Consider the following 55,403-nt stretch of genomic DNA (forward strand, 5'->3'; position numbering starts at 1 on the left):
AAAGGCCACGGTGTAGGCACTGACCACCCACTGCAGCTGCTGCGCGTTGATCTGCAGCGCGCGGCCCATGTCATGCAGGGCGACGAAGATGATGGTGGCGTCGAGGGCGATGATCAGCTGCGCGGTGGCCAGCAGGGTCAGCGCCCAGCGTGGATAGTTGAGGGGAGGCATCGGCGGGTTGAAGCGGTGGGGGGAGCGCAGTCTCATTGATGCGCCCATATCAATAAACCCCTTGAAGCCCATATCTGTCATGATTTTTCGCATGAATGGAGCCTCGATGGACCTCAATGCGGTGCGCATGCTGGTGCAGGTGGCGGAAGCGCGCAGCTTCACGGTGGCCGCCGGCCAGCTCGGCCTGAGCCAGTCCGGCCTGTCGCGCGCGATCGGCCGACTGGAGGCCACGCTGGGGGTGAAGCTGCTGCAGCGGAATACCCGCAACGTGGCGCTGACCCCGGATGGCCGCCAGTTCGTCGAACAGGTGATGCCGCTGCTGGCTGGCCTCGACGATGCCGAGCGGCAGCTGGCCGACCGACCCTGCACGCCCTCGGGCACCTTGAAGATCAGCGCGCCGTCGATGTTCGGCCGCAAGGTGCTCGTGCCAATGCTGGCACCGCTGCTGCAACAGCATCCGCAGCTGCAGGTGGAAGCGGTGCTGAGCGACCGCCTGGTCGATCTGGTCGAGGAAGGGTTCGATGCCGCGCTGCGTACCGGCGTCATCGCCGACCAGCGCATTGTTGCGCGGCCCTTGCGGCCGCTGCGCTGGGTGACCGTGGCCAGCCCGGACTATCTGGCCCGCTGCGGCGCGCCGGTCGATGTGACCGCGCTGCAGGACCACGCCTGCCTGGCCGTGCGCAACCTGCGTAGTGGCCGCGTGGTCAACTGGCAGTTCCTGCACGACGGCCAGCTACGGGAAGTCACGCCGCCGACGCGGATGGTGTTCGACAGCGGCGATCCACTGGTGGAAGCGGCCATCGCCGGCATCGGCATCGTGCAGGTGATGGATTTCGCGGTGGCCGACGCGCTGGCCGATGGCCGGCTGCAGCGCGTGCTGCAGCCGTTCGAAGGCCGCAGCCGTGCGTTGTCGTTGATCTACCCGCCGTCGCGGCAGCACTCACCGAAACTGCAGGTGCTGGCTGACGCGTTGCTGGCCGGGAACTGGTAGATCCACGCCATGCGTGGAGGCTCCTGCGTTGCCCCCATCCACGCATGGCGTGGATCTACCGGCCGGTGCATCCGGGTCGGGGTCAGAGCCCTTTCCTTGGGAAAGGGATCTAACCCCTGGCGTTGCCGATCAGGCGAAGCTATCGGTGGCGCGCACCAGCGCGTCCACGTTCTCGGCCTCGAACGCCGAGTGGCCCGAGGCCGGGGTGATTTCCAGCTTCGCCTTCGGCCATACCTTGGTCAGGTCCCAGGCATTGGCCAGCGGGCAGACCACGTCGTAGCGGCCGTGCACGATCACGCCCGGGATGTCGGCGATGCGGTGCGCGTCGCGCAGCAGCTGGTCTTCCACCTCGAAGAAGCCACCGTTGACGAAGTAGTGGTTCTCGATGCGGGCGAAGGCCAGCGCGAAGTGCGGGTCTTCGTGGCTGTTGATGAAGTCGTCATCGACGTGCAGGAAGCTGGTCGCACCTTCCCACACCGCCCAGGCCTTGGCCGCTTCCAGGCGGGTGGTTTCGTCGTCGCTGGTCAGGCGGCGGTGGAAGGCCGAGATCAGGTCATGACGCTCCACCGACGGGATCGGCTTCAGATAATGCTCCCAGGCATCCGGGAACAGGCGGTTGGCACCTTCCTGGTAGAACCATTCCAGTTCCCAGCGGCGCAGCATGAAGATGCCGCGCAGCACCAGCTCGGTCACACGCTGCGGGTGGGTTTCTGCATAGGCCAGGGCCAGGGTCGAACCCCAGCTGCCGCCGAATACCTGCCAGCGATCCACCTTCAGGTGCTCGCGCAGCTTTTCGATATCGGCAACGAGGTCCCAGGTGGTGTTGTCCACCAGGTCGGCGTGCGGGGTGGAACGGCCGGCACCACGCTGGTCGAACAGGATGATGCGGTACTTCGACGGGTCGTGGAACTGGCGCATCTTGTCGCTGCAGCCGCCGCCCGGGCCACCGTGCAGCATCACCACCGGCTTGCCATCCGGGTTGCCGCACTGTTCGAAGTACAGCGTGTGGCGGTCATCGACCTTCAGGGTGCCGACGTCGTAGGGGGTGATGGCGGGGTACAGCGTACGCATGCTTGCAGCTCCAGGGTGATGCCCTGCCGGGGCAGGAGAACCTCCATTCTAGGCCGGTCGCCGGCCCAGGGTGATGCGGTCGCGCTGCTCCAGGTCCTGCACGGTCTGCACGTCGGCAAAACCCGCCGCGTCGAACAACGCGCGGATCGCCTGGCCCTGGTCCCAACCGTGCTCGATCAGCAGCCAACCATCAGGCAGCAGGTGGGCCAGGCCACCGTCGACGATGCGGCGGATGTCGTCCAGGCCGTCCACACCGGAGGCCAGCGCAGTGGCCGGTTCAAAACGCAGGTCGCCCTGTTCCAGATGCGGGTCGTCGCTGGCGATGTACGGCGGGTTGCTGGCAATCAGATCAAAGCGCGCGCCCTGCAGCGGCGCGTACCAGTCGTGGCCCCCCTGGGCGAAGCGCACGTTGCGCAGTTCATGGCGCGCGGCGTTGCGCGTGGCCACGGCCAGCGCGCCCGGGCTGGCATCGGTGGCCAGCACCTGCGCCTGCGGCCGCTCGCTGGCCAGCGCCAGCGCGATCGCACCGCTCCCGGTGCCGAGGTCGGCCACCTGCAGGTCGCGATTGGCCGGCAGGCGCTCCAGCGCCAGTTCCACCAGCAGTTCGGTTTCCGGGCGCGGAATCAGCGTGGCCGGGTCGACCTCCAGATCCAGCGTCCAGAAGCCGCGGCGGCCGGTCAGGTAGGCAACCGGCTCGCCGGCCACACGGCGGGCCAGCAACGCCTCGAAGACCGCCTGGTCGGCAGCGGCCAGCGGATCGGTGGCGTGCGCGAACAGCCAGCTGCGCGGGCGCTCCAGTACATGCAGCAGCAGCAGTTCGACCTCGTGGCGGGCTTCAACGCCGCCGAGGCGGGCGCTGGCATCGGCCACGATCTGGCGCAGGGAGGATTCGGTTTTGACAGACATGCCGCAATTGTAGAGCCGAGCCCATGCTCGGCTGCTTCTGGGACAGCCGAGCGTAGGCTCGGCTCTACAACAGCGGAATCCGTTCAGGTTCTGGCGAACGGGATAAGGACGGGCTATCGGCCGCATTCACCTGCCGGGAAAGATTTTCCTTGTAATACAGGCAGTTGCAGGATGGGAGCGGCAAGGTTCAGTGTCGGCTCATGGCCTTTTGATAGACTCCATCTATCAAATAGATGCAATCAATGGATTGTTCTTATCGCCAGCGAGTCGGTAACCTAGCTCCTGTCGATTCACCCACTCCCCTTCACCAGAGGAAAAACGATGTCCCTGATCAACACCCAGATCCAGCCGTTTGAAGCCAACGCTTACCACAATGGCGAGTTCATCAAGGTTTCCGATGCCAGCCTGAAGGGCCAGTGGTCCGTCCTGATCTTCATGCCGGCCGCCTTCACCTTCAACTGCCCGACCGAGATCGAAGACGCGGCTGACCATTACGCCGAGTTCAAGAAGGCTGGCGCCGAGGTCTACATCGTCACCACCGACACCCACTTCTCTCACAAGGTGTGGCACGAAACCTCGCCGGCCGTCGGCAAGGCCCAGTTCCCGCTGGTCGGCGACCCGACCCACCAGCTGACCCGCGCCTTCGGCGTGCACATTGAAGAAGAAGGCCTGGCCCTGCGCGGCACCTTCATCATCAACCCGGAAGGCGTGATCAAGACCCTGGAGATCCACTCCAACGAGATCGCCCGTGACGTGTCCGAGACCCTGCGCAAGCTGAAGGCTGCCCAATTCACCGCCGCCAACCCGAACCAGGTGTGCCCGGCCAAGTGGAAGGAAGGCGAGAAGACCCTGACCCCGTCGCTGGACCTGGTCGGCAAGATCTAACGCAGTACCGGCCTGCCGCGGCCCCACGCCACGGCGCGCCCTTCATCCCCGTGCCGGTCCCCCGCCGGCGTGGGGGTGAACCCAAGACAGCCAACGCGCGCCAGCCTTGGCCAGCCAGCCCCTTCCACGGTCGCTGTCTTGGGTTCACCCCTACCCCCTGCTGGTCCGCTACCTTCTACAGCGGTGCCACGACCCCTGTTTGCCTGAAGCCAGGAGATGACCCGATGTTGGACGCCAACCTGCAGTCGCAGCTGAAGACCTATCTGGAGCGCGTGACCCGCCCGATCCAGATCACCGCGCACGCCGACGACGGCGCCAAGTCGCAGGAAATGCTGGAACTGCTGCAGACCCTGGAAAGCCTGTCGGACAAGATCTCGCTGCAGGTGCTGCGCGACGGCCAGGGCCGCGTGCCCTCGTTCGACCTGGGCACGCCGGGCCAGGATATCCACCTGACCTTCGCCGGCCTGCCGATGGGCCACGAGTTCACCTCGCTGGTGCTGGCGCTGCTGCAGGTCGGCGGTCATCCGTCCAAGGCCACCGCCGAACTGATCGAGCAGGTGCAGAACCTGGAAGGCGATTACAAGTTCGAAACCTACTTCTCGCTGTCCTGCCAGAACTGCCCGGACGTGGTGCAGGCGCTGAACCTGGCCGCCGTGCTCAACCCGCGCATCCAGCACGTGGCCATCGACGGTGCGCTGTTCCAGGACGAAGTGGAGAAGCGCGAGATCATGTCCGTGCCCACCGTGTACCTCAACGGTGAAGTGTTCGACCAGGGCCGCATGACCCTGGAACAGATCGTGGCCAAGCTGGACACCAACGCCGGCAAGCGCGATGCCGAGAAGATCGCCGCCAAGGACGCCTTCGACGTGCTGGTGGTGGGCGGCGGCCCAGCCGGTGCCGCAGCGGCGATCTATGCCGCGCGCAAGGGCATCCGCACCGGCATCGCCGCCGAGCGTTTCGGTGGCCAGGTGCTTGACACCATGGCGATCGAGAACTTCATTTCGGTGAAGGAGACCGAGGGCCCGAAGCTGGCCACGGCGCTGGAACAGCACGTGCGCGAGTACGAGGTGGACATCATGAACCTGCAGCGCGCCAGTGCGCTGGTGCCGGCCGGCGAAGACGGCCTGGTGCAGGTGCAGCTGGAGAACGGCGCGGTGCTGAAGTCGCGCTCGGTGATCCTGTCCACCGGCGCGCGCTGGCGGCAGATGAACGTGCCGGGCGAAGACCAGTACCGCAACAAGGGCGTCGCCTACTGCCCGCACTGCGATGGCCCGCTGTTCAAGGGCAAGCGCGTGGCGGTGATCGGCGGCGGCAACTCCGGCGTGGAAGCGGCCATCGACCTGGCTGGCATCGTGTCGCATGTGACCCTGCTGGAGTTCGATTCCAGCCTGCGCGCCGATGAAGTGCTGCAGAAGAAGCTGCGCAGCCTGGGCAATGTCACCGTGCTGACCAGCGCGCAGACCACCGAGGTGCTGGGCGACGGCAGCCGCGTCACCGGCCTGGTCTACAAGGATCGCGTCGGCGGCGACGCCCACCGCGTCGAGCTGGAAGGCATCTTCGTGCAGATCGGCCTGCTGCCCAACACCGAATGGCTGAAGGACGTGGTGGCGCTGTCGCCGCGTGGCGAGATCGTCATCGACGACCGCGGCCAGACCAACCTGCCGGGTGTGTTCGCCGCTGGCGATTGCACGACGGTGCCCTACAAGCAGATCATCATCGCGATGGGCGCCGGTTCGACCGCCGCACTGAGCGCGTTCGACCACCTGATACGCTCGTCGGTGAGCAACAGCAGTGGTGCCGTTGCTGAAGCGGCCTGATCCACCGTTCCCAGATCACCGGGAACATTGTCTGCCTGTCGGGTAACCACGCCGTCAGCCGGTCCGTTATCCCTGGGGTGTAAGGATGAACCTACGTGATCTGAAGTACCTGGTAGCCCTGGCCGACCACAAGCATTTCGGCCGGGCTGCCGCCTCCTGCTTCGTCAGCCAGCCGACGCTGTCCACGCAGATCCGCAAGCTGGAAGAAGAACTGGGCCTGCCACTGGTGGAACGCGCACCGCGCAAGGTGATGCTGACCCCGGCCGGGCAGGAAGCGGCGGCACGGGCACGGGTGATCGTGTCCGAAGTGGAACAACTCAAGGAAGCGGCGCGACGCAGCCGCGATCCGGAAGCCGGTACGGTGCGCCTGGGGATCTTCCCGACCCTGGGCCCCTACCTGTTGCCGCATGTGATCCCGCGCATCCGCGATCGCTTCCCGGAGCTGGAACTGCTGCTGGTCGAGGAAAAGAGCGATGTGCTGCTCGACCGCCTGCGCGAAGGCAAACTCGATGCTGCGCTGCTGGCGCTGCCGGTGATCGACGACCAGCTGCACGCCGAGTTCCTGTTCGAGGAACCGTTCCTGCTGGCCGTGTCCGGGCGCCACCCGCTGGCCCGCCGCGAGCACCTGGACGTGCAGGAACTGGCCACACAGAAGCTGCTGCTGCTGGAGGACGGGCACTGCCTGCGCGACCAGGCGCTGGAAGTCTGCCGCCTGTTCGGCGCCAACGAGAAGTCCGAGTTCCGCGCCACCAGCCTGGAGACGCTGCGGCAGATGGTTGCCGCCGACGTCGGTATCACCCTGCTGCCCAGCCTGTCGGTGCAGCCGCCAGTGCCGCGCTCGAACAACATCCGCCTGCTCGACTTCACCGGCGAGGGCCGTCCCAGCCGCCGCATCGCCATGATCTGGCGCCGCAGCTCGGCCATGAACGACTTCCTGATGGAGCTGGCCGACCAGTTCAAGCGCCTGCCGCAGGCGCTGTTCACCCTGGAAGCGGTCAACGCCGCCGGCGACACTGCCGCCCTGCCCGGCCCCGCGCTGAACGGCTGAGCCCCGCAGTACCGGCCTGGAATCGGCAGGAGTCGATTCCGGCCGCATTTGTCCCCACAATACAGACAGGCGGCGCCAGCAGGTGCCGCCTTTTGCATGGCTTTCAACCAAGGAGCTTCACCATGAGTACCGCCAGCGGCCTGCCGCCGTCGATCACCGTTTCTACCTTCGACATGGACCGCCTGGACGCCATGCTCGAATCCCCTGCGCTGAGCCAGACGCCTGCCGCGCTCGCGCTTGCTGAAGAACTCAACCGGGCCACCGTGCTGGCACCGGACCAGATTCCCGAAGGCATCGTCATGATGCATTCGCGCGTGGAGTGCGAAGATGAAGTGTCGGGCGAGAAGCACGTCCTGACCCTGGTCTTCCCCCGCGAAGCCAACGTCGACGAAGGCAAGGTTTCCGTGCTGGCCCCGGTCGGCAGTGCCCTGCTCGGCCTGGCCATCGGCCAGAGCATCGACTGGAACGCGCCCGGTGGCCGCAAGCTGCGCCTGCGCGTGACCGCGGTCCACAACGACCGCCCCTGACACCCGCTGCGCACCGCGCGCGATTCGATCCCCCTGCACCAGGAGCCGTAATGATTACCCCGTCCAAACTGTCCCAGCTGCGCGAACTGTCCGTGGTCGTTGCCGATACCGGTGACTACGACGCCATCAAGCGCCTGCAGCCGGTGGACTGCACCACCAACCCGACCCTGGTGAAGAAGGCGCTGGACCTGCCGGTCTATGCCGAGCTGATCGAACGCGAACTGGCCTGGGGCCGGCAGCAGACGGGCGACCGCGAAGCCGTGGTGCACGCCGTGGCCGACCGTCTGACCATCGGCGTCGGCGCGTTGCTGAGCACCCTGGTGCCGGGCCGCGTGTCCACCGAAGTGGATGCCGACCAGGCCCACGACACCGCCGCCACCGTGGCCAAGGCCCGCCAGTTCATCCAGATGTACGCCGATGCCGGCGTGCCGCGCGAGAAGATCCTGATCAAGATCGCCGCGACCTGGGAAGGCGTGGAGGCGGCGCGCATCCTGCAGGCCGAGGGCATCGACTGCAACCTGACCCTGATCTTCAACCCGACCCAGGCACTGGCCTGCAGCGAGGCCGGCGCGTTCCTGATCTCGCCGTTCGTCGGCCGTATCCTTGATTGGTACGTGGCCAACGGCCAGACCCCGGCCACCATCGACGAAGACCCGGGCGTGAAGTTCGTACGCGGTGTGTATGCCGAGTTCAAGCGCCGCGGTTCGCCGACCGTGGTGATGGGCGCTTCGTTCCGTTCGACCGCGCAGATCGAAGCGCTGGCCGGTTGCGACCGCCTGACCATTTCGCCGGACCTGCTGGAGAAGCTGGACGCCGACCACGGCGAGCTGCCGCGCAAGCTGGTGGCTGGTGCGGCTGATGGCGCCTCGGTGACCCCGATCGACGCAGCGAAGTTCGCGGCGGACCTGGCGGCCGATCCGATGGCCACCGAGAAGCTGGCGACTGGCATCGAGGCGTTTGCCAAGGATCTGGAAGCACTGCGCGAGCGGATCCGCGCGGCACTGTGAGGATTCCGGCCAACGGCTGAGCCCCTCGTGGCGGGGGGCTCGGTTCGGTAGAGTCGACTGTTAGTCGACTTGTTCCGCGCTTGGCCGGGCGGGTTGGATTCGCGGGGGACGCCGTGAATCCGTCCCTGGAGGCTTGGCCGCGGCATCCATGCCGCGGACACCCCCGCGAACCCAACCCGCCCGCCCTCTGACAGTTTCCGGGGGCCGCCCGCCACGGAAGAAAGAAAGAAGAGCAACAGCGGGTCGCGCGCTTCGCTTGCTCGGAGCCGAGCATGGCTCGGCTCTACAAGGGCAATGCAGAACCAAACAAAACGGACGCGGCGAACGCCGCGTCCTTTTTGTTTTCCATCAGTTCGTCAGTAACCCAATGCTCTTGCCCACCGTCACCGGGAAACTGTCGAAGGTGGGACGGGGGCGGCTGGCAGGACCGTTGGCGCCATGGATGGCGCCATCGAGCCCCCATGGACGGGTTTACGGCGAGTCCTGCCAGCCGCCCCCGTCCCGCCAAGCCATCAGCAACCCAGAGCCGCTTTGGATGTTGATGTTGATGTTGACGTTGCCCGCCGCAGGCGGACCTCCGCGCGTCAGCGCGGCACCTCCACATCCAACCCGATCGGGCAGCTCACGCCGGTGCCGCCAATGCCGCAGTAACCGTTCGGGTTCTTCGCCAGATACTGCTGGTGGTAATCCTCGGCGTAGTAGTACGCCGGCGCCGGATACACGATCTCGGTGGTGATCGGGCCGTAACCGGCCGCATCCAGTTGGGCCTGGTAAGCCTCGCGGCTGGCCAGCGCGGCCTTGTACTGGGCCTCGTCGGTGGCGTGGATCGCCGAGCGGTACTGGGTGCCGGTGTCGTTGCCCTGGCGCATGCCCTGGGTCGGGTCGTGGCTCTCCCAGAACAGCTGAAGCAGCCGCTCCAGGCTCACCACCGCCGGGTCGAACACCACCTGCACCACTTCGGTGTGGCCGGTCAGGCCCGAGCAGACCTCTTCATAGGTCGGGTTCGGGGTGATGCCGCCGGCATAGCCGACCGAGGTGCTGTACACGCCCGGCTCGGTCCAGAACTTGCGCTCGGCGCCCCAGAAGCAGCCCAGCGCAAAACGGATCTGCTGCAGGCCGGCGAAGCGGTCCTTCAGCGGATGGCTGTTCACGAAGTGCTGGTTGCTGTGCAGCGGCAGCGGTTGGTCACGCCCCGGCAGTGCTTCTTCCGGGCGCGGCAGGCGCTGCTTGAAGGCGCCGATGCCGAGGATGCCCTGGCCAATTCCCAACATGATGCGCTCCTACGCCGGAAGGCCGGCTATGTCGTCTGCATCTGAAATGGGGGCGTCCGGCGCGTGGCCCAAGTCCAGCGCCGCCACGATGTCTTCGGCCTGCGGCCGCGCCGCGTCGGGGATACCTACCCGCAGCACGCCGAACAGCGGCAGCTCGCCCATGCCGCCCAGCAACGACTCGCCGAACACGAAGGCCGGGATGCCGGCATCTTCCAGCGCGTGCTTGACCAGGTGGGCGTCGAACAGGTTGTCGGCCTTGTACACGATGTGCATGTGGCGGCTCCTCGGGGCAAGGGTCCAGCATACGCCCGGGCGCTGAATGCCGCCGTTGACGGCGAATGACCGTTCTGCCGGCCAGCGGCCGACGCTACCGGAAGACGGGTTGGTAGTGCCGGCCGCTGGCCGCCAGCCCCATACGCCACCGGGCAGCCCTGGCCTGTACGCGCTAGACTGTTGGTCTTTCTGCCCTTTTTCGCCCCAGACTCATGTCCGAGCACACCCCCGCCAGCCCCGAGACCCCCGCCGACAGCCACGAAAAGCGCGATTTCATCCGCCAGATCGTGCGCGAGGACCTGGCCAGCGGAAAGCACCAGGCGATCAAGACCCGCTTCCCGCCCGAGCCGAACGGCTACCTGCACATCGGCCATGCCAAGTCGATCTGCCTGAACTTCGGCATCGCCGGTGAGTTCAGCGGCGTCTGCAACCTGCGTTTCGACGACACCAACCCGGCCAAGGAAGACCCGGAGTACGTGGCCGCGATCCAGGACGACGTGCGCTGGCTGGGCTTCAGCTGGAACGAGCTGCGCCACGCCTCGGACTACTTCCAGACCTATTACCTGGCCGCCGAGAAGCTGATCGAACAGGGCAAGGCCTACGTCTGCGACCTGTCGGCCGAGGAAGTGCGCGCCTACCGCGGCACCCTGACCGAGCCGGGTCGCCCGTCGCCGTGGCGCGACCGCAGCGTCGAGGAAAACCTCGACCTGTTCCGCCGCATGCGCGCCGGTGAATTCCCGGATGGCGCGCGCACCCTGCGCGCCAAGATCGACATGGCCAGCGGCAACATCAACCTGCGCGATCCGGCGCTGTACCGCATCAAGCACGTCGAGCACCAGAACACCGGCAACGCGTGGCCGATCTACCCGATGTACGACTTCGCCCATGCGCTGGGCGATTCCCTCGAGGGCATCACCCACTCGCTGTGCACGCTGGAATTCGAAGACCACCGCCCGCTGTACGACTGGTGCGTGGACAACGTCGATTTCGCCCATGACGACGCGCTGACCCAGCCGCTGGTCGACGCCGGCCTGCCGCGCGAAGCGGCCAAGCCGCGCCAGATCGAGTTCTCGCGCCTGAACATCAACTACACGGTGATGAGCAAGCGCAAGCTGATGGCGCTGGTCACCGAACAGCTGGTGGACGGCTGGGAAGACCCGCGCATGCCGACCCTGCAGGGCCTGCGTCGCCGTGGCTACACCCCGGCGGCGATGCGCCTGTTCGCCGAGCGCGTGGGCATCAGCAAGCAGAATTCGCTGATCGACTTCAGCGTGCTGGAAGGCGCGCTGCGCGAAGACCTGGACAGCGCCGCACCGCGCCGCATGGCAGTGGTCGATCCGGTCAAGCTGGTGCTGGGCAACCTGCCGGAAGGCCACGAAGAGCAGCTGACCTTCAGCAACCACCCGAAGGACGAGAGCTTCGGCAGCCGCCAGGTGCCGTTCGCGCGCGAGGTGTGGATCGACCGCGAGGACTTCGCCGAAGTGCCGCCGAAGGGCTGGAAGCGCCTGGTCCCGGGCGGCGAAGTGCGCCTGCGCGGTGCCGGCATCATCCGCTGCGATGAAGTGATCAAGGATGCCGACGGCACCATCACCGAGCTGCGCGGCTGGCTGGATCCGGAATCGCGTCCGGGCATGGAAGGTGCCAACCGCAAGGTCAAGGGCACCATCCACTGGGTCAGCGCCGTGCACGGCGTGCCGGCCGAGATCCGCCTGTACGACCGCCTGTTCTCGGTGCCCAACCCGGACGACGAATCGGAAGGCAAGACCTACCGCGACTACCTCAACCCGGAATCGCGCCGCACCGTCACCGGCTATGTCGAGCCGGCCGCGGCCAGTGCCGCGCCGGAGCAGTCGTTCCAGTTCGAGCGCACCGGCTACTTCGTTGCCGATCGCCGCGACCACACCGAGGCCAAGCCGGTGTTCAACCGCAGCGTGACCCTGCGCGACACCTGGTCGGCCTGAGGACCTGCGCGGGCGCCGGCACGGCGCCCGCACGACCGCGACGATGATCACCGCCCTGTCCGCCCTGCTCTGGTTCATCTCGCAGCATCCGCTGCTGACGTTCTTTGCAGCAATGGTGCTGGCCGGGCTGGTCTCGTGGTGGCGGCGTTCGCCGGTCTACGCCATCGTGGTGTTTCCGCTGGCGATGCTCAACATCTTCCTCGGCAGCTTCCTCAACGCCACCTTCCTCAATGCGGTGGGCGAGCGCGGTGAAGCGGTGATCGTGAAGGCCGAGGAAACCAATTCCACGCTCAACGAACAGTACATCTGGCGTTACGAAGCGGTGTTGCGCACCGCAGAGGGCCGCGACGTGGAGGTGGTGTTCCATACCAACACCGCCTCGCTGTGGCCGCTGGAGAACGCGATCCGCATCCCGGCGCAGGACCAGCCGTTCGTGGTGAAGTACACCCCGGGCTTTCCGCGCAACTTCGTCATCCTCACCAACGAATCACCGCACGGCATCGCCCAGGCCCGTGCCAGCGCGCGCGAGCGGGTGGAGGTCGCGGCACGCAAGCTGCACTTCAGCCCAGGCAATGCCGACTTCCGCGCGGACTATCGCCGCGAGCTGGATACCTGGCTGCGTGATCATGGCAACGATCCGCAGCAGCAGTCCGACGCACGGCGATATCGCGCAGAACGCGAAGCACTCGATCACTAGCACCAGGCCCGGCCTGGATGCTCCACCCGATCCATCCACAGGCCTGACATGACCACGACGTCCACCGCCCTCCTCCCGCTGCTGCAGCAGGTCCTGCAGGACGCCGGCATCGCCAGCCGCGTCGACGGCAACGCGCTGCTGCTGGACAGCGGCCTGCGCCTGACCCCGCATGCGATGGCGGCACACGCGCGCGACAACGGTGGCTGGCAGACCTCCACGGTCATCGAGGCGCAGCATCCCAGCCTGTTCGCCGATGGCCTGTTCGAGTACCAGCACGCCAACGGTGCCGATGAGCAGGCGTCGCTGCTGTCCGGCTTCCAGACCTGGGTGCGGGTGGACCTGGCTACCCTGCAGACCGCAGTGGGTGCCGACGACGCGCAGGGCCTGCCGATGATGGGCCTGACCTATCCGGCCGGTGACGATGGCGAGGAACACGAGCGTACCGTGGTGCTGGGGCCGTTGGCGCACTACCGTGCACAGGAAGTGGATGCCTCCACCTGCAGCGAGGACGATCATGGCTCCTGCCCCTGCTGCCTGTTCACCCGCAGCATGGAGGCCTTCGACGACCTGCTGAAGGCGCGCCAGTTCCTTGCCATCCGCCTGTTCGCCTCGCGCGATGCCGATGGCCTGTGCGAGGCCGATTGCCGGGTCAATGGCCACGACTTCGCTGCTGCCCTGCCATTGCTGCGCGCCTATGCCGCCAGTTGGCCGCAGGCCGGGCTGGAATTCCGCAAGCAGTACGTGGTGATCCGCACCGGCTCACCCGGCTGACCTGCCCACGCCCGGTACAGGCCGGTGCGGCTACACTGCGCGCCGGTTTCCCAAGCAACCGCACTTTCTTCCATCCCACACGAGGCACCCCCGCGATGCTGTACGCGCAAGTCCACCTGACCCTTCCCGCCTGGATCCACGACCAGATCGACCTGGATCGTCGATATCCGGGCGATGAGGCCAAGGTCGCGCTGGCGATCGAGCTGTCGCGGCTGAACGTCGAACACGCCAGTGGCGGCCCGTTCGGCGCCGTGGTGTTCGGCCCGGATGACAAGGTCATCGCCGCCGGCGTGAACCGGGTGATGCCGCACGCGACCTCACTGGCGCACGCCGAGAACATGGCCTATATGCTGGCCCAGCAGCGCCTGCAGACCCCGCGCCTGAACGCAGTGCTGTCGCCGGTCACCCTGGCCACCAGCTCGCAGCCGTGCTGCCAGTGCTACGGCGCCACCGTGTGGGCCGGCATCGACCGCCTGCTGATCGGCGCCAACTCGGCCGACGTCGAAGAACTGACCCCGTTCGATGAAGGCCCGCTGCCGGCGGACTGGGTCGGCGAGCTCAACAAGCGCGGCATCGAAGTGGTGCAGGGCCTGAACCGCGACGCCGCGCGCAGCGTGCTGCGCGCCTATGGGGAAAGCGATGGCGCCCGTTACTGAAACCGGCATCGGCCTGCTGTGCCTGTGCCGGCAGGGCTTCGAGCCCGAGCTGGCCGGCGAGCTGCAGTTCCGCGCCGGTGAAGCCGGTTTCGCCGGCTATGCACGCACCCAGCGCAATGATGGCTACGTGCTGTTCATGTGCGACGAAGCCGCCGCGCTGGCGCCCCGCCTGCGCTGGCGCGAGCTGATCTTCGCGCGGCAGAAGCTGGTGGTACTGGCAGAGCTGCCGCAGCTGGATCCGAGTGACCGCATCACGCCGATGCTGGAGGTGCTGGCCGATGCGCCGCGCTTCGGCGACCTGTGGGTGGAACATCCCGATTCTGACGCCGGCAAGCCGTTGTCGGGCCTGGCGCGTGCCTTCGGCAATGCGCTGCGCCCAGCGCTGCGCAAGGCTGGCAAACTCAGCGACAAGCCGAACAACCGCTTGCCGCGCCTGCATGTGGTGTTCGTCGACGGCACCCATGCCTTCGTCTGCGTGGCCGACCCGGCCGACAGCGCACCGTGGGCCTTGGGCATTCCGCGCCTGAAGCTGCTGCCCGAGGCCCCCTCGCGTTCGGCACTGAAGCTGGACGAAGCGCTGCTGACCCTGCTGACGCCGGAAGAACGCGAGGCATTGGCCAAGCCAGGGATGCGCGCGGCCGACCTCGGCGCCGCACCCGGCGGCTGGACCTGGGTGCTGACCCGCCAGCACATGCACGTACTGAGCATCGACAACGGCCCGCTGCGCCAGCACGTGCTGGACACCGGGCTGGTCGAGCACCTGCGCGCCGACGGTTTCCACTGGCACCCGGAACAGCCGCTGGACTGGATGGTCTGCGACATGGTCGAGCAGCCGCGCCGCGTGGCCGAGCGCATGGCCACCTGGTTCCGAGAAGGCTGGTGCCGGCACGCGATCTTCAACCTGAAGCTGCCGATGAAGAAGCGCTGGGACGAGACCCGGCTGTGCCTGGACCTGTTCCAGGACCAGGCCGGCAAGCCGCTGGTGGTGCGCGCCAAGCAGCTGTATCACGATCGGGAAGAAATCACGGTGCTGGCCTCGCCGCTGCGCTGAACCCATTGCATCCGCCGGGCATGGCCCGGCGCTACCGGGGAACGGAACCATGCGCTACCACTCGCTCACCCTGCTGATCACTTTGCTGGCAGCCGCACCGGCCATGGCCCAGCAGCTGCCGCACACCCCGGCGCAGAGCCAGCCGCTGGGCCCCACCGGCGGCGCGATCCGCCAGCAATCGCTTGATGCGGGCCGGATCAGCGGCAGCGTCGAGATTGCACAGCCGGCCGGCGAGGCGCAGGTGACGGTGCGTTCGCTGGAGCCCAGCAGCGTGGTTGGCCAGTACCGCATCCACTTCGCTGCGCTGGACGTGAACGGCGATGGTTTCATCAGCCGTGAGGAAGCGCAGGCGAATCCGGCGCTGGCCGATGAGTTCAATTCGCTGGACCGCAAGCACCGCGGCAAGCTGGACCGTGCCGACCTGGCCGGCTGGCTGGTCGACTGAAAAAGGGGACGGAGGGGATTAAGTCGTTTGTGCCACAAACGACTTAATCCCCTCCGTCCCCTTTTTTGTTCACCGATGCCGGAAGCGTGCCAACCAAGGTTGGCACCTACCAGAGCGGCGTCCCGTGGTTGGTAACGCGCCAGCGATGCCCGCAGCGTCGTGCGGCATGTATTCCGCTTACACCCCAGCGGCGCGCTTCCAGAACGCCTGCACCAGCGGCGGCCATTTGCCCACGCAACCCAGCGCGCGGCCACGGGCCAGGGTCAGGTGCATCTCATCGTTGGAGAACAGGCGATTGATCGCATCGAAGCTGTAGGCGGCGATGTGGCTGTCGCTGCGCCGTTCGCGGGCCCAGCGCTGCAGGCGCTGCGGCGACAGGCGCGGCTGGCCGCGGCGTTCTGCCGACGGCGCCAGCCACTGCTGCAGAGCGGCTACATCGCGCAGGCCCAGATTCACGCCCTGCCCGGCCAGCGGGTGCACCACATGCGCGGCGTCTCCCAATGCCAGCACACGGCCGGCCACGTAGTGGCGGGCCAGCTGGCGGCGCAACGGGAACGCCGCGCGCGGCGAGGCCAGGCGCAGTTCGCCCAGCCGCGCAGCGAAGGCGCGGGTCAATTCCCGGTTGAACGCCTCCTCGTCCAAGGCGAGCACGCGCGCAGCCTCGTCCTCCGGCAGGGTCCAGACGATCGAGCTGCGGCGTTCGGCCACCGGCAGCAACGCCAACGGCCCGGTCGGCAGGAAGCGCTGCCAGGCCGTGGCCTGGTTCGGCAGTTCACTGTCGACATAGGCCACCACGCCACGCTGGTGGTAGTCATGCTTTTCCACCTCGATCCCGGCCAGCTGGCGCAGGGTCGATTCGGCACCGTCGGCGGCCACCGCCAACGACGCTTCGAGGCGACGACCGTCGTCCAGGCGCAGGCGCACGCCGTCCTCGTCCTGCTCCAGCGCTTCCACCCGTGCCGGGCAATGCAGCTGCACGCCCGCGGCCGGCAGCGCCGCCCACAGGCGGTCCTGCAGCAGGCCGTTCTCGACGATGTAGCCCAGTTCGCGCCGACCGAAACGATCGGCGTCGAACAGCAGATCCTCGCCACCGGCCGCGTCCCACACCTGCATGCGCCGGTAGGGCCACGCGCGGGCCTGCGCGATCGCCGGCCACACGCCCAGGCGGTTCAACAGCTGCACGTTGTCGGCGGCAAAGGCGAACACCCGCAGGTCCGGCTGCGCAGCCTGCCACGGCGCCGGTTCGCGGCCTTCCACCAGCGCGACCGACAGCCCGGCGTCGGCCAGCGCCAGCGCGCACGCGGCACCGACCACGCCACCGCCGACGATGGCCACATCCAGGCGCGCGCGGCGGCTCATGCAGCTTCTCCGCGGCACAACCGCGGCACTTCGCCACGGAAGCCCATCGCGCCACCGACCAGCATCGACTGTACCGAAGCACGTTGTGCGGCCACCAGGCCGAGGCTACGCAGCGGCCGCATCAGCGGTGCCGGGTTGCTGGTCAGCCGCGCCAGGCCTCCGGAGAACGCCACGGTCTGCCGGCGGTCCTCCTCGCGGCGCGCGACATAGGCCTGCAGCAGCGCATCGCTGCCGGCATCATCGATGGAATCTTCCAGCAGCTCGGCCAGGGTCAGCGCATCGCGCAGGCCCAGGTTGAAGCCCTGTGCACCCAGCGGGTGAATGGTCTGCGCGGCATTGCCGAGCAGCACCGTGCGCTCACCGGCCAGCGCGCGCGACAGCACCTGGATGAGCGGATAAGCACTGCGTGGGCCGGATTCGAGCAGACGGCCGGCACGCCAGCCGATCGCATCCTGCAGGCGCTGCAGCCAGGCCGCATCGTCCAGCGCCATCACGGCATCGGCCTGGTCGCGTGCCACGCCATGCACGGTGCCGAAGTGGCGGTCACCCCGCGGCAGCAGCGCGGTCGGACCGGTATCGGTGAAGCGCTCCCAGGCCGTGCCGTCCGGCGCGCGCTGGCTGCGCACGCGGGCCACGAACAGGGTCTGCTGGAAATCATGGCGGTCGACCTCGATGCCCAGTGCACCACGCACGCCACTGGTCGTGCCATCGGCACCGACCACCAACCGTGCCAGCAGCACGCGCTCGCCGGCCGCGTCGGCCACCCGCACCTGGCGGTAGCCGTCAACCACCTCGCCCAGCCCCAGGAACCGCATCGGTCGGTAACGGTGCAGCCGAGGCAGCTCCTGCAGGCGCGCTTCCAGCGCCTGGCCGAAGTCGCGGGCGACCACCACCTGGCCGAACCACGGCCGGTCGTAATCGGCCGCTTCCAGCTGTACACGGCCGAAATCGCCGGCGCGGCTGACGTGGATGCGGCGAATAGGGCCGGGCGACATCGCCAGTTTCTGCATCACCCCCAGCGCGGTCAGTGCGTTGACGGTGGCTGCGGCGAAGCTGAGGTTGCGCTGGTCGAACACCGCCGGCAACTCGCCGGCCGGGCTTGCCTCGAGCAGGCCCACGTCGCGGCCGAGGCGGTCCAGGGCAATGGCCAGGCTGGCGCCGACCAGGCCACCACCGACAATCAGCACGTCATGTCGTTCACTCATGCGTTCATGATACGCGCTCGCCCCGTCTGTACGCCGAACGGCCGCTCCTGCGCCAACCCGCGCGGCGGGCTAGAATGAAACCTGAATCCGCTCCGGGCCCGCCACCATGTCCGACACTGCCAACCGCGCCTTCGTCCTGTCCGTGCTCGTTCTGGTGCTGGCAGCGACCCGGGTCAACCACTTCGCGGCCATCCCCGATGCCTCGTGGGCGGTGTTCTTCATCGGTGGCTTCTACCTGGCGCGCTGGACGCGCTGGGCGTTCCCGCTGCTGATGGTGTTCGCGGTGCTGGTGGACTGGATCGTGATCCGCAGCAGCGGCCTGGACTTCTGGCAGCACTACTGCGTGTCGCCGGGCTACTGGCTGCTGCTGCCGGCCTATTTCTCGCTGTGGGCCGGCGGCATGCTGCTGGGCCGCAACTACCAGACCGCACGCTGGCCGGTGCTGGCCAAGGGCGCACTGCTGCTGGTCGCTTCGGTGGCGGTCTGCCACCTGCTGGCGCAGGGCGGTTTCTACTGGAGCAGCCGCAACGTGGCCGAGCCGACCCTGGCCGGCTGGGCGCAGAACTACGCGCAGTGGTTCGGCCCCTACCTGCGCACCACCGCCATCTACGTGGCGCTGGCTGCCGCGCTGCAGCTGGCCGTGGAGCAGGTGCTGAAGCTCCAGCAGGCCCGCCGCGACATCCGGCACTGAGCCACGCCATGGGTCATCGCCTCTCGCGCATCTACACCCGCACCGGCGACGACGGCAGTACCGGCCTCGGTGACGGCCAGCGTGTCGCCAAGGATGACGCCCGGGTGGCGTCCTACGGAACCGTCGACGAGGCCAACGCCGCGCTCGGCCTGCTTCTGGCGGCTCCGTTGCCGGAAGACGTGCGCGCGCTGGTCGTGCACCTGCAGCACCAGCTCTTCGACCTGGGTGCCGAGCTGTGCATCCCCGGCCACGCCGCGATCCACGCCGCCGATGTGTCGGCATTGGAGCAGCAGTTGGACCATTACAACGCCGGCCTGCCGATGCTGAAGGAGTTCATCCTGCCGGCCGGGGGCGAGGCCGCTGCACGCTGCCACCTGGCACGCACCATTGTCCGCCGCGCCGAGCGCGAGACGGTCACCCTGGCCCGCCACGAAGCCGTGCGCAGCGAGGCGCTGCAGTACCTCAACCGGCTGTCGGACCTGCTGTTCGTGCTGGCCCGGGTGCTGGCCCGTGCCGACGGCCAGGGCGAGGCGCTGTGGCAACCGCAGCAGCGCCAGCGCTGAGTCGGCACGATGCTGGTCTACACCCATCCGTCCTGCCTGCTGCACGACCCCGGCCCCGGCCACCCGGAGTGCCCGCAACGCCTGCAGTACGTACTCGATGCGCTGCATGCGGCCTTCCCCGGCCAGCTGGACTGGCGCGAGGCGCCGCCGGCCAAGTTCGGTGAGCTGACCCGGGTCCACGACAGCGCCCTGCTGGACTTCGTGCTGCAGCCGCAGACCGCGCCGCTGCGCCAGCTGGACATGGACACCTGGACCTCGCCCGGCTCGGCCAGTGCCGCCGTGCACGCCGCGGGTGCCGGCGTGGCCGCGGTCGATGCGGTGATGCTGGGCGACGACCCTCTGGCCTTCTGCGCAGTGCGTCCGCCCGGCCACCATGCCACCAGCAGCACGGCGATGGGCTTCTGCCTGCTCAACAACATCGCCATCGCCGTCGCCTACGCCCGCGACCGTCATGGCCTGGAGCGGATCGCGGTGGTCGATTTCGACGTGCACCACGGCAATGGCACCCAGGACATCTTCCAGCACGATGCCCGGGTCTCGTACTACAGCACCCACCAGGCCGGCCTGTTCCCCAATTCCGGCCTGCGCCGCGACCGTGGCGCCGGCAACCTGATGAACATCCTGCTGCCCCCCGGCAGCGGGGGCTTCCGCTTCCGCAACGTCTGGGCCGACGAGATGCTGCCGGCCATCGACGACTTCCGCCCGCAGCTGCTGCTGATCTCGGCTGGCTTCGACGCCCACCTGCGCGATCCGCAGGCCGACCTGATGCTGGAAACCGACGATTTCGCCTGGATCACCGGTGAACTGCACGCGCTGGCACGGCGCCATGCGGCCGGCCGGGTGGTCTCGATGCTGGAGGGCGGCTATGACCTGCAGGCACTGGCCGAGTGCAGCGTGGCCCATGTCCAGGCCCTGATCTCGGCGGCCAGCGGTGGCACGTCCGGATGAACCCGAACCGGCGGCCACCGGCGCCCTTCATTGCCCCTATGCAAGGGATGGGGCAAGCTACCGTCCGTTTTCGCCCGAATCCGAACCGCGTGCGCCGAGCCCTCCGCCTGCTTCCCCTGCCTCTGAGCATCGCCATCAGCCTGCCGGTGATGGCCGATGAAAAGCCGCTCAACTGGGGCCTGTGCCCGGCCACCGACGTCATCCCCGCGTTCACCGACGCCCCGACCCCGGTCCCCGGCCAGGACAAGGCCAGCGCCGCCGCCGCGCGCGAGCAGCAGCCGACCGACATCGAGGGTGACCAGCTGCTGGGCACCACCACCGTGCCGCAGTACGAGGGCAACGTGGCGCTGCGCCGGGGTGACCAGTTCGTCGGTACCGACAAGCTCAGCTTCGACACCGAAACCGGCAATTACATCGCCGACGGCAATGTCCGCTACCAGGACGGGTCGATCCGGATGGTCGCCAAGCGTGCCGAAGGCAACCAGGAAAGCGACACCCACAAGATCACCGACATCCAGTACCAGCTGGTGTCGCGCCGGGGCAACGGCGATGCCGAGTCGGTCGACCTGCAGGGTGCGGTCGGCCAGATGCACCGCTCCACCTACACCACCTGCGACCCCTCGCAGCCGGTGTGGAAGCTGTCGGCGCCGCAGATCGAAGTGGACAACGACGAGGGCTTCGGCACCGCGCGCAACGCCGTGCTGCGCATCGGCAAGGTGCCGGTGCTGTGGGCGCCGTACTTCAAGTTCCCGATCGATGACCGCCGCAAGACCGGCCTGCTGTTCCCGCAGCTGGGCATGTCCGGGCGCAACGGCTTCGACTACGCCCAGCCGATCTACTTCAATCTGGCGCCGAACTACGACGACACGCTGACCCCGCGCTACATGAGCCGGCGCGGCCTGCTGCTCGACAACGAGTTCCGCTACCTCTACAACGGCGGCCGTGGCGAGGTGCTGACCTCGTTCATGCCCAACGACCGCCTGCGTGACCGTGACCGCGGCCGGGTGATGTTCACCGGCTACCACAACGTGGACAGCCACTGGCAGGCCCGCGCCAACCTGGCCTGGGTCAGCGACGAGCGCTATGTCGAGGATTTCGCCAACCGCCTGGTGGGGGTGACCGCCTCCAACCTGCAGAGCACGGTGGGCCTGTATGGCACCGGCACGAACTGGACGGCCGGCATCATGGCCGACCGCTGGCAGCTGACCGACTACACCCTCGACGAGCGCGCCCTGCCCTACAACCGCCAGCCGCGCCTGTACTTCAACTGGGACAAGCCGGTCCGTTCATGGCTGGAAACCGGCATCTACGCCGAAGCCGTGCGCTTCACCCACGACGACATCAACTTCAAGAACGCCGTCGGCACCGGCGAGGATCTGCAGTACACGCGGACGGGCCAACAGCTCACCTCCGGCGTGGGTGTCAGCGGTGGTTCGCGACTGGACGTGAAGCCGTATGTGTCGTTCCCGATCAGCGGCGCAGCCTGGTATGTGACCCCGACCCTGGCCTACCGCTACACCGCCTACCAGCTTGATCGCGGCCTGGTCGACGGCGTCAACGGCATCCAGGCCCAGATCCTGCGCTCGCAGGGCATCGATCCGGCCACGGCCACGCCCGAGCAGCTGCGCGGCAATACCTCGCCCAGCCGCAGCCTGCCGATCGGCAGCATCGACGCTGGCCTGTTCTTCGACCGCGAAACCAGCATCCGCGGCAAGTCCTTCCTGCAGACCCTGGAACCGCGCCTGTTCTACCTGCGCACGCCGTACCGCAACCAGGATGAGCTGCCGATCTTCGATACCCGTGACTTCACCTTCAGCTGGGGCCAGCTGTTCCGCGACTCGCGCTATACCGGCGCCGACCGCCAGAACGACGCCAACCAGCTGACCCTGGCGCTGAGTACCCGCTTCATCGACCAGACCACCGGCAAGGAACGTTTCTCGGCCTCGATCGGCCAGATCCAGTACTTCGATGAATCGCGGGTCAGCACCACCCCGGGAGGGGCGCCGGTGGAAAAGGGCAAGTCGGCCTGGATCGCCGACGGCAACTACATGATCAACGACCGCTGGACCCTGGGCGCCACCTACCAGTGGGACCCGAAGTACAAGCGCGAGGATCTGGCCAGCGTCCGTGCCCGCTACCTGATGCCCAACGACGGCGTGGTCAACCTGAGCTACCGCTACCGCATCAACGCCGGCGCGCTGCCCGGAGCCAACAAGCATGACCGCACCCTGCTGGAGCAGGCCGACCTGTCGTTCCTGTATCCGCTGAATGCGCGTTGGAGCCTGGTCGGCCGCTATTACTACTCGCTGCAGGACAAGGAGCCGCTGGAAATCATCGGCGGTGTCCAGTGGGACAGCTGCTGCCTGGCCGTGCGTGTGGTCGGCCGCCGCTATGTCCGCAATCGCGAAGGCGAGATGAACAACGCCATCCAGGTGGAGTTCGTACTGAAGGGCCTGAGCTCCATCGGCCAGGACACGGACCGCACGCTGCGCCGTGCTATCCTCGGCTACAACCGCGACGACCTCTATCTCGTGCCGCCCACCAACACCGGGGCGACCCGCGATGACTACGATCCGAATCTGATCCCATGACCAAGCGCTTCCCCGTTCTACTCGCCTCGCTGCTGGCGGTGTCCAGCGTGTCCGCCCCCCTGCAGGTGCTTGCCCAGGAGGCGCAGCCGCTCGACCGCATCGCCGCCGTCGTCGATGAGGACGTCATCCTGCAGAGTGAACTGCAGCGTGCGATCGCCAACATCAAGGCACAGTACGCCGGCCGGGAAAACCAGCTGCCGCCGGAAGACGTGCTCAGCCGCCAGGTGCTCGAGCGCCTGGTGCTGGTCAAGCTGCAGGTGGCCCGCGCCCAGGGCAGCGGCATCCGTGTCAGCGACCAGGAGCTGAACCAGGCGATGAATTCCATCGCCCAGCAGAATGGCTCGAACCTGGACGCCCTGCGCCAGCGCCTGGCCCATGACGGCATCGACTTCAACGATTTCCGCGCCTCGGTGCGTGACGAGATCACCGTGCAGCGCCTGCGCCAGAGCTTCGCGCAGAGCCGCATCAGCGTCAGCGAGGGTGAAGTCGACGCCGCGCTGAAGCAGCAGGCCACGGTGGGCAACCAGTACCACCTGGCGCACATCCTGATCGCCCTGCCGGACGGCGCCAACGCCGACCAGATCGCCACCGGCCAGAAGAAGGCCGATGGCGTGAAGGCCCTGCTGGACAAGGGCGAGCTGGACTTCAACGCAGCGGCCGTGCGCTATTCGGACAGCCCCAACGCGCTGGAAGGCGGCGACCTGGGCTGGCGCAGCCTGGATGAAATCCCGCAGGCGTTCGCGCAGATGATGGAAAAGATGAAGCCTGGCGAAGTGGTCGGCCCGATCCGCGGCCCCAGCGGCTTCCAGCTGCTGAAGCTGGTGGAAGTGCGTGATGCCAGTGCCACTGCCGGCGCCAGCACCGTCACCGAGTACCACGGCCGCCACATCCTGGTGCGCGTGGACGACCACCAGACCGACGCGGCCGCCAAAGCCAAGATCGATACCCTGCGTGCCCGCATCGCTGGCGGCGCGGACTTCGAGACCGTGGCCAAGGAGTCCTCCGAGGACAACAACAGCAAGGGCCAGGGCGGCGATCTGGGCTGGTTCCCGGCCGATGCGTTCGGTCCGGCCTTTGGCCAGCAGGTGGCCGCTATCCAGGACGGCGGCGTCAGCCAGCCGTTCCGCACCGATGCCGGTTGGCACATCCTGCAGCGCGTGGCCACTCGCCAGACCGACGTGACCAACGACAACCAGCGTGCCCAGGTCCGCGAGACCATTGGCCGCCGCAAGCTGGAAGACGAGTACAACCGCTTCCTGCAGGAACTGCGTGGCGAAGCCTACGTCAGCTTCCGCAGCGGCGACCGCGCGGAAAACACCGCCACGCCGCCGCAGTCCTGATCGATGCGCCCCGAGCTCGCTCTGGTACCGGGCGAGCCCGCCGGGATCGGCCCGGAGCTGTGCGTCCGCCTTGTCCAGCAGCCGCGTGAAGATTGCCGGCTGCTGGCCTTCGGCGACCCGGGTACCCTGCGCGCGGCTGCGGCCGCCATGAACCTGCCGCTGCAACTGCTGCCCGAGGATGCCGAAGCGCGCGTCCCCGGCGACCTGCGCCTGCGCGTGGTGGCCAATGCCGCCCCGAGCCACTTCGGCCAGGCCGATCCGGCCAATGCCGGCGCGGTCATCGGCGCCCTGCTTGGCGCTGGCCAGGCCTGCCTGTCCGGCGAACTGCACGGCGTGGTGACCGGCCCGGTGCACAAGGCGGTCATCAACGAGGGCGGCATCGCCTACAGCGGCACCACCGAACTGCTGGCCGACCAGGCCGGCGTGAAGGTGGTGATGATGCTGGCCAACCCCATCGTGCGCGTGGCCCTGGCCACCACCCATCTGCCGTTGCGCGAGGTGGCCGACGCGATCACCGCGCCCGGCCTGGAACACACCCTGCGCACCCTGCATGCCGCACTTCGGCGCGAATTCGGCCTGCCTGCACCCCGCATCGCCGTGCTCGGCCTGAACCCGCACGCCGGCGAAGACGGCCACCTGGGCCGCGAAGAGCTGGACCTGATCATTCCCCTGATGCAGCGCCTGCGCGCAGAGGGCATGGACCTGATCGGACCGCTGCCGGCCGATACCGCGTTCCTGCCGGCCAAGCTGGCCGGCTTCGACAGTGTGCTGGCGATGTACCACGACCAGGGCCTGCCGGTGCTGAAGTACTCGGGCTTCGAGCAGGCGGTGAACCTGACCCTGGGCCTGCCCTACCCACGCGTAGCGGTGGACCATGGCACCGCGCTGGATCTGGCCGGCCGCGGCATCGCCGATCCTTCCAGCCTGCAGGCGGCAACGACGTTGTGTGCGCAGCTTGCGCGGCAACGTACACTGAGCGTATGAATTCCCCGCATTCCCCCTCCGGCCCGGTGTTCACCGCCCCGGCCAAGAAGCAGCTTGGCCAGCATTTCCTGGCCGATCGCCACTACATCGACAAGATCGTGATGGCGGTCAACCCGAAAGACGGCGACCGCCTGGTCGAAATCGGTCCCGGCCAGGGCGCGATCACGCTGCCGCTGCTGCGCGTGCATCCGAAGCTGACGGTGATCGAGTTCGACCGCGACCTGATCGCGCCGCTGACCGCCGCCGCCGAGCCACTGGGCGAGCTGACCATCGTCCACCGCGACGTGCTGCGCGTGGATTTCACCGAGCTGGCTGCCGGCCAGCCGATCCGCCTGGTCGGCAACCTGCCCTACAACATCTCCTCGCCGATCCTGTTCCATGCACTGGAACATGCCGCGGTGATCCGCGACATGCATTTCATGCTGCAGAAGGAAGTGGTCGACCGCATGGCCGCCGGCCCGGGCAGCAAGGTGTACGGCCGGCTCAGCGTGATGCTGCAGGCGTACTGCCAGGTGACCTCGCTGTTCGTGGTGCCGCCGGGTGCGTTCCGGCCGCCGCCGAAGGTCGATTCGGCCGTGGTGCGGCTGGTACCGCGCGACCCGGCCTCGATCAACATCAACGACCACAAGCGTTTCGCCGAGGTGGTCAAGGCCGCCTTCGGGCAGCGCCGCAAGACCCTGCGCAATGCGCTCAACAACGTCGTGACGGCCGAGCAGTTCGTGGCCGCCGGCGTGCGCCCCGATGCCCGCGCCGAACAGCTGGATGTGGCTGAATTCATCGCTTTGGCCAATGCCTCCTGATTACACTGCCGGTATGGAAGACGCTGACGTTTATGCCATCTCCGTCGAAGTCGCACCGCGCTTCCTCGACGATCAATCCGCGCCGGAAGACGGGCGCTATGCGTTCGCCTACACGATCCGCATCCACAACCAGGGGCGCGTTGCCGCGCGCCTGGTTGCACGCCACTGGCGCATCACCGACGCCAACGGCCGCGTCGAGCATGTCGATGGCGACGGGGTGATCGGGGAGCAGCCGCGCCTGCGTCCCGGTGAAGACTTCCATTACACGTCCGGTGTCATGCTGGGGACCGATCACGGGACCATGCAGGGCCACTACGACATGGTCGCCGACGACGGCACCGAATTTGCCGCGCCGGTCGCACCTTTCGTGCTGGCCATCCCGCGTACCCTGCACTGACACGGAGGCCGAACGATGAGTGTGTGGGCGATCGGCGACCTGCAGGGCTGCTATGACGTCACCCAGCGGCTGCTGGAGAAGATCCGCTTCGATCCGGCGCAGGACACCCTGTGGTTCTGCGGCGACCTGGTCAACCGCGGTGGCCAGTCCCTGGAAACACTGCGGCTGGTTCATTCGCTGCGCGAGCACAGCGTGGTGGTGCTGGGCAACCATGACCTTTCGCTGCTGGCCGTCGGTGCCCGCACCGAAGAGGAACAGCGCAAGGTCAACCCGGACCTGCTGCGCATCGTGCAGGCCGAGGACCGCGACGAACTGCTGGACTGGCTGCGCCTGCAGAAGCTGGTGCACGTGGACCGCGAGCTGGGCTGGATGATGGTGCACGCCGGCCTGGCGCCGAAGTGGACCACGCAGATGGCCGAGAAGCATGCCGCCGAAGTCGAGGCACAGCTGCACGGCGCCGGCTACCGCAAGTTGTTCCGCAACATGTACGGCGACAAGCCGAGCTGGGCACCGAACCTGTCCGGCTACGACCGTTCACGCGCGATCATCAACGTGCTCACCCGCATGCGCTACTGCACCCCGCGTGGGCGCATCGGCATCGAGGACAAGGGCACGCCGGGCACGCAGGAACAGGGGCTGTATCCCTGGTTCGAAGTGCCGGGTCGCGTCGAGCGTGACCTCAAGGTCGTCTGCGGCCACTGGTCGGCGCTGGGCCTGACCATCACCCAGGGCGTGCACGCCATCGACACCGGCGCGGTGTGGGGCGGCAAGCTGACTGCCATCCAGCTCGATACCGATGAACTGCGCGTGGTGCAGGTACCAGGCCGCGATGTACCCGCCCCCGTGCCCAACGCCCGCCCGCCCGCCCGCCCGGCGCACGAGCGCCCGGCTGCGTCGGCGCAGGGCAAGGAACAGGGCGGCGGTAACGCTCCGGCCGGCACCCCGGGCAATCGCGGCCCGCGCCGTCGTCGTCGCCGTGGTGGCGGTGGTGGTGGCGCCGCGGGCCCCGGCAACAGCAGTCCCCCACCGCAGGCATGACGCGGCGCGGCTGGGCACCATGGATGGTGCTGCTGACGCTGGCCCTGGCCAGCGGCTGCCAGCCCACTTCGGCCCCGGCCCCCACCGGCGGCGGAAACGCCGGCCGCACGCCATCGCAACCGCAGGCGCCTTCGCCGCCACTGGTGGCTGCAGCGCGCGCGCAGATCGGCGTCACCACCCGCTACGACCCTGCCTACCAGGTGCTGGCCTATCCCGGTGGAGACGTCCCGGTTGATCGCGGCGTGTGCACCGACGTGGTGGTGCGCGCGCTGCGCAGCCTGGACGTGGACCTGCAGGCCCGCGTGCATGAGGACATGCGCGGCAACTTCAGTGCCTATCCGGCGATCTGGGGCCTGTCACGACCGGATCGCAACATCGATCATCGCCGCGTACCGAACCTGATGCGCTGGTTCGAACGGCAGGGCTGGCAGCAGCCGATCACGGCCCTCGCCGCCGACTACGCAGCCGGCGACATCGTCGCCTGGAAGCTCAACGGCAACGGCCTGCTGCACGTGGGCATCGTCTCCGACCGCAGGCTGGCCAACGGCACGCCGCTGGTGCTGCACAACATCGCGCGCGGCACGCGCGAAGAGAATCTGCTGTTCCAGCACGCCATCATCGGGCATTACCGGATGCCGTAGGCAATCCTGTAGAGCCGAGCCATGCTCGGCTACGGGATGTGTCCGGCAACAGCAGCCGAGCATGGCTCGGCTCTACAGGAAACCATCTTCAGCGGCGCACGTAGTGCACGAAGCGGAACGCGTGGGCATGGCGTTCGTCGGCCGGGTGCGGCTCGCTGCTCACTTCCCGCCAGTCCTGCGCATCCACCTCGGGGAAATGGGTATCGGCGGGGACTTCGGCATCCACCCAGGTCAGGCACAGGTCACTGGCCTGGTCCAGCAGCTGGTGGAAGATCTCGCCGCCGCCGATGATGCACAACTCGCTGGCGCCCTCGCGTTCGGCAATCGCCTTCGCCTCGTCCAGCGACGCCACCGCCCGCATGCCCTCGAACGGCACCTGGCCGCTGCGGGTCAGCACCAGGTTGGTCCGCCCCGGCAGTACGCGGCCGATCGACTCGGCCGTCTTGCGCCCCATCAGGATCGGCTTGCCCAGGGTGAGCGCCTTGAAGTGCTTGAAATCATCCGGCAGGTGCCAGGGCATTGCATTGCCCTGGCCAATGCCACGGTTGCGGTCCAACGCCACGATCATCGACAGCTTCATTTGTCCGGATACAACTCGTTGAAGATTTTCATCGCCGCGCTACGTCCACCGAGTACTGTCGCAACCGCTGAACAATAGAGCAGGAACAGTATTGCCGCAGTAGTCGGCTTGAGGTCAGTAATCATGACCCAAAGGTCCACATCCTTTCCCGCGACCGCCGCATTGGCGACTGCCAGGAGAGGAGTAATCAACACACCAACAGTCAATGCAACGGCCAGGGAGCCGGACATCGACATCAAGCCTTCCGCCAGCTTTTCCCGTGCCTTTCGTGAATGTTTGCTCATTGCTCCTCCACTTAGTGAATCCGAGAAACAATCTGCATCAGTCAGGTCTCACCAGCTGATACGCAGCATGCCAAACATCAATCACACCGCCACCGGCGCCTTGATCGCCGGGTGCGGATCGTAGCCGTCGATGCGGATGTCGTCGAACTGGAAGCCGAACAGGTCGGTCACGTCCGGGTTCAACCACAGCTTCGGCAGCGCGCGCGGTTCGCGCGCCAGCTGCTCGCGGGCCTGCTCGAAATGGTTGGAGTACAGGTGCGCATCGCCCAGCGTATGCACGAAGTCGCCCACGCCCAGGCCGGTGGCCTGCGCAACCATGTGGGTCAGCAGCGCGTAGCTGGCAATGTTGAACGGCACGCCAAGGAAGATGTCGCCGCTGCGCTGGTACAGCTGGCAGCTGAGCTTGCCATCCACCACGTAGAACTGGAAAAGGTTGTGGCACGGCATCAACGCCATCTGCGAAAGCTCGCCCACGTTCCAGGCGCTGACCACCAGCCGCCGCGAATCGGGGTTGCGCTTGATCTCGTCCACCAGCCACTGCATCTGGTCGATCTCGCGACCATCGGCGGTGGCCCAGCTGCGCCACTGCTTGCCGTAGACCGGGCCGAGGTCGCCGTTCGCATCGGCCCACTCGTCCCAGATGCGTACCTGGTTGTCCTTCAGGTAGCCGATGTTGGTGTCGCCCTTCAAGAACCACAGCAGCTCGTGGATGATCGAGCGCAGGTGCAGCTTCTTGGTGGTGACCAGCGGGAAGCCTTCGTTGAGGTTGAAGCGCATCTGCCAGCCGAACACGCTGCGGGTGCCGGTGCCGGTGCGATCACTCTTCTCCGCGCCGTGTTCGAGCACGTGCGAGAGCAGGTCCAGGTAAGCCTTCATGCCTTGTCCTCGGCGACCACCGGCAGCTGCGGCTGCAGCACCGGCGCGCGGCGCGACATCGCCAGCAGCACCAGGCCGAAGGCGATCAGCGGCAGGCTGAGGATCTGACCACGGGTCAGCCAGTCGAAGGCCACGTAGACGCCGTTGTCGGGCATGCGCACGAACTCCACGGCAAAGCGGAACAGGCCGTACATCAGCGCGAACAGGCCGCCGACCAGGTAACGGTGGCGCGGCTTGGCCGACACGGCCCACAGCACCACGAACATCACCAGGCCTTCCAGGAAGGCTTCATACAGCTGCGACGGATGACGGGCGAACTGGTTCAGGGCGCCGGTGGCGAACTGCGACTGCAGGGTCGCATGGTCCAGCTGGTTCAGCGGCGCCGGCAGGCCGGAAGGGAACACCACGCCCCAGGTGCCGTCGGTGTACTTGCCCCACAGCTCGGCGCCGATGAAGTTGCCGATGCGGCCGAAGCCCAGGCCCAGTGGCACCAGCGGCGCCATGAAATCCATGGTGTCGAAGAAGTGCAGCGCGTGCTTGCGCGACCACCACCAGCAGGCGCCCAGCACGCCGAGCAGGCCGCCGTGGAAGCTCATGCCGCCATCCCACACCTTGAACAGCAGCAGCGGGTTGTGCAGGAAATCGCCCAGCGCGTAGAACAGCATGTAGCCGATGCGCCCACCCAGCACCACGCCGAGCATGGCGTAGAACAGCAGGTCGGAGAATCCATTGGCGTCGACGCCCGGCAGGCGACCGGCGGCGATGCGCTTGCGGCCCAGCAGCCAGGCGGCGGTGAAGCCCAGCAGGTACATGATGCCGTACCAATGCACCTTGATCGGCCCCAGCGAGAGGGCGATGGGGTCGATGTCGTGGAAATAGATCATGGAAGGTGCCTTGCGGTTGAACGCCTATTCTCGGGCCAGTGCCGCCCCGGCTCAACCAAGGATCTGCGGCGAGTTCGGCAACGCGTCATCGTTCGACCGCGTCGAGGCCGGAAAGTGCCCTTCCACCAGGCTGGAGACCTCGTCGATGGCATCCTGCAGCGCTTCCACCGGATTGGAACCACGCAGCCCCTCGCGCAGATGCGTGCAGACCCGCTGCCACTGCGCCGGGCTGACCCGGCCGTGCAGGCCCCGGTCGGCCACGATCTCGATGGCGTGGTCGGCCAGCAGCAGGTAGATCAGTACGCCGTTGTTGTGGGCCGTGTCCCAGGTGCGCAGGCGCGCGAAGGCGTGTTCGGCCGCCTGGCGCGGGGTGACCTTGTGCCACAGCGCGGCCAGTGGCAGGTCCGCTTCCACCGCGAACATCACCTGCCCGCCATGGCGCTGCTCACCGGCCGCGATGGCCTCGGTGATCGCCTGCAGCGTGGCCGGCGGGAACGCGCGCCGTACCGATGGGGAAAACACGTGGCGACACAGTCGTTGGATCATCACCAGCCCCCCGAAGCACCGCCACCGCCGGAGCGGCCACCACCGCCGCCCCAACCGCCGCCCCAACCGCCGCCACCGCCGAATCCACCACCGCCACCGAAGCCGCCTCCGCCGCCCCAGCTGCCACCACCCCAGCCGCCGCCACCGGCAAAGCGGCCCGGGTGGCCGGAGAGCATGGCAACGATCAGGCCCACGACGCCCGCCAGGCCACTGGCCAGCAGCGTGGACGTGAACAGAAACGCCGCCAGCGCTGCACCCGCGCCACCGAGCAGGCCACGCAGCGGGCGCGGCACGCGCGAGAACACGCCGCGCAGGATGCTGCCAGCGAACACGCCGATGAACAGCGCCAGGAACCAGGTATCGCCGCCACCGCCGGGTTCCCGCCCACGATGGCCGCTGACCGGTGCCGGCAGCGTTTCGCCATCGATCAGCTTGACCAGCACCGCCGTGGCATCGGTGATGCCGCCGGCGTAGTCGCCACTGCGGAAACGCGGCACCAGGTATTCCTGGATGACCCGGTTGGCGATGGCATCGGGGATGGCGCCTTCAAGACCATAGCCCGGCTCGATGCGCACACGCCGGTCATCCTTGGCCACCACCAGCAGCACGCCGTCATCCACGCCCTTGCGGCCGATCTGCCACTGGTCGAAGACCCGCGTGGTGTACTGGGCGATGTCCTCCGGCTGGGTGCTGGGCACCACCAGCACCTGCAGCTGGCTGCCCTTGCGCTGCTGGAGGTCCAGCGCCTGCTGTACCAGCGCCTGCTTCTGCGCGGCATCCAGCGTGCCGGTGGTATCGACCACCGGCGAATCCAGCGCCGGAATCGGCGCCAGCTGCTGCGCCTGCGACGCCAGCGGCAGCCACAGCAGCAGGGCCAGCAGCGCAGTGGCCAGGCGCATCGGTCAGTGGCCCGGCTGCGGCGCCGGCTGCTGCGGCGCGTTGCCGAAATCGACCGCCGGTGCGTTGGAAATCTGCGCTTCGTTGTCCACGGTGAAGTTCGGCTTGGTCTTGTAACCGAAGATCTTGGCGGTGATCACCTGCGGGAACGAGCGGATGTAGGTGTTGTAGTCCTGCACTTGCTGAATGTAGCGGCCGCGGGCAACGGTGATGCGGTTTTCGGTGCCTTCCAGCTGCGCCTGCAGGTCGCGGAAATTCTGGTCGGACTTCAGCACCGGGTAGTTCTCGGTGACCACCAGCAGCCGCGACAGCGCACTGCCAAGTTCGCCCTGGGCCTGTTGGAACTGCTTCAGCGAGGCCTCGTCATCTGCGTTGACGTTGATCTGGCCAACCCGCGAACGGGCGTTGGTGACTTCGGTCAGCACGCGCTCTTCCTGGCTGGCGAAGCCCTTCACGGTCTGCACCAGGTTGGGCACCAGGTCGGCGCGGCGCTTGTACTGGTTGAGCACTTCCGACCAGCTGGCCTTGACCGCCTCATCCTTCTGCTGGATGGCGTTGTAGCCGCAGCCGGACAACAGGGAGGCCAGCAGCATCAGGGGCAGGACACGGGTGAACAGGCGCATGGCGGAGGTTCCGGGTGGGCTTGGCGCCGAGCATGCCACGGTCGGTGTTAACGAACGTGTGGAGATGAACAGGAATCCGGCAGGGCCGACCGGTCCAGGCCAGGAGGTCGCTGAAGCGATGGGTCTGGCGCATTGCCTGAACTAGGCCTGGGGGCGGCTCTGCCCCTGGCTTCCGCGTTCCGTCGGCCAGGTCCTCCGGGCAGGGCAATCGCGGGCCCATTTCGTACTTGTTGCATGGCTCAGCACAGTTTCCGCATCAGATAGTTCAGGAATCCCGCACTTGAACTGCCCGCCCGCTCAGATGCAGCAGCCATCGGTCGGGAAATGGGCATGGACCTCAATCATGCACAGACTTATTCCAACAGCAGCCATCATCGCTGTACTCACACCTACGGCTTGCGCCCAGCCAACCCCGGGGCCCACGCGGGATGCTCCGACGTCCGGGCCTGTCCTTATCCCGCCTGCCCTCACCACGCCAGCCGATGCCAAGACCCGGGACATGCTGCTTCACGTAGAGGGTGACAGCTATATGGGCAAGGCTTACATCGTGTCCGCATCGACGCAGGAGGTCAGCACTGCGCTTCGTGCACGAGACTATTTTTCCAGCTCATTCCGCCAGAGGGATGGCGCTCAACCTATCCTGGGGGACATGGAGCGGGCGTGGATGAAGGTCTACGGGCACTTCCACCCTGAGAAAAGTGCAATCGTGTTCGCGAAGAAGCTTGATGCAATCGATGTAGCGGCCACGTTGGGGGTCATCGCCCCCGAAGAGAAGTCGCGCTGGCGTACTTACGTAGAACAGCTGTCTCCATCCGATCTCGATCCCACAGGTGGCTCGTTCACTGATCTGACAGTGGATCGACTGACGTTCTCCAGTTCCCACATTGACACTGCGCGACGCAGGTCAGGCGACAAGCACGTTGTTTTGATCGACCTGACGGATATGACAGGCGCTCCTTCGCAAACGCTGCTTTGGTATGCGGAACGGCGCCAGGAACAACGCCGTGTCAAATGGAAAGCCTTCGCCTCCATTCCGGGGGTCGCCGGTGTGCCCTACCCGCATTGGGAGACCGAGATGATCACGGAGAACCACGCCAGCCAGGAATTCTCAGACCAGATGCAGGCGCTGGTATCAACGCTCCCGGCGGGCCCTGAAAGATCATTGGATGTCATCTCGAATCTGTTCAATCCAAGCGAAGAGACGCCGGTTCAGCGCATCGCCCCTCGTCTGCCCATGGATGGCGCGACGACGATGCTGCAGTGGCTCCCAATCCAGAGGATTCAACCGGGCAACAACTCTGGCCAGATTCGTTCGCTATCCAGTGACCAATTCCATGTCACGTCAGCCTCCAACAGGTCATACGGCTACGTTGCCGCGAAGAAGGACGGGGGCGTCGTGGCTTGGCGAATGGGTGAAAGTCAGCGGATGATCGAGACAAAGGTCGACCGAAAGGGGCGGTTATGGGTCCTGATCGCAACCGTGCCAAGTCTGACGCAACAGATTCTCACGTCCTGCCCTGTGCAGATCAGCGTTGATGCGACTGGGTCCATCCGAAGCAACCGTTGTATGCAGAGCACCATGGCGCCTCGGTGGCAACTCGATGTAGACGGCAACTCCTATCTCTACTCGGAGTCTCACATGGCGACAGAAGAGCGCTTCCCTGAGCGGATCATGGACACAGGATCAGGAGAAGTCATCGCGATGAAGGAGCTATGGAAAGACAGAACCAACTTGAGGCGGCGCGTCTTTGGCTACATGCAATCCTGCTCCTCAGGTCCGGCACCCGATCTGGGAGACGGACTCTTCTGGTTCACGAGTTGCGGCCTGGTGGGTGTTGCACCTGCTTCAGGCGATGTGGTCAAGAGCTTTCCACTGAGGTCCGGAAGCACTGGACGCTTGGTGTTAGGGAGCGCCGCGGGCGACTGGGTTGCCGAAGAAGCTCGTGATCCAACAGACCAGAGGGAAGTTCTTCGCATTCATCGTCTTTCCACCGGGGAAGCAGCATTTGAGGTTGAACGAAAAACTGGTACTCAGGCACTGGCACGTACGGCTCATGGCAGGCTGCTCGCGATGACGGTTACAGGCGCTTCGCCGGGCCGTTACGTCGATGTCTGGCGCATGGATTCCGGCAAGCACGTCTCGCGCCTCGCCATTCCAGAAGGAATCGCATTGAAATCCCTTGCATTCAATCGAGCGGGGACGGAGCTCTGGGTCCATGCACATCAATTTGCCGACAAGGACTCCGGCGTACTTATCTGGACGGTGCCGGAATCATTGCAGGATGGTACAGACGACAACTGGAGCCCTGACGAGGCCGTAGTAAAGAAACACTAGCCAGTCCGATCCATCCACGCACTAGTCTCTGCAGAAGCCGATACTCCAGGCATTCGTGTCGACCAAGGTCGACACCTATCAGAGCAGAATCAGGGTCAGAGCCCGTTGCGCAGCAACGGGATCCGACCCGTGCAGTTCCGCCAGACCGCGGGAAACTGTCAGGGGTGGGGCGGTGTGGGCGTGCAGGACCGCAGGCGCCATGGATGGCGCCTACGAGCCCCCAGGGATGGGTTTACGGCGTGTCCTGCACGCCCACACCGCCCCGCCCAACCCTCAGCAAACCAGCTTTTGACGTTGAGGGTGCCGGCCAGCGGCCGGCACTACCGCTTCGGCGGGTGCAGGGCTGCAAGCCCTGCCGGAACCCCACATCATTCAACAAGCTTCAGCCACCGCAGTACGGGGACGCCCCAGCCATGCCAGCAGCAATCCCACCGCCGCCAGCAGGCCACCGGCGACCGGCACCGCCGCGTACCCCAGCCCCGAGCTGATCACCGCACCACCCAGCGCCGCGCCTACGGCATTGCCGAGGTTGAACGCACCTACGTTGATCGACGAGGCCAGGCCCGGCGCTTCGCTGGCCGCCTGCATCACCCGGATCTGCAGCGGCGGCACAATGGCGAACGTCGCCGCACCGAACAGCAACACACCCACCGCCGCGGTGGCGTGACTCATGAAGGCCAGCGGCAGCACGAACATCAGCATGGCCAGCGCCGCCAGCAGGATGCGGGTGGCGCCATCCAGAGACCAGTCGGCCATGCGCCCACCGATGCCGTTGCCGAAGGTGAAGCCGATACCGATCAGCGCCAAGGACATCGCGATGAAGGTGTTGGAGGCGCCGGTCAGTTCGGTCAGCACCGGCGCCACGTAGGTGTAGAGGGTGAACATCGCACCCGCCCCGAGCACCGTGGTGCCCATCGCCAGCAACACCTGCGGCTGCAGGATCGCCTTCAGTTCGCGGCGCACGTCCGGGCGCGGACCCGGCGCAGACGCCGGCAGCGCGAAGCCCAGCGCAGTGATCGCGACCAGGCCCAGCACCGCAGTCCCGGCGAAGGACAGGCGCCAGCCCAGCTGCTGGCCCACCCAGGTGGCCACCGGCACGCCGCCAATGTTGGCGATGGTCAGGCCCATGAACATGGTGGCCACGGCAGCAGCCTGCTTGTCCTTCGGCACCAGGCTGGCGGCGACCACCGCGCCGATGCCGAAGAAGGCACCGTGGTTGAGGCTGGTGACCAGCCGCGACAGCAGCAGCAGGCCGTAGTTCGGCGCCAACGCGGACAGCAGGTTGCCCACCACGAAGATCGACATCAGCAGCATCAGCGCGGTGCGCTTGCCGAAACGGCCCATCAGCAGGGTCATCACCGGCGCGCCGAGCATCACGCCGACGGCATACGCGGTGATCAGCATGCCCGCGGTAGGAATTCCGACGCCCACACCGTCGGCGATGACCGGCAGCAGGCCCATCGGGGCGAATTCAGTGGTGCCGATGGCGAATGCACCGACGGCAAGGGCCAGCAGAGCGGCTCTGGAGGTCATGGGGGTTCCTGGGGGCGGAAACGGGCAGGTGCGCAGCCTGCGCGCTTTGCCACGGGCGATTAAGCCTCGCCCCGGGAAAACACTGTTGATCCTGGTTCACAAGTGGAGGCCGCAACCCCGCTACATATGCAAAAACCGCAGCGCCGGTGCAGAGCCGGGCCCATGCTCGGCTGCTTCCTGCCGGTCAGCCGAGCATGGGCTCGGCTCTACATGACCTCGCATCCACAACGAAGAACCCCCGGCAGGGCCGGGGGTTAGGGATCACGCGCTTACCAGTTGCCGGCGCCGGGCACGTTGTGCTCGCGGGCGCGACGGCGCATCAGCAGGTTCAGCCACTCCACCAGCACCGAGAAGCCCATCGCGGCGTAGATGTAGGGCTTGGGCACGTGCACGTCCAGGCCGTCCAGGATCAGCACCGCACCGATCATCAGGATGAAGGCCAGGGCCAGCATCTTCACCGTCGGGTTGGCATCGATGAAGCGGCCCAGCGGGTTGGCAGCCAGCAGCATCACCAGCACCGACAGCAGGATGGCGGCCACCATCACCGGGATGTGGTCGGCGATGCCGACGGCGGTGATCACCGAGTCCAGCGAGAACACGATGTCGATCACCGCGATCTGCGCGATCACGTAGCCGAACACGGCCGAGGCCTTGGTGGTGCTGGGATCTTCATCTTCGCCGCCGCTGATCAGTTCCTTGATCTCCATGCAGCCCTTGATGATCAGGAACAGGCCACCAACGATCAGCACCAGGTCGCGGATGGAGATGCCCATGCCGGCCACGGTGAACAGGTTGGCGGCCATGTGCGCCAGGTAGGCCAGCGACACCAGCAGGCCGATCCGGGTGATGCAGGCCACCGCGATGCCGAGCTTGCGCGCGAACGGGCGGCGTTCTTCCGGCAGCTTGCTGACCGCGATGGAAATGAACACCAGGTTGTCGATGCCGAGCACGATTTCCAGCGCGCTGAGGGTGAACAGGGTCACCCAGGCGTTGGGGTCGGCGAGGAACTCAAAGGACATGGGAACTCTTCAAGGCAGTGGGGGAATGGGATTTCAGCCGTAGCTGCCGGCCAACACGTGCGGAACCACGACCAGGGCCCAGCACAGCAGCACGTTCATCATCAGCACGAACACCGCCGCCGAGCCCATGTCCTTGGCGCGACCGGCCAGTTCGTGGATCTCGCTGCCGTAGCGCTCGATCACCGCCTCGATGGCCGAGTTGGCCAGTTCCATCGCCAGCACCAGCAGCATCGAGCCGATCAGCAGCGCGCGCTCGACCGGGGTCTGGCCCAGCCAGATCGCGACCGGGGTCAGCAGGATCAGCAGGTAGACCTCCAGCCGGAACGACGATTCGTGCAGCCAGGCGGCGCGCAGGCCCTGCCAGGACCAGCGGGCGGCCTGGAAGATGCGGCGCGGGCCGCGGGGCAGATGACCGAACTGGTCAGCCACGGGTGGAACATCCAGCAACAGGGGCGCGGCGCAGCGACCGCTCAGACGCACGGCAGGGAATCATGGGTGCACGGGAATAGGCAGATGGCCACCATTTTGCCACAAGGCCGCCGACCATACCCCCGGCCGCTGCGGCGAACGGCCTGCCCGGGGAAAGCGCCACGCCGCGTCCTGCTCCTATGATGGTTACCCCTTCCCTGCTGGAGCGCCTGATGTCCCGTCGCCGTACCTGCCTGCTGATGCTGGGCCTGCTGACTGCCGCACCGCTGGCCCAGGCCCTGGGCCCGGCCACGTCGCCCCGGGTCCCCGAACAGGTCTCCAACGTGGCCTGGGCCGGCGACATGGCGCGCTTCGCCAGCGCCGACCAGGCCAACCCGCCGCCGCGCGGTGGCATCGAATTCATCGGCAGCTCCTCGATCCGCTTCTGGGAGAGCCTGGCCACCGACTTCCCCGGCCAGCCGGTGTTCAATCGTGGCTTCGGCGGCTCGGAAGTGCGTGACAGCACCTGGTATGCCGGCCAGATCGTGGTGCCGTATGCGCCGTGCAAGGTGTTCTTCTACGCCGGTGACAACGACCTCAACAGCGGCCGCACCGCGACCCAGGTGCGCGACGACGTGGTCGCCTTCGTGCAGCGCGTGCACCGCGACCTGCCGAAGACCACGGTGGAGTACCTGTCGATCAAGCCGAGCCCGTCGCGTGCGCACCTGCTGCCGGCGATCAACGAGGCCAACGCGCTGATCAAGGCCGCCCTGGCCAAGCTGCCCAATACCGGTTTCATCGATATCTACACGCCGATGCTGGGTGCCGATGGCCAGCCGGATGCGACGCTGTTCCGCGAGGACATGCTGCACATGACCCCGGCCGGCTATGCGATCTGGACCAGGGCAGTGGCGCCAAAGGTCAACTGCAACTGAGGGACTGCGGACGCCCGGCATGGCCCGGCGCTACCGCAACCCCACCCACGCATCGCGTGGACCTACCGACATTCCAGCAGGATGGGGTCAGAGCCCGTTGCGCAGCAACGGGATCCGACCCCGGCAGGTCGCCGCGTCAGCGGAAGATGACCGTCGCTTCGGTACCCTGCCCCGGCTCGCTGGCCAGGCTGACCTTCCAGCCGAAGCGGTCGCACAGCCGGCGCACGATCGACAGGCCCAGGCCGGTGCCCTGCGGGCGGCTGGGTTCGGCGCGATAGAACGGCTCGAACGCCCGTGACAGCGCTTCGGCGGACATGCCGATACCGGTATCGCGCACCACCACCCGATCGTTGTGCACGTGCACGTCGATGCGCCCTTCGTCGGTGTAGCTGCACGCGTTGCGCACCAGGTTGCTGACCACCACCTGCAGCACCCGCGGCGGCGCATGCAGCTGCACCGGGCCATCGCTGTGCAGGTGCACCGACACCGGGCGGGACCCCAGTAGTTCATTGGCGTTGTCCACTTCATAGCGGACGATGTCGTTGACGTCGAACAGCTCGATCTGCGGTTCGACGTCGGCCTCGCGGGCGAGGATCAGGAACGCATCGATCACCGCTTCCATGTCGCGGCCAGCCCGCTGGATGCGCTGCAGGCTGCGGCGCAGGCGCGGCTGCAGGGTTTCATCACCCAGTGCCATGTCGCTGGCAACGCGGATGACGGTCAGCGGCGTACGCAGTTCATGGCTGGCATCGCGGGTGAAATTGCGCTCGCGCGCCACGTGCGCGCTGACCCGGTTTGCCAGCGAGTGCAGCGCCGCCGCCAGCTGCCGGGTCTCGCCCTGCATGTCGGCGGGCAGCTTGTTCGGCTCCAGGTCGGCCGCCTCGGGGTGGCCCGGGTCCCAGCGCGAGACGCGCCGTGCCAGCCAGTTCACCGGCGACACCAGGCGCTTGGACGCACGGTAGGTCACCCAGCTGGCGCCATACACCGCCAGCAGGGTCAGCAGCACCGGCACGATGCCGAACCAGAACGCCAGCATCTCTGCGCGCGAACGCAGGAACACCAGGTACAGGCGGCCGGCCGGGCGCACATCGACCAGCACCAGCTGGTCGTCCTTGGGCAGTTCGTGGAAGCCGGGTTCCAGATTGCGCAGGTTGGCCGGTAACGACAGTGCCGACTGCCCGCTTTCCAGCAGGTAGCCACGGATGTTCTGGGTGTTGGGCGGCGGCTGCACCGGCGACGCTTCGTGCAGCGTCCAGTAGTACGCGGCCTCTTCGCGCAGGGCAGCGCCCACCAGGCTGTGCTTGATCACCAGCGAGACCAGCCACGCACCCAGCAGGATGCCCAGGCTGGCCAGCACTGCCTGCAGGATGAAGGCGATACGGATCTTGCGCGGCAGGCCGTGCGGCATTGCGGGGTCCCGGTCAGAGCGCTGCGATTATAGGCAGCGCGCCACGCCGTGCGGGTGCATGGGCGATGACCGGCGGCAATGCCGGCCGGTCATGCCCTGCCCTCGTACGTGGCCACCACCCGGCCGGGCCTGCTGCTGCACCGGCGCGGGCCCTGCTCAGGCCATCGGCTGGGCGATGTCGGCAATGCGGTAGCCGGCACTCTGCACGGTATGCAGCAGCGGACGGTCGAACGGCTTGTCGATGATCTTGCGCAGGTTGTACAGGTGGCTGCGCAGCGTGTCCGAATCCGGCAGCCCGTTGCCCCAGATCTCGCGCTCGATCTCCTGGCGGGTGACCACGCGCGGCGATTCGCGCATCAGGATGGTCAGCAGGCGCAGGCCGATCGGCGAAAGCTGCAGCTCGGTGCCGGCACGGGTGGCACGCATGCTGACCGGGTCGAGCACCAGGTCGGCGACCTTCAGCACTTCCGAACCGACCTGGCGACGTTCGCGACGGATCAGCGCGCGCAGGCGGGCTTCCAGCTCCTGGATCGCGAACGGCTTGGTCAGGTAGTCATCGGCACCAAAACCGAGGCCGGTGAGCTTGTCGTCCAGCGTGTCGCGTGCCGTGAGCATCAGCACCGGGGTGGACTTGCGCGCATCATTGCGCAGGCGACGGCACACTTCGATGCCATCCAGGCGCGGCAACATGAGATCGAGCACCACGACGTCATAGCTGTTCTCCGCCGCAAGGCGGTAGCCATCCAGGCCGTCCTGTGCATAGTCGACTTCGAAGCCGCGACCTTCCAGGTATTCCCCGATCATCTCGGAGATGTTGCGGTTGTCTTCGACCACCAGCACCAAGCCGGAGGTCTCCTTCGTCTGACGCATGTGATTCCCTCTAACTTCAGCTTTGTGAAACATGCCGGATCGACGGTGGACGTGATGTGAAGTTCCGTCAAGAGGAAATCAAACGGTTCAGAGCAGTGGCCTGAGCAGCGGCCAGACATTGTCGAGAACCTTCGGCTGCGCCTGTGCGGTGGGATGCAGGCCGTCAGCCTGCATCATGCCCGGCTGCAGCGCCACACCCTCCAGCAGGAAGGGCAGCAGCGGCACCCTGTACTGCGTGGCCAGAGCCTTGTACGCCGCAGCCAGGCGCTGGCGGTAGGCGGGCCCGTAGTTGGGCGGCACATCGATGCCCAGCAGCAGTACCTTGGCGCCGGCCTTCTGGCTGGCCTGCACCATTTTCTCCAGGTTGCCCTGCACCTGGGCCGGGGTCAGCCCGCGCAGTGCGTCGTTGCCGCCCAGGGCAATCACCACCACCGTCGGCTTTTCCTTCGCCAACAAGCCCGGCAGGCGGGTCAGCGCGCCCGCGGTGGTCTCGCCGCTCATGCTGGCGTTGACGATGCGCGGCGGGGTTTTCGACTGCTGCCTGACCCGCTGCTGCAGCAGGCTGACCCAGCCGGCGTCAGCGGGGATATTGTGGGCAGCACTGAGGCTGTCGCCGAGCACCAGCACGGTGCCGGCCGGACCTTTGGCACAGGCCAGCCCCGGCAACAGCAGGAACGCTAGCAGCAGCACCATCATCGCGCCGGCTCGCCGGCTCCATCCCGTCTTGCGCATTGGAGTCTCCTCATCGACAGCCTGCCCCCCCGCAGCGCGCCCGTCGCCATCGCCGTCGACCAGGTCGGCAAGTCCGTGCAGGGCCCGGAGGGTGAAGTCCACATACTGGACAACATCACCCTGACGGTCCATGAAGGCACCAGCGTGGCCATCGTCGGCGCCTCCGGTTCCGGCAAGACCACCCTGCTCGGCCTGCTTGCCGGGCTGGACCTGCCCAGTCGCGGCCGCATCGCGCTGGCGGGCCAGGACCTGTCGGCGCTGGACGAGGAGGCCCGCGCCCAGCTGCGCGCGCGCGAAGTCGGCTTCGTGTTCCAGAGCTTCCACCTGCTGCCGGCGCTGACCGCCGCCGAGAACATCGCGCTGCCACTGGAACTGGCCGGGCGCGAGGATCGTGCGCGGGTCGATGAGGTGCTGGCCCAGGTCGGCCTGTCCCATCGCGCCCGCCACTACCCGCGCCAGTTGTCCGGCGGTGAACAGCAACGCGTGGCACTGGCGCGTGCCTTCGTCACCCGCCCACGCATCCTGTTCGCCGACGAACCGACCGGCTCGCTGGACCACGCCACCGGCCAGCACATCAGCGACCTGCTGTTCGAACTCAACGCCGGCAGCGGCACCACCCTGGTGCTGGTCACCCACGACCTGCGCCTGGCCCAGCGTTGCCAGTACATCCACCGCATCGACAACGGCCGCCTGCTGCCGGTCGAGCGTGGGGCGCAGGCATGAACCTGCTGCGGCACGCGTGGCGCGCGCTGCGCCGCGAGGCGCTGGCCGGCGACCTGCTGACCGTGTTCGCCGCGCTGGTGCTGGGCGTGGCGGTGATGACCGCGGTGGGCACGCTGGTGAACCGGGTCAACCTGGCGCTGACCGGCAGCGCGGCGGAGATGCTTGGCGGCGACCTCGGCATTGCCGGGCGCGATGATCCGTCCCAGGCATTCGCCGACGAGGCACAACGGCGTGGACTGGCCTACACCCGCATCGCCAGTTTCGGCAGCGTGCTGTTCAACGGCGATGCCAGCCAGATGGCCAGCATCAAGGCGGTGCAGGCGGGCTATCCGCTGCGTGGCACGCTGCGGGTGCGGGCCACACCCGGCGGCGCCCTGATCGCCGAGGCCGGCATGCCGGCCAAGGGCCAGGCCTATGCCGACCCGCGCCTGCTGCAGGGGCTGGGATTGAAGGCCGGCGATGATCTCGAGTTCGGCGCCGGCACGCTGCGCATCGCCGGCATCATCGAGGCCGAGCCGGATACCGGTGGCGACCTGCTGACGCTCTCCCCCACCCTGCTGGTCAACCGCGCCGATGTGGAAGGCACGGGACTGCTTGGCCCCGGCAGCCGCATCAACTACCGGCTGATGTTTGCAGGACCGGCCGGGCAGGTCGCGTCCCTGCGTGAGTGGCTGCTGCCACAGGTGAAGGGCCTGCGCCTGCTGAGCGTGGATGACACCCAGCGCGGCGTGCGCCAGGCCTTCGATCTGGCCGGCCGCTTCCTCGGCCTGAGCGCGCTGCTGGCGGTGCTGCTGGCGGGCGTGGCCACCGCATTGGCGGCCAACCGCTTCGCCCTGCGCCGCATCGACCAGGTGGCGATCCTGCGCTGCCTCGGTGCGCGCCAGCGCGACATCCTGCTCGGCCTGGCACTGCAGCTGTTGATGCTGGCGGTACCGGCCTGTGCGCTTGGCATCGGCCTGGGCATGGCCGCGCAGGAAGGGCTGGTACAGGTGCTGGGCAGCCTGGTGCCGCAGCGCCTGCCGCTGCCGGAGGCGATGCCGGCGCTGACCGGTGCGGGCATCGGCCTGTTGCTGCTGTTCGGCTTCGGCCTGCCCCCGCTGCTGCGCCTGCGCGGGGTGCCGCCGATGCGCGTGCTCAACCGTTCCTTCGCCGCCCTGCCGCCCACCTCGCTGCTGGCCTATGTGGCTGCGCTGGGGGCAAGCCTGTTGCTGGCGGTGCAGGTCACCGGTGACCTCAAGCTGGCGCTGTGGGTACTGGGTGGCCTGGCCGCGCTGGCGGTGGCGGCCGGTGTGGTCGGCTTCGTGCTGCTGCAGTTGATGCGCGGCCTGCAGCATCGCCTGCATGGCAACTGGCGACTGGGCCTGGCCGCACTGACCCGGCGCCGGCTGCTGGCGGTGATGCAGCTGGTCGGGCTGTCGCTGTCGCTGTGCGCGCTGTTGCTGCTGGCCGTGACCGGCCCCGGCCTGCTGCAGCAGTGGCGCGAGCGGCTGCCGGCAGACACGCCCAACTACTTCCTGATCAACATCCAGCCCGAACAGCGCGACAGCGTGCTGGCAACACTGCGTGGGCTGGGTGCCAATGACGCCAGCATCGAACCAATGGCCACCGGGCGCCTGATCGCCATCAACGGCAAGCCGCCTCTGCGTGTGGATCGCGAGCCCGGACAGGACGGGCAACCGGCGCGGGGCGGCCAGCGCGATGACGATGACGAGAACCGGCCGTTGAACTTCAGCTGGCGCAGCACCTTCCCGCCGGCCAATACGCTGGTCAATGGCACGTTCTGGAAGGCCGACAGCACCGCGCCGGAAGCCTCGGTGGAGATCGGCTGGGCCAAACGCTACGGCGTGTATCCCGGCGACCGCATCACCATTGCAGTGGGCGAGCAGGAGCGCGAATTCACCGTCACCAGCGTGCGCAAGGCGGACTGGAACACCTTCCGCCCCAACTTCTTCGTGCTATTGAACCCGAACGCCGTGGGTGACACCCCGCACAACCTGCTGTCGGCATTCCACCTGCCGGCCGGCAAGGCGGCCGGGCTGGGCGAGCTGGTGCGTGCGCAACCGAACCTGTCACTTCTCGATGTGGATGCGGTGATTTCGCAGGTGCGGGATGTGATGGAACGCGTGGCGCAGGCGGTGCAGCTGGTGATGGTGTTCAGCCTGCTGGCTGGTGTGCTGGTGCTGCTGGCCGCGCTGCAGGCCACGGCCGGCGAGCGTCGCTACGACAGCGCCGTGCTGCGCACGCTGGGCGCGACCCGGCGCCAGCTGCGTGGCGCGGTCCTGGTCGAGTTCGGCGCACTGGGCACACTGGCCGCGCTGCTTGCGGTGGGCGCGGCCGCGGCCATTGGCGTGGTGGTTTCGCAGAAGGTGTTCGAGCTGCCGTTGCTGCCACCCTGGCCAGGACTTCTGCTGGGCGGCGTGGTCGGCATCGGATTGAGCCTGCTGGCCGGTTGGTGGGGCACGCGGCGCATCCTGCACACCTCGCCGGCCCTGGCCCTGCGGGAGGCCTGACGCGACGCCGGAACCGCTAGTTCCACGCCATGCGTGGATGCACGGAAGAGCGTGCCGAGCCAGCTCGGCACCTACCAGGCCGTCGAGCCAGGCTCGACCTTACCGGGCCTTTTCCACGTACTTGGCGAACACGTCGTCGATCTGCGTGTCCTTCACCTTCTTGCCGGCCTGGATCTCTTCGGCCTGGGTGAACATCGGGATGATCATCGCCATGCCGTCCAGCTTGGTCTTCAGGTGCACGCCCGGGGCCTCGCCGAGGAAGCCGTCCCAGCGCTGACGCACCTTGGCCCAGTAGCCGGCGGTGGCCTTCCAGTAGTCGCGCGCCGGGGTGAAGTCGATCTCGGTGGTCTTCACGTAGTCGTTGAAGCCGAACTCGCGCGCGATCTCCACCTGGCTGCCATCGGCGTTGCGCTGCACCTTGGTGTTGAACTGCTCATGGGTCCAGCCGTTCGGGGTCAGCGTATGGCGGTTGATCACGGCCAGCGCGTTGTAGTCGCTGCGCTTGGTGTACTCACGACGCGGCAGCGGTCGCCAGCTCAGGTCGCTGGTCCAGCTAGGCACGTTGTTGGTGTAGGTCCATTTGCCTGTGCCGCAGTAGCGCGGTGCATCGCTCACTTCATACACGCACTGGGTCCAGGCACCCTGGTTCACCGCCGCCGGAATGCTGCGCACCTGCCAGGTCTGGTCGGCACTGAACTCGAAACGGTTGGGTGCTTCGTACACCCAGTCCTGGCGCCAATGCTTGGTGATGTGGCCGCTCTTCTCGTCCAGCAGCAGGTGTTGCAGCACGATGCGCTTCGGGGTGTCCTCGACCACGATGACCACTTCGTTGCCACCGCTGCGCATCGCTGGCGCACGCTCATAGCCCGGCTTCAGCAGCACGGTTTCGTCGAAGGCGAAATCCACGGTGTACTCGCCCTGCATGGCCAGGATGCTGTCGTGGTCGCGGGCGCTGTCGGCGGGCTGCGCGCTGGCCACGCCGCTGGCGGCGAGCAACAGCAGTACGCTGGCTGTCTGGAGCTTCATCGGGATATTCCTTCGGGGTTGCAGGTTCGTTGAGAGGCCATCCATGGCCGTCGGGCGTTCCATCAGAAAAGGATCAGAGGCGGATCAGCGGCAGGTCGCCGGGAGCCCGCGGTGCCGGCCGGCGTGCGGCGTCGGCGCAGCAGCAGTCGTCGATGGCCAACTCGCCCTCGGCCCCTTCCAGGCGGGCGATGCGGCGTGCGGTGGCTGCGCCCAGCGACGACAGCGTCGACAGGCTGGCCGCGAGTGTGCGCCCATCATCGGCGGCATGCAGGCGCAGCGCACACAGGCGCCAGCGCTGGCCGCCGAGATGACCGGCCAGGCGCCGCCACAGGCGTTCGCCGACACTGCCGTCGCTGTCGTGCTGTGGGCCCGGCGGCAGCGCGGCCACCAACCGGTCCCAGGCCAGGAAATCGCTGTCCGGCAGCAGGTACAGGCGCCACACGCAGCGGCCGCGGCCATCGAGGAAGCACAGGCTCTCACGCAGGCCTTCACTGTCCACGCCCTGGCAGGCGTGCACGCGTACGGCCTGGCGCCAGCCGCCCAGCTCGTTGCCGTCGGCGTGGTACAGGCACAACACGGTGCCGAGCGTGGCCAGCTGTGCCGGGGTCGGCCAGGCCGCGCTGTGCGGCGCGGCGATGGAATCATTCCTGCGTGCGGACAGTGCTCGGCTCATGAGGTCACCAGGAAACGGCAAGACTGGCGGAGAAGGTACGGCCCGGGCTGCTGAAACGATCGCTCAACGCGCGATTGGTGATCAGGCTCGGGGTGATCGACGACCACTCGATATAGCGTTTGTCGGCCAGGTTGAACACGCCGACGTTGAAGGTGGCACCCGGTGCGAAGTTCCAGTGCGCCATCAGGTCCAGCACGCCGTAGCCGGCCGGCTGGTAGACGAACGGTGCCGGTGCGTTCGGATTGGTCTGCGCAGCAGGCGGTGGCAACCGCTTCTTGCGCTGCACGAAGGTGCCGGCCAGTTCAACGCCCCAGGTATCGGTGTCGTACATCAGGCCCAGCGTGCCGCGCAACGGATCGACCGAGGCCAGCGGTTCGTCATCGGTCCGGTTGTCGCCACGCGACCATGCCAACGCACTGCGCAGCGCCCAGCCCTTCAGCGCCGGGCTGAGTTCGCCGAACTCGATGCCGGCCTTCATTTCCGCGCCATAGATGCGCGCGTCGGCGATGTTCTGCGACTGGAACACGGTCAAACCCTGTGCGTTGCGGCCGGTATCGACGTTGGACTGGATGAAATCCTTGTAGTCGTTGTAGTAGCCGCTGACGCTGACGTACGCCGCCGGCGCGATGAAGCGCAGGCCCAGTTCGTAGCCGTCGCTGGTTTCCGGCTTCAGGTCCGGATTGGCGATGGCGGTATAGCGGAAGGCGACGTTGGTCAGGCCGATGTTGACGTCGTTGTACGGCGGCGAACGGAAGCCACGCGCATAACCGGCGAACAGCGACCATTCGTCGGTGAAGCGCCAGACCATGCCCAGCTTCGGCGACACGCTGGTCTTCTTCAGCTGCGCCACGGCCGTGGTCGGGTTGTCTTCGGCGAAGATGCTGTCCACTTCCGGCTTCAGCTCGTAACGGTCCACGCGCACGCCCGGCACCAGCGACAGCCGGCCATCGGCAAAGCGCATCTCATCCTGTGCATACAGGCCCAGCTCGGTGGTCTTGCTGATCGGGAAGTCACGCACCGGGAAGGTGTCCGGCAGCACCGTGTTGCTGACCACCCCAGCCTGGTTGACCTGATAGCCATCGCGCTTCTGGCGGATCTCGGTACGGGTGCCTTCGAACCCGTAGGTCAATGCGTGCTCGACACCGCCGGTGGTGAACGCCTTGTTGAACTGCGCCTGCAGGCCATAGGCATGCTGGTCGAAGGAGAACACGCGGTGGCGGCGGGTGCCGTCGGTGCGGGTCTCGTCGGTCTGCTGCCGGGTTTCGCTGTTCTGCGCGTACACCTGCCAATGCAGGCTGTCGGCGAACGGCTGGTCCAGCGCATCCATCTCGTGGGCGAAGGACACACGGTTGCGCTTCTGGGTGTCGTGGGACTTCATGCCAGTGGCCGCGGCAAGCGCGCCAGGGCGCGGTGCAACGCTGGCGATCGCCGACAGCACATTGGTATCGGTGGTGTCTTCGTTGCCTTCCACGGTCAAGCGGAAGCGCTGGTCCTCGCTCGGCGCATAGACCAGCTTGCTGAGCAGGCTGCGGCCGTCGCGATCCTGCGGATTGGACGCGGTGCGGGTGTCGTTGTCGCTGCGTACCGTGCCCTTGTTGTCGGTTTCCTGGCCCTGGTGGTGGTTGACGTTGACCAGGCCGCTCCAGTGGTCGCCACCAAAGGCGGCCGTGGCACCGCCGAGCAGGCCCTTCCATTCACCGTCGTAGCCGAATTTCAGGCCGAAGTAGCTGTTCTTGCCGTCCTTGAGGTAGTCGGCCGGGTCCTTGGTCACGAAGGCGACCACGCCACCGAGTGCATCGGAGCCGTACAGCGAACTGGCCGGCCCACGCACGATCTCCACCCGCTTGAGCGTGTCGAGGTCGGTGAAGTTGCGGTTGGAACTGGCGAACGAACCGATGTCGAACCGGGTCGGCATGACGATGCCGTCGGTCTGGATGCGCACGCGGTTGCCGTCCAGGCCACGGATGCGGAAACCATCCAGGCCGAAGCGAGTCGCGCTGCGGGTGACCGACAGGCCCGGTTCGTAACGCACCAGGTCCTTGATGTCCTGCACCAGGTGCCGGTCCATCTGCTCACGGTCGATGACGTCCACGGTGGCCGCCACGTCGCTCACGGCCCGCTCGGTGCGGGTGGCGGTGACCTGCACCCGATCGAATTCGCGCGCATCGGGGGCAGCAGTGGCAGCAGCGTGGGCGGACAGCGGCAGCGCCATCCAGACAGCAAGGCAAAGGGCGGTATGGCGGGTCATCGGGTTCGTTCGGTCAGGCAGGGGAACCCCCGGTTACCGGCACACCCGGAAGGTGCACGCGGTAGACCGAGGGGGAGAGAGCGGGAGCGGACGGGTCGCCCACCCCGTCGGCGCAGCCGGCAGGAGGGAGGGAGGCGGGCGACCAGACCGCGATTACTTGGTCAGGATCAGCTTGTCGTTGCTGGTGTGCCGCAGGCGATAGAAGCGGTCGCCGTGCTGGATCAGGATTTCACGACGGCCCTTGAGCAGGGCTTCGCTGTCGATGACCTCTTCCGGCGGAACGACGCGGACCGGTCGATCGCGGAGGGTCAGCGTTTCGGGGCGCAGCAGTACAGGTTGAGCATTCATGAGCATCTGGACTCGTGCGAGGGACGAGTCAAATGATAATGATTCTCAGTTGACAATCAACAACCATTCTCAATTTGATTGATGGGATTAATGATCGAATTTTAAAATTCGATAGATTTTGCCAATCGAATGGCAACACAGATTTGTAGAGTCGACTGTTAGTCGACTGCTGTTGCTCGAAGCAGTCGGTTATTCGAAGCAGTCGGCTATTCGAAGCAGTCGACTAACAGTCGACTCTACCGAGTCCGATCCCGATCCCGATCCCGTTCCCTCGGCCGAGCCGGCCCGACCGAGGCCTCAGGCCCGGTCGGCCCCGGGGGTCAGGCGAAGACGGCTTCGACCTCGGCCCAGCCGGCGGCATCGACCTGCTCCAGCACCTCCAGCGCCTGCAGGTTCTGCAGCAACTGGCTGACCCGGCTGGCGCCGAGGATCACGCTGGAGACATTGGGGTTGCGCAGGCACCAGGCGATGGCCAGCGTGGCCGGAGCCTGGCCCAGCGCGCGCGCGACTTCGCTGAAGCGGCGCACCTGGCCCAGGCGGGCCTCGGCGTCGGTGCCCAGCACCAGGTCCTGCAGCCATTCCATGCCTTCCCGGCCCAGCCGCGCATCGGCCGGAATGCCCTGATCGTACTTGCCGGTCAGCAGGCCCGAGGCCAGCGGCGAGAAGATGGTGGTGCCCAGCCCGGCGCGGGCGTACAGCGGTGCGTACTCGACCTCCACCCGCTCGCGGTGCAGCAGGTTGTACTGCGGCTGCTCCATCGACGGGCCCTGCAGGTTGTGCCCTTCGGCGAAATCCAGCGCCTGCTGGATCTGCACCGCCGACCACTCCGAAGTGCCCCAGTAGAGGATCTTGCCCTGCCGCACCAGGGTATCCATGGCGTGCACGGTCTCGGCGATCGGCGCGTCCGGATCCGGGCGGTGGCAGTAATAAAGGTCCAGGTAATCCACCCGCAGACGCTTGAGCGCGGCATGGCAGGCGTCGGTCACATGCTTGCGCGACAGGCCGCGCTGGGTCGGACGCGGGTCCTTGGCACTGCCGAAGAACACCTTGCTGGACACGCAGAAGCCGTCGCGCGGCAGGCGCAGGTCGCTGATCACGTCGCCCATCACCTGTTCGGCGCGGCCATTGGCATAGCCCTCGGCGTTGTCGAAGAAGTTGACGCCATGATCCCAGGCGGCGGCCACCAGGTTGCGGGCCTCATCGCGCGGGATCTGGTCACCGAAGGTCACCCAGGCGCCGAAGGAAAGGGCGGAAACCGGCAGGCCGGTGGAGCCCAGGCGACGGTATTGCATGCGAATCTCCTGCTGCGGGCCCGCATCCGGGCCGGGATCGATCCCCATTCTACCTGTCGCCGCCGGCCGCAAGCCCTTGCCGTTGCTGGCCTGATCGGTACCGATGGGTGCGCGCACGCTGCTTTTCCTTGCCCCGGCCCCGGCCCTGCACTAGGCTTCCCGTTTTTCGCGACGCCCCAGGGGAGTCACTCACATGGTCGAAGGTTTGGGCAGGATCGGCTTCGGCCTGTTCGGGTTGGCGGTGCTGATCGGCATCACCTGGTTGTTTTCCAATAACAAGCGTGCGGTTGACTGGAAGCTGGTTGCCACCGGTATCACCCTGCAGATCGCCTTCGCGGCGCTGGTGATCCTGGTGCCGGGCGGGCGCGACGTGTTCGACGCGCTGGGCCACGGCTTCGTCAAGGTGCTGAGCTTCGTCAACGAGGGCTCCGGTTTCATCTTCGGCTCGTTGATGGACACCAAGAACTACGGCTTCATCTTCGCCTTCCAGGTGCTGCCGACCATCATCTTCTTCTCGGCGCTGATGGGCGTGATGTACCACCTGAACATCATGCAGGCGATCGTGCGCGTGATGGCGTGGGCGATCACCAAGGTGATGCGCGTGTCCGGTGCGGAAACCACCAGCGTCTGCGCCAGCGTGTTCATCGGCCAGACCGAGGCGCCGCTGACCGTGCGCCCGTACATCGCCAAGATGACCCAGTCCGAGCTGCTGACCATGATGATCGGCGGCATGGCGCACATCGCCGGCGGCGTGCTGGCCGCCTACGTGGGCATGCTCGGCGGCGGCGACCCGGTGCAGCAGGCGTTCTACGCCAAGCACCTGCTGGCAGCCAGCATCATGGCCGCGCCGGCCACCCTGGTCGTGGCCAAGCTGTTGATTCCGGAAACCGGCACCCCGCTCACCCGCGGCACGGTGAAGATGGAAGTGGAGAAGACCTCCAGCAACATCATCGACGCGGCCGCCGCCGGTGCCGGTGACGGCCTGAAGCTGGCGCTGAACATCGGCGCAATGCTGCTGGCCTTCATCGCCCTGATCGCGCTGCTGAACGCCCCGCTGACCTGGATCGGTGAAGTGACCGGCCTGGCCGCGCAGATCGGCAAGCCGACCAACCTGTCGACCATCTTCGGTTACGTGCTTGCCCCGATCGCCTGGGTGATCGGCACGCCGTGGGCCGATGCCACCACCGTTGGTTCGCTGATCGGCCAGAAGGTCGTGATCAACGAATTCGTGGCCTACACCGAGCTGTCGCAGATCGTGAACGGCCAGGTGGCCGGCGTGAGCCTGTCCAACGAAGGTCGCTTGATCGCCACCTACGCACTGTGCGGCTTTGCCAACTTCAGCTCGATCGCCATCCAGATCGGCGGCATCGGTGGCCTGGCCCCGGAACGTCGCCACGACCTGGCCAAGTTCGGCCTGCGCGCGGTGCTGGGCGGTACCATTGCCACCTTCATGACGGCGACCATCGCCGGCGTGCTGACGCACTTCAGTTGAACCCTTGGTTGAGAAAAGATTCCCTATGAGCAGCAGTGTCGTTGTCGTCGGTTCCTTCAATGTCGATCACGTGTGGCGGTGCGAATCACTGCCGGCACCGGGCGCGACCATTGCCGGCCGCTACAGCACCGGCCCGGGTGGCAAGGGCTTCAACCAGGCCGTGGCCGCCTGCCGCGCCGGCGCCGAGACGCACTTCGTGTGCGCGCTGGGCGATGACGCCGGTGGCGCCACCGCGCGTGAACTGGCCGCGCAGGATGGTTTCGGCCTGATCGCCGAAGCCAGCAGCGAGCCGACCGGCACCGCCGGCATCTATGTGGACGCGCGCGGCCGCAACACCATCGTGATCGGCCCGGGCGCCAACGCCGCGCTCAGCACCGACTTCCTGCAACAGCAGCAGGCGCTGCTGACCGGCGCCAAGGTGGTGCTGGTGCAGCTGGAATCGCCGGTGCAGACGATTGAAGCGGCGCTGGCCACGGCACGCGAGGCCGGCGTCACCACGGTGCTCAACACCGCACCGGCCGACGCCCCCTCGACCATCGGCCTGCTCAAGCTGGCCGATGTGATCACCCCGAACGAGACCGAGTTCGCCGCCCTGCTCGGCCGCCATGTCGGCGAGCGCGTGGATGCCAACGACGTGGCCGCACTGGATGGCGCCAGCCTGCATGCGCTGTGCCGCAAGCTGGTCGGCAACGGCACGGTGGTGGTGACCCTGGGTTCGGTGGGCGTGTTCGTCTCGCATGCCGACGAGAACCTGCGCGGCGATACCCAGCCGTACTACCGTGTCGGTGCCGAACAGGTGCAGGCCATCGACACCACCGGTGCCGGTGACGCCTTCAACGGTGCGCTGGCCGCGTCGCTGGCGCAGGTGGCCGACGCCCCGTTCGCCCGCCACGTGCGCTTCGCCAACCAGTTCGCCGGCCGTTCGACCGAGAAGGAAGGCGCCGCTGCGGCAATGCCGCGTTTCACCCCGTCCGACGCCGAAGCAAAGTAATTCCACGCCATGCGTGGATGAGAGGGCCCGGGTGTGCAGGCACCCGGGCCTTTCTTTTGCCCGTTTCCCAGCCCCTGCGACCGCCTGTCACATTGCCCACACCCTGCCCCTCGCCCACCATCCGCGCAGCTTCCTCGCACGGGCAGGAGATGGACGGATTCCCCTGGTTGCTGGTCGCGGCCGCCGGCAGTGCCATTGCGGCCCTGCTGCATATCGGCTGCATCGCCTTTGGCGCCCCTTGGTACAGGTCCTTCGGTGCCGGCCAGCGCATGGTCCGGCTGGCGCATGCGGGGCACTGGTGGCCGCCGCTGATGACCGCCGGCATCACGGCCGTGCTGGTGGCCTGGACCCTGTACGCACTGGCCGCCGCGGGCTGGCATTCGCCGCTGCCGGCCAGCCGTCTGGTGCTGCCCGGCATCGCCCTGCTGTTGCTGCTGCGCGCGGCGATGGGCTTCGGGCTGGCCCTGCTCCGGCCCGGAGACAACGGCCGGCGCTTCTGGGTCGTCAGTTCACTGGTGTGCCTCAGCCTGGGGCTGGCCTTCGCGCTGGGCACCCGCCAGGCCTGGCAGAGCCTGGGGTAGCCGCCTACCATCGCCCGCCCTTGGGGGCGGCGGAAGCAACCGTCAAGCATCTGCTGATGCCGGTAAGGCATGAGGTCGGTGCCGATCGGCCTGAACCGGACCGCGCCCGACACGGCCGTACCGCCGCCCGCGCCCTACAATGGGCGCATGCAGATCGGCCCGTACACCATTGCCCCCAACGTCGTGCTGGCGCCCATGGCCGGCGTCACCGACAAGCCCTTCCGCCTGCTGTGCAAACGGCTGGGCGCGGGTTTGGCTGCCTCGGAAATGACCATCAGCGACCCGCGCTTCTGGAACACGCGCAAGTCGATCCACCGCATGGACCATGACGGCGAGCCGGCACCGATCAGTGTGCAGATCGCCGGCACCGAACCGCAGCAGCTGGCCGAGGCCGCGCGCTACAACGTCGACCACGGCGCGCAGATCATCGACATCAACATGGGCTGCCCGGCCAAGAAGGTATGCAACGCCTGGGCGGGTTCGGCACTGATGCGCGACGAGCAGCTGGTGGCGCGCATCCTCGAAGCCGTGGTCAACGCGGTGGACGTGCCGGTCACGCTGAAGATCCGCACCGGCTGGGACTGCGACCATCGCAATGGCCCGCTGATCGCGCGCATCGCCGAGGACAGCGGCATCGCGGCGCTGGCGGTGCATGGCCGCACCCGCGACCAGCACTACACCGGCCAGGCCGAGTACGGCACCATCGCCGAGATCAAGGCCGCGCTGCGCATTCCGGTGATCGCCAACGGCGATATCGATTCGCCACAGAAGGCCGCCTACGTCCTGAAGGAAACCGGCGTGGACGCGGTGATGATCGGCCGCTCGGCGCAGGGCCGGCCGTGGATCTTCCGCGAAGTGGCGCACTACCTGGCCACCGGCGAGGAACTTCCACCACCGTCACTGGCGGAAGTACGCGACATCCTGCTTGGCCACCTGCACGCACTGCATGCGTTCTATGGCGAGCCCCAGGGCGTGCGCATCGCGCGCAAGCACCTGGGCTGGTATGCCAAGGACCGGCCAGAGAACGCCGCCTTCCGAGCAGTGGTCAACCGTGCCGAAGATCCGCAGAGCCAGATCGCACTGACCACCGAGTACTTCGACCGCCTGATCGCCGGGGAACCGGCGCTGCCTTCGGCGGCCTGAGCCGCCAGCCCCGCGTTTCCGAACAGTCGAGCCAGCTCGACGCTACATGAGCCCGCCGTCATGACCCCGCCGATCTCCTCCCCGACCTACCTGCACGGGTTCTCCGGCACCGAGCAGCAGCGCCTGATGACCCAGGCGCGCCTGCTGGAATCGAGCATCTTCGGCCAGATCGACTACAGCGGCGCGCGGCGCCTGCTGGAAGTCGGCAGCGGCGTGGGTGCGCAGACCGAGATCCTGCTGCGCCGCTTCCCGGAACTGCACGTGACCGGCGTGGACCTGAGCGAGACCCAGCTGGAGACTGCACGCGAGAACCTGTCGCGCACACCATGGTGCAGCGACCG

At 67.1% G+C, this 55,403-nt stretch carries 55 protein-coding genes and 1 pseudogene (2 of these 56 running past the window's edge); 31 read left to right on the forward strand and 25 right to left on the reverse strand.

Annotation, left to right across the window (positions count from 1 at the left end; translation table 11 throughout):
- Nucleotides 1-171 carry the beginning of an MFS transporter gene (locus V3B41_RS10780; RefSeq protein WP_329861119.1) on the reverse strand. Its footprint begins 1,248 nt before the window's first position, so only the first 171 of its 1,419 coding nucleotides appear in the window; it begins with the start codon at nt 169-171; the stop codon falls past the left edge of the window.
- Nucleotides 172-277: 106 nt separating this feature from the next.
- On the opposite strand from V3B41_RS10780, the gene V3B41_RS10785 reads away from it, so the two are divergent.
- On the forward strand, nt 278-1,162 hold the full coding sequence (locus V3B41_RS10785; RefSeq protein WP_049428749.1) for a LysR family transcriptional regulator: 885 nt from the start codon (nt 278-280) through the stop codon (nt 1,160-1,162).
- 129 nt (nt 1,163-1,291) lie between these two features.
- Here the strand turns inward: V3B41_RS10785 and pip are convergent, their stop codons facing one another.
- Entirely contained in the window at nt 1,292-2,233 is a 942-nt protein-coding gene (gene pip / locus V3B41_RS10790) for a prolyl aminopeptidase (protein WP_014646006.1), read from the reverse strand.
- A gap of 48 nt (nt 2,234-2,281) precedes the next feature.
- Nucleotides 2,282-3,139 carry a peptide chain release factor N(5)-glutamine methyltransferase gene (gene prmC, locus V3B41_RS10795; RefSeq protein WP_049428748.1) on the reverse strand — a complete coding sequence of 286 codons (858 nt, stop codon included), beginning with the start codon at nt 3,137-3,139 and terminating at the stop codon, nt 2,282-2,284.
- A 321-nt stretch (nt 3,140-3,460) separates the two neighbouring features.
- On the opposite strand from prmC, the gene ahpC reads away from it, so the two are divergent.
- From ahpC to V3B41_RS10820, 5 genes are all read left to right on the forward strand, one after another.
- The gene (ahpC, locus tag V3B41_RS10800) at nt 3,461-4,024 is read left to right on the forward strand and encodes an alkyl hydroperoxide reductase subunit C (protein WP_005415368.1); all 564 of its coding nucleotides are present in this window, start codon (nt 3,461-3,463) and stop codon (nt 4,022-4,024) included.
- A 224-nt stretch (nt 4,025-4,248) separates the two neighbouring features.
- Nucleotides 4,249-5,841 carry an alkyl hydroperoxide reductase subunit F gene (ahpF, locus tag V3B41_RS10805; protein ID WP_049428746.1) on the forward strand — a complete coding sequence of 531 codons (1,593 nt, stop codon included), beginning with the start codon at nt 4,249-4,251 and terminating at the stop codon, nt 5,839-5,841.
- An 85-nt stretch (nt 5,842-5,926) separates the two neighbouring features.
- Nucleotides 5,927-6,889 carry a LysR substrate-binding domain-containing protein gene (locus V3B41_RS10810; RefSeq protein ID WP_049436468.1) on the forward strand — a complete coding sequence of 321 codons (963 nt, stop codon included), beginning with the start codon at nt 5,927-5,929 and terminating at the stop codon, nt 6,887-6,889.
- Between the two features lie 122 nt (nt 6,890-7,011).
- Nucleotides 7,012-7,416: a nucleoside diphosphate kinase regulator gene (rnk, locus tag V3B41_RS10815; RefSeq protein WP_049428742.1), complete on the forward strand. Its 405-nt coding sequence runs from the start codon at nt 7,012-7,014 to the stop codon at nt 7,414-7,416.
- A 50-nt stretch (nt 7,417-7,466) separates the two neighbouring features.
- A complete protein-coding gene (locus V3B41_RS10820; RefSeq protein WP_329861031.1) occupies nt 7,467-8,423 on the forward strand; it encodes a transaldolase in 957 nt (318 codons plus the stop codon).
- A gap of 584 nt (nt 8,424-9,007) precedes the next feature.
- Here the strand turns inward: V3B41_RS10820 and msrA are convergent.
- Nucleotides 9,008-9,673, reverse strand: a complete 666-nt coding sequence (gene msrA, locus V3B41_RS10825) for a peptide-methionine (S)-S-oxide reductase MsrA (RefSeq protein ID WP_197620283.1) — start codon at nt 9,671-9,673, stop codon at nt 9,008-9,010.
- Nucleotides 9,674-9,703: 30 nt separating this feature from the next.
- On the reverse strand, nt 9,704-9,967 hold the full coding sequence (locus V3B41_RS10830; protein ID WP_010481810.1) for a DUF2007 domain-containing protein: 264 nt from the start codon (nt 9,965-9,967) through the stop codon (nt 9,704-9,706).
- Nucleotides 9,968-10,179: 212 nt separating this feature from the next.
- On the opposite strand from V3B41_RS10830, the gene V3B41_RS10835 reads away from it, so the two are divergent.
- The 6 genes from V3B41_RS10835 to V3B41_RS10860 all read left to right on the forward strand — a co-directional run bounded on the left by V3B41_RS10835 (nt 10,180) and on the right by V3B41_RS10860 (nt 15,548).
- Nucleotides 10,180-11,928, forward strand: a complete 1,749-nt coding sequence (locus V3B41_RS10835; protein ID WP_197620280.1) for a glutamine--tRNA ligase/YqeY domain fusion protein — start codon at nt 10,180-10,182, stop codon at nt 11,926-11,928.
- Between the two features lie 43 nt (nt 11,929-11,971).
- Entirely contained in the window at nt 11,972-12,625 is a 654-nt protein-coding gene (locus tag V3B41_RS10840) for a membrane protein (RefSeq protein ID WP_049428811.1), read from the forward strand.
- Nucleotides 12,626-12,673: 48 nt separating this feature from the next.
- Nucleotides 12,674-13,396: a DUF6348 family protein gene (locus tag V3B41_RS10845; RefSeq protein WP_049428812.1), complete on the forward strand. Its 723-nt coding sequence runs from the start codon at nt 12,674-12,676 to the stop codon at nt 13,394-13,396.
- A gap of 95 nt (nt 13,397-13,491) precedes the next feature.
- Nucleotides 13,492-14,052 (forward strand): nucleoside deaminase, encoded by a 561-nt coding sequence (locus tag V3B41_RS10850; RefSeq protein WP_004154307.1) that lies wholly within the window; start codon nt 13,492-13,494, stop codon nt 14,050-14,052.
- Complete coding sequence (rlmM, locus tag V3B41_RS10855) at nt 14,036-15,103, forward strand: 23S rRNA (cytidine(2498)-2'-O)-methyltransferase RlmM (protein WP_049428813.1); 1,068 nt, start codon at nt 14,036-14,038, stop codon at nt 15,101-15,103. The genes V3B41_RS10850 and rlmM overlap by 17 nt, the downstream gene beginning before the upstream one ends.
- 49 nt (nt 15,104-15,152) lie before the next feature.
- Nucleotides 15,153-15,548, forward strand: coding sequence for an EF-hand domain-containing protein (locus V3B41_RS10860; protein ID WP_197620279.1), 396 nt, complete (start codon nt 15,153-15,155; stop codon nt 15,546-15,548).
- 177 nt (nt 15,549-15,725) lie between these two features.
- Here the strand turns inward: V3B41_RS10860 and V3B41_RS10865 are convergent, their stop codons facing one another.
- Both V3B41_RS10865 and ubiH read right to left on the reverse strand, forming a co-directional pair.
- Nucleotides 15,726-16,907: a UbiH/UbiF family hydroxylase gene (locus V3B41_RS10865; RefSeq protein WP_197620278.1), complete on the reverse strand. Its 1,182-nt coding sequence runs from the start codon at nt 16,905-16,907 to the stop codon at nt 15,726-15,728.
- A complete protein-coding gene (gene ubiH / locus V3B41_RS10870) occupies nt 16,904-18,112 on the reverse strand; it encodes a 2-octaprenyl-6-methoxyphenyl hydroxylase (RefSeq protein ID WP_049428816.1) in 1,209 nt (402 codons plus the stop codon). The genes V3B41_RS10865 and ubiH overlap by 4 nt, the downstream gene beginning before the upstream one ends.
- Nucleotides 18,113-18,218: 106 nt before the next feature.
- Here ubiH and V3B41_RS10875 point away from each other — a divergent pair, with 106 nt between their 5' ends.
- The 10 genes and pseudogenes from V3B41_RS10875 to V3B41_RS10920 all read left to right on the forward strand — a co-directional run bounded on the left by V3B41_RS10875 (nt 18,219) and on the right by V3B41_RS10920 (nt 28,105).
- A complete protein-coding gene (locus tag V3B41_RS10875; RefSeq protein WP_049428818.1) occupies nt 18,219-18,803 on the forward strand; it encodes a hypothetical protein in 585 nt (194 codons plus the stop codon).
- 8 nt (nt 18,804-18,811) lie between these two features.
- Nucleotides 18,812-19,366, forward strand: a complete 555-nt coding sequence (locus V3B41_RS10880; protein ID WP_049428822.1) for a cob(I)yrinic acid a,c-diamide adenosyltransferase — start codon at nt 18,812-18,814, stop codon at nt 19,364-19,366.
- 9 nt (nt 19,367-19,375) lie between these two features.
- Entirely contained in the window at nt 19,376-20,314 is a 939-nt protein-coding gene (locus tag V3B41_RS10885) for a histone deacetylase family protein (protein WP_329861035.1), read from the forward strand.
- 89 nt (nt 20,315-20,403) lie between these two features.
- A complete protein-coding gene (gene lptD, locus V3B41_RS10890; RefSeq protein ID WP_329861037.1) occupies nt 20,404-22,905 on the forward strand; it encodes an LPS-assembly protein LptD in 2,502 nt (833 codons plus the stop codon).
- Nucleotides 22,902-24,230, forward strand: a pseudogene (locus V3B41_RS10895) (peptidylprolyl isomerase); the annotation flags it as partial. The gene lptD and the pseudogene V3B41_RS10895, both read left to right, overlap by 4 nt.
- A gap of 18 nt (nt 24,231-24,248) precedes the next feature.
- Nucleotides 24,249-25,229 (forward strand): 4-hydroxythreonine-4-phosphate dehydrogenase PdxA, encoded by a 981-nt coding sequence (gene pdxA / locus V3B41_RS10900; RefSeq protein ID WP_329861039.1) that lies wholly within the window; start codon nt 24,249-24,251, stop codon nt 25,227-25,229.
- The gene (gene rsmA / locus V3B41_RS10905; protein WP_049428834.1) at nt 25,226-26,029 is read left to right on the forward strand and encodes a 16S rRNA (adenine(1518)-N(6)/adenine(1519)-N(6))-dimethyltransferase RsmA; all 804 of its coding nucleotides are present in this window, start codon (nt 25,226-25,228) and stop codon (nt 26,027-26,029) included. Before pdxA ends, rsmA begins: the two co-directional genes overlap by 4 nt.
- Before the next feature lie 13 nt (nt 26,030-26,042).
- Complete coding sequence (gene apaG, locus V3B41_RS10910; RefSeq protein ID WP_005412297.1) at nt 26,043-26,426, forward strand: Co2+/Mg2+ efflux protein ApaG; 384 nt, start codon at nt 26,043-26,045, stop codon at nt 26,424-26,426.
- 15 nt (nt 26,427-26,441) lie between these two features.
- The gene (locus V3B41_RS10915) at nt 26,442-27,464 is read left to right on the forward strand and encodes a symmetrical bis(5'-nucleosyl)-tetraphosphatase (protein WP_049428837.1); all 1,023 of its coding nucleotides are present in this window, start codon (nt 26,442-26,444) and stop codon (nt 27,462-27,464) included.
- Nucleotides 27,461-28,105, forward strand: coding sequence for a DUF1287 domain-containing protein (locus V3B41_RS10920; protein WP_019661117.1), 645 nt, complete (start codon nt 27,461-27,463; stop codon nt 28,103-28,105). Before V3B41_RS10915 ends, V3B41_RS10920 begins: the two co-directional genes overlap by 4 nt.
- An 88-nt stretch (nt 28,106-28,193) precedes the next feature.
- Here the strand turns inward: V3B41_RS10920 and V3B41_RS10925 are convergent, their stop codons facing one another.
- The 7 genes from V3B41_RS10925 to V3B41_RS10955 form a co-directional block, all read right to left on the reverse strand.
- Complete coding sequence (locus V3B41_RS10925; protein ID WP_329861042.1) at nt 28,194-28,685, reverse strand: dihydrofolate reductase; 492 nt, start codon at nt 28,683-28,685, stop codon at nt 28,194-28,196.
- Nucleotides 28,682-28,969 carry a hypothetical protein gene (locus V3B41_RS10930; protein WP_065179687.1) on the reverse strand — a complete coding sequence of 96 codons (288 nt, stop codon included), beginning with the start codon at nt 28,967-28,969 and terminating at the stop codon, nt 28,682-28,684. The genes V3B41_RS10925 and V3B41_RS10930 overlap by 4 nt, the downstream gene beginning before the upstream one ends.
- Before the next feature lie 81 nt (nt 28,970-29,050).
- A complete protein-coding gene (locus V3B41_RS10935) occupies nt 29,051-29,845 on the reverse strand; it encodes a thymidylate synthase (RefSeq protein ID WP_197651048.1) in 795 nt (264 codons plus the stop codon).
- The gene (lgt, locus tag V3B41_RS10940) at nt 29,842-30,729 is read right to left on the reverse strand and encodes a prolipoprotein diacylglyceryl transferase (protein WP_329861046.1); all 888 of its coding nucleotides are present in this window, start codon (nt 30,727-30,729) and stop codon (nt 29,842-29,844) included. The genes V3B41_RS10935 and lgt overlap by 4 nt, the downstream gene beginning before the upstream one ends.
- Before the next feature lie 51 nt (nt 30,730-30,780).
- Complete coding sequence (locus V3B41_RS10945; RefSeq protein WP_286070995.1) at nt 30,781-31,275, reverse strand: TPM domain-containing protein; 495 nt, start codon at nt 31,273-31,275, stop codon at nt 30,781-30,783.
- Nucleotides 31,275-32,174 carry a TPM domain-containing protein gene (locus tag V3B41_RS10950; RefSeq protein ID WP_049428849.1) on the reverse strand — a complete coding sequence of 300 codons (900 nt, stop codon included), beginning with the start codon at nt 32,172-32,174 and terminating at the stop codon, nt 31,275-31,277. The genes V3B41_RS10945 and V3B41_RS10950 overlap by 1 nt, the downstream gene beginning before the upstream one ends.
- 3 nt (nt 32,175-32,177) lie before the next feature.
- Complete coding sequence (locus V3B41_RS10955; RefSeq protein WP_049428852.1) at nt 32,178-32,795, reverse strand: LemA family protein; 618 nt, start codon at nt 32,793-32,795, stop codon at nt 32,178-32,180.
- Between the two features lie 499 nt (nt 32,796-33,294).
- On the opposite strand from V3B41_RS10955, the gene V3B41_RS10960 reads away from it, so the two are divergent.
- A complete protein-coding gene (locus V3B41_RS10960) occupies nt 33,295-35,130 on the forward strand; it encodes a hypothetical protein (RefSeq protein WP_049428853.1) in 1,836 nt (611 codons plus the stop codon).
- A 372-nt stretch (nt 35,131-35,502) separates the two neighbouring features.
- Here V3B41_RS10960 and V3B41_RS10965 read toward each other — a convergent pair whose 3' ends face one another.
- From V3B41_RS10965 to V3B41_RS10975, 3 genes are all read right to left on the reverse strand, one after another.
- Entirely contained in the window at nt 35,503-36,663 is a 1,161-nt protein-coding gene (locus tag V3B41_RS10965; protein ID WP_197620268.1) for an MFS transporter, read from the reverse strand.
- Nucleotides 36,664-36,932: 269 nt separating this feature from the next.
- Nucleotides 36,933-37,682, reverse strand: coding sequence for a TerC family protein (locus tag V3B41_RS10970; RefSeq protein ID WP_005408127.1), 750 nt, complete (start codon nt 37,680-37,682; stop codon nt 36,933-36,935).
- Between the two features lie 33 nt (nt 37,683-37,715).
- Complete coding sequence (locus tag V3B41_RS10975) at nt 37,716-38,111, reverse strand: diacylglycerol kinase (protein WP_197620267.1); 396 nt, start codon at nt 38,109-38,111, stop codon at nt 37,716-37,718.
- Between the two features lie 212 nt (nt 38,112-38,323).
- On the opposite strand from V3B41_RS10975, the gene V3B41_RS10980 reads away from it, so the two are divergent.
- The gene (locus V3B41_RS10980) at nt 38,324-39,025 is read left to right on the forward strand and encodes a GDSL-type esterase/lipase family protein (RefSeq protein ID WP_197620266.1); all 702 of its coding nucleotides are present in this window, start codon (nt 38,324-38,326) and stop codon (nt 39,023-39,025) included.
- 136 nt (nt 39,026-39,161) lie between these two features.
- On the opposite strand, the gene V3B41_RS10985 is transcribed toward V3B41_RS10980, so the two are convergent.
- The 3 genes from V3B41_RS10985 to V3B41_RS10995 form a co-directional block, all read right to left on the reverse strand.
- Nucleotides 39,162-40,433 (reverse strand): HAMP domain-containing sensor histidine kinase, encoded by a 1,272-nt coding sequence (locus V3B41_RS10985; protein ID WP_049428856.1) that lies wholly within the window; start codon nt 40,431-40,433, stop codon nt 39,162-39,164.
- A 156-nt stretch (nt 40,434-40,589) separates the two neighbouring features.
- On the reverse strand, nt 40,590-41,303 hold the full coding sequence (locus V3B41_RS10990) for a response regulator transcription factor (RefSeq protein ID WP_002811889.1): 714 nt from the start codon (nt 41,301-41,303) through the stop codon (nt 40,590-40,592).
- Between the two features lie 87 nt (nt 41,304-41,390).
- Nucleotides 41,391-42,035, reverse strand: a complete 645-nt coding sequence (locus tag V3B41_RS10995) for an arylesterase (protein WP_329861050.1) — start codon at nt 42,033-42,035, stop codon at nt 41,391-41,393.
- 75 nt (nt 42,036-42,110) lie between these two features.
- Here V3B41_RS10995 and V3B41_RS11000 point away from each other — a divergent pair, with 75 nt between their 5' ends.
- Entirely contained in the window at nt 42,111-42,758 is a 648-nt protein-coding gene (locus V3B41_RS11000) for an ATP-binding cassette domain-containing protein (RefSeq protein ID WP_049428859.1), read from the forward strand.
- Complete coding sequence (locus V3B41_RS11005; protein WP_049428861.1) at nt 42,755-45,268, forward strand: FtsX-like permease family protein; 2,514 nt, start codon at nt 42,755-42,757, stop codon at nt 45,266-45,268. Before V3B41_RS11000 ends, V3B41_RS11005 begins: the two co-directional genes overlap by 4 nt.
- A 99-nt stretch (nt 45,269-45,367) precedes the next feature.
- Here the strand turns inward: V3B41_RS11005 and V3B41_RS11010 are convergent, their stop codons facing one another.
- The 5 genes from V3B41_RS11010 to V3B41_RS11030 form a co-directional block, all read right to left on the reverse strand.
- Entirely contained in the window at nt 45,368-46,294 is a 927-nt protein-coding gene (locus V3B41_RS11010; RefSeq protein WP_049428863.1) for a DUF6607 family protein, read from the reverse strand.
- A 73-nt stretch (nt 46,295-46,367) separates the two neighbouring features.
- Nucleotides 46,368-46,967 (reverse strand): hypothetical protein, encoded by a 600-nt coding sequence (locus V3B41_RS11015; protein WP_049428865.1) that lies wholly within the window; start codon nt 46,965-46,967, stop codon nt 46,368-46,370.
- A 4-nt stretch (nt 46,968-46,971) separates the two neighbouring features.
- A complete protein-coding gene (locus V3B41_RS11020) occupies nt 46,972-49,179 on the reverse strand; it encodes a TonB-dependent hemoglobin/transferrin/lactoferrin family receptor (protein ID WP_197620281.1) in 2,208 nt (735 codons plus the stop codon).
- A gap of 189 nt (nt 49,180-49,368) precedes the next feature.
- Nucleotides 49,369-49,563: a hemin uptake protein HemP gene (locus V3B41_RS11025; protein WP_005412278.1), complete on the reverse strand. Its 195-nt coding sequence runs from the start codon at nt 49,561-49,563 to the stop codon at nt 49,369-49,371.
- A gap of 320 nt (nt 49,564-49,883) precedes the next feature.
- The gene (locus V3B41_RS11030) at nt 49,884-50,855 is read right to left on the reverse strand and encodes an aldo/keto reductase (protein WP_049428919.1); all 972 of its coding nucleotides are present in this window, start codon (nt 50,853-50,855) and stop codon (nt 49,884-49,886) included.
- 193 nt (nt 50,856-51,048) lie between these two features.
- On the opposite strand from V3B41_RS11030, the gene V3B41_RS11035 reads away from it, so the two are divergent.
- The 5 genes from V3B41_RS11035 to V3B41_RS11055 all read left to right on the forward strand — a co-directional run.
- Complete coding sequence (locus tag V3B41_RS11035) at nt 51,049-52,347, forward strand: nucleoside transporter C-terminal domain-containing protein (protein WP_049428869.1); 1,299 nt, start codon at nt 51,049-51,051, stop codon at nt 52,345-52,347.
- 25 nt (nt 52,348-52,372) lie between these two features.
- Nucleotides 52,373-53,338, forward strand: a complete 966-nt coding sequence (locus V3B41_RS11040; RefSeq protein WP_049428870.1) for a ribokinase — start codon at nt 52,373-52,375, stop codon at nt 53,336-53,338.
- A gap of 149 nt (nt 53,339-53,487) precedes the next feature.
- Nucleotides 53,488-53,919 carry a hypothetical protein gene (locus V3B41_RS11045; RefSeq protein ID WP_197620265.1) on the forward strand — a complete coding sequence of 144 codons (432 nt, stop codon included), beginning with the start codon at nt 53,488-53,490 and terminating at the stop codon, nt 53,917-53,919.
- Nucleotides 53,920-54,066: 147 nt separating this feature from the next.
- Complete coding sequence (gene dusB, locus V3B41_RS11050) at nt 54,067-55,062, forward strand: tRNA dihydrouridine synthase DusB (RefSeq protein WP_049428920.1); 996 nt, start codon at nt 54,067-54,069, stop codon at nt 55,060-55,062.
- A gap of 60 nt (nt 55,063-55,122) precedes the next feature.
- Nucleotides 55,123-55,403: the 5' end (the start) of a class I SAM-dependent methyltransferase gene (locus V3B41_RS11055; RefSeq protein WP_049428873.1), read on the forward strand. Its footprint extends 547 nt past the window's final position; 281 of the gene's 828 nt are visible here — the first part of the coding sequence; the start codon lies at nt 55,123-55,125; the stop codon falls past the right edge of the window.

Source organism: Stenotrophomonas sp. SMYL89 (assembly GCF_036319985.1).
In the GTDB taxonomy this organism is placed as follows: domain Bacteria; phylum Pseudomonadota; class Gammaproteobacteria; order Xanthomonadales; family Xanthomonadaceae; genus Stenotrophomonas; species Stenotrophomonas maltophilia_Q.

Bases quoted from the DNA above. Each gene is read 5' to 3' on its own strand.
- V3B41_RS10835 (WP_197620280.1), top strand. From the start codon at position 10,180: ATGTCCGAGCACACCCCCGCCAGCCCCGAGACCCCCGCCGACAGCCAC.
- V3B41_RS10820 (WP_329861031.1), top strand. From the start codon at position 7,467: ATGATTACCCCGTCCAAACTGTCCCAGCTGCGCGAACTGTCCGTGGTC.
- V3B41_RS10845 (WP_049428812.1), top strand. From the start codon at position 12,674: ATGACCACGACGTCCACCGCCCTCCTCCCGCTGCTGCAGCAGGTCCTG.
- V3B41_RS10865 (WP_197620278.1), bottom strand. From the start codon at position 16,907: ATGAGCCGCCGCGCGCGCCTGGATGTGGCCATCGTCGGCGGTGGCGTG.
- V3B41_RS10830 (WP_010481810.1), bottom strand. From the start codon at position 9,967: ATGCACATCGTGTACAAGGCCGACAACCTGTTCGACGCCCACCTGGTC.
- V3B41_RS10950 (WP_049428849.1), bottom strand. From the start codon at position 32,174: ATGCGCCTGGCCACTGCGCTGCTGGCCCTGCTGCTGTGGCTGCCGCTG.
- rsmA (WP_049428834.1), top strand. From the start codon at position 25,226: ATGAATTCCCCGCATTCCCCCTCCGGCCCGGTGTTCACCGCCCCGGCC.
- V3B41_RS11010 (WP_049428863.1), bottom strand. From the start codon at position 46,294: ATGAAGCTCCAGACAGCCAGCGTACTGCTGTTGCTCGCCGCCAGCGGC.
- V3B41_RS10965 (WP_197620268.1), bottom strand. From the start codon at position 36,663: ATGACCTCCAGAGCCGCTCTGCTGGCCCTTGCCGTCGGTGCATTCGCC.
- ubiH (WP_049428816.1), bottom strand. From the start codon at position 18,112: ATGAGTGAACGACATGACGTGCTGATTGTCGGTGGTGGCCTGGTCGGC.
- V3B41_RS10850 (WP_004154307.1), top strand. From the start codon at position 13,492: ATGCTGTACGCGCAAGTCCACCTGACCCTTCCCGCCTGGATCCACGAC.
- ahpF (WP_049428746.1), top strand. From the start codon at position 4,249: ATGTTGGACGCCAACCTGCAGTCGCAGCTGAAGACCTATCTGGAGCGC.
- V3B41_RS11045 (WP_197620265.1), top strand. From the start codon at position 53,488: ATGGACGGATTCCCCTGGTTGCTGGTCGCGGCCGCCGGCAGTGCCATT.
- V3B41_RS11020 (WP_197620281.1), bottom strand. From the start codon at position 49,179: ATGGCGCTGCCGCTGTCCGCCCACGCTGCTGCCACTGCTGCCCCCGAT.
- V3B41_RS10915 (WP_049428837.1), top strand. From the start codon at position 26,442: ATGAGTGTGTGGGCGATCGGCGACCTGCAGGGCTGCTATGACGTCACC.
- V3B41_RS10875 (WP_049428818.1), top strand. From the start codon at position 18,219: ATGTCCGACACTGCCAACCGCGCCTTCGTCCTGTCCGTGCTCGTTCTG.
- V3B41_RS11005 (WP_049428861.1), top strand. From the start codon at position 42,755: ATGAACCTGCTGCGGCACGCGTGGCGCGCGCTGCGCCGCGAGGCGCTG.
- V3B41_RS11035 (WP_049428869.1), top strand. From the start codon at position 51,049: ATGGTCGAAGGTTTGGGCAGGATCGGCTTCGGCCTGTTCGGGTTGGCG.
- V3B41_RS10995 (WP_329861050.1), bottom strand. From the start codon at position 42,035: ATGCGCAAGACGGGATGGAGCCGGCGAGCCGGCGCGATGATGGTGCTG.
- prmC (WP_049428748.1), bottom strand. From the start codon at position 3,139: ATGTCTGTCAAAACCGAATCCTCCCTGCGCCAGATCGTGGCCGATGCC.
- rlmM (WP_049428813.1), top strand. From the start codon at position 14,036: ATGGCGCCCGTTACTGAAACCGGCATCGGCCTGCTGTGCCTGTGCCGG.
- V3B41_RS10930 (WP_065179687.1), bottom strand. From the start codon at position 28,969: ATGAGCAAACATTCACGAAAGGCACGGGAAAAGCTGGCGGAAGGCTTG.
- V3B41_RS10980 (WP_197620266.1), top strand. From the start codon at position 38,324: ATGTCCCGTCGCCGTACCTGCCTGCTGATGCTGGGCCTGCTGACTGCC.
- V3B41_RS10860 (WP_197620279.1), top strand. From the start codon at position 15,153: ATGCGCTACCACTCGCTCACCCTGCTGATCACTTTGCTGGCAGCCGCA.
- V3B41_RS10785 (WP_049428749.1), top strand. From the start codon at position 278: ATGGACCTCAATGCGGTGCGCATGCTGGTGCAGGTGGCGGAAGCGCGC.
- V3B41_RS10945 (WP_286070995.1), bottom strand. From the start codon at position 31,275: ATGATCCAACGACTGTGTCGCCACGTGTTTTCCCCATCGGTACGGCGC.
- V3B41_RS10920 (WP_019661117.1), top strand. From the start codon at position 27,461: ATGACGCGGCGCGGCTGGGCACCATGGATGGTGCTGCTGACGCTGGCC.
- V3B41_RS10810 (WP_049436468.1), top strand. From the start codon at position 5,927: ATGAACCTACGTGATCTGAAGTACCTGGTAGCCCTGGCCGACCACAAG.
- dusB (WP_049428920.1), top strand. From the start codon at position 54,067: ATGCAGATCGGCCCGTACACCATTGCCCCCAACGTCGTGCTGGCGCCC.
- pdxA (WP_329861039.1), top strand. From the start codon at position 24,249: ATGCGCCCCGAGCTCGCTCTGGTACCGGGCGAGCCCGCCGGGATCGGC.
- V3B41_RS10960 (WP_049428853.1), top strand. From the start codon at position 33,295: ATGCTGCTTCACGTAGAGGGTGACAGCTATATGGGCAAGGCTTACATC.
- V3B41_RS10925 (WP_329861042.1), bottom strand. From the start codon at position 28,685: ATGAAGCTGTCGATGATCGTGGCGTTGGACCGCAACCGTGGCATTGGC.
- V3B41_RS10840 (WP_049428811.1), top strand. From the start codon at position 11,972: ATGATCACCGCCCTGTCCGCCCTGCTCTGGTTCATCTCGCAGCATCCG.
- V3B41_RS11015 (WP_049428865.1), bottom strand. From the start codon at position 46,967: ATGAGCCGAGCACTGTCCGCACGCAGGAATGATTCCATCGCCGCGCCG.
- rnk (WP_049428742.1), top strand. From the start codon at position 7,012: ATGAGTACCGCCAGCGGCCTGCCGCCGTCGATCACCGTTTCTACCTTC.
- V3B41_RS10885 (WP_329861035.1), top strand. From the start codon at position 19,376: ATGCTGGTCTACACCCATCCGTCCTGCCTGCTGCACGACCCCGGCCCC.
- V3B41_RS11030 (WP_049428919.1), bottom strand. From the start codon at position 50,855: ATGCAATACCGTCGCCTGGGCTCCACCGGCCTGCCGGTTTCCGCCCTT.
- apaG (WP_005412297.1), top strand. From the start codon at position 26,043: ATGGAAGACGCTGACGTTTATGCCATCTCCGTCGAAGTCGCACCGCGC.
- V3B41_RS10955 (WP_049428852.1), bottom strand. From the start codon at position 32,795: ATGCGCCTGTTCACCCGTGTCCTGCCCCTGATGCTGCTGGCCTCCCTG.
- V3B41_RS10985 (WP_049428856.1), bottom strand. From the start codon at position 40,433: ATGCCGCACGGCCTGCCGCGCAAGATCCGTATCGCCTTCATCCTGCAG.
- V3B41_RS10990 (WP_002811889.1), bottom strand. From the start codon at position 41,303: ATGCGTCAGACGAAGGAGACCTCCGGCTTGGTGCTGGTGGTCGAAGAC.
- V3B41_RS10970 (WP_005408127.1), bottom strand. From the start codon at position 37,682: ATGTCCTTTGAGTTCCTCGCCGACCCCAACGCCTGGGTGACCCTGTTC.
- ahpC (WP_005415368.1), top strand. From the start codon at position 3,461: ATGTCCCTGATCAACACCCAGATCCAGCCGTTTGAAGCCAACGCTTAC.
- V3B41_RS10880 (WP_049428822.1), top strand. From the start codon at position 18,812: ATGGGTCATCGCCTCTCGCGCATCTACACCCGCACCGGCGACGACGGC.
- V3B41_RS10935 (WP_197651048.1), bottom strand. From the start codon at position 29,845: ATGAAGGCTTACCTGGACCTGCTCTCGCACGTGCTCGAACACGGCGCG.
- pip (WP_014646006.1), bottom strand. From the start codon at position 2,233: ATGCGTACGCTGTACCCCGCCATCACCCCCTACGACGTCGGCACCCTG.
- V3B41_RS11025 (WP_005412278.1), bottom strand. From the start codon at position 49,563: ATGAATGCTCAACCTGTACTGCTGCGCCCCGAAACGCTGACCCTCCGC.
- V3B41_RS11040 (WP_049428870.1), top strand. From the start codon at position 52,373: ATGAGCAGCAGTGTCGTTGTCGTCGGTTCCTTCAATGTCGATCACGTG.
- lgt (WP_329861046.1), bottom strand. From the start codon at position 30,729: ATGATCTATTTCCACGACATCGACCCCATCGCCCTCTCGCTGGGGCCG.